Consider the following 56,359-nt stretch of genomic DNA (forward strand, 5'->3'; position numbering starts at 1 on the left):
TGGAGCGGGAAACGAGACTCGAACTCGCGACCCCGACCTTGGCAAGGTCGTGCTCTACCAACTGAGCTATTCCCGCAATGTGGCGTCCCCTAGGGGACTCGAACCCCTGTTACCGCCGTGAAAGGGCGGTGTCCTAGGCCACTAGACGAAGGGGACACACGTACAACATTCACTACTTACCGCGCTTCGCTGTGTGCTTTACGCTGTAAGTGGCGCGCATTCTATGGATGGATCGGGGGGTCGTCAACCCCCATCTGAAAATTTATTTAAATCAATGACTTCACGCCTTCCGGCATTTTCAGGCATATAGATGAAGGATTCCGATAAGCGTCACCGCCATGACGTCAATTAGTTGCGAACTCCGACAGGTACATCTATGCGCAATAGTGCTTAGCCACTACACTCGCGCAATACACTTGAATTAAAGAAGAGGTTAGCGCGGTGACACCACTCATGATCACACTGATGGTAGTAGCTGGCATCGCACTCCTGATCGCGATCGGCTACTTGAACCATGTCGCTGAAAACAACAAGGTCGAGAAGGCACGCACCAAACTGGAACTCACCGACCGCCTGCGTCGTTGCGGCGAAATTTCGGAGACCTTCCCCGGTCAGTTGGTGACGCCAGCACTCAAGCTGCTGATGACGCGCCTGGAACTCAACGTCATACAGCGCATGCAGAACCTGGACAAGCACAATGACCAGCTCAAGTCCCGGGCTGCCGAGTTGTCCGAGCTGGTGGCCAAGGGCGAAGGCATTCCGGTCAATAACCCGCCGAGCCCGATCCTCACCGAAGCCAAGGCCAAGGACGTGCGTTTCCTGCTCGAAGCACTGCATGGCCAGGTCACTCGCGCGGCCCACGACGGCTTCCTGATGACCAACGAAGCCAAGCACTGGATTCGCGAAATCCGCAATATCCTGGTCATGCTGCACATTGAGTTCTTCAATAACCTGGGCCAGGCGGCACTGAACAACGATCAGCCAGGCCAGGCGCGCCTGGCCTTTGAGCGCGGTGTGCAATACCTGCGTAACCAACCGGACCCGGTCACTTATCAGCAGGCGCTGATCGCCATGGAAAAACAATTGGCTCGCGCCAACTCCATGGTCCTGACCAATATCGCGCCGACCGAGGACGACGAAAACGCCCTGACCGAAGGTCTGAAGGCGGACGAAGTCGAATCGGAATGGAAGAAAAAGGTGATCTACGACTGATGGGCCACGCCGCGCACGACTACCCGGTTGTGCGCGGCGGCAGATGACCGACTCAGCAGTCGGTCAGACGCAGAAAGATCTCTACCAGCTTCTCGACTCCCGCCTGATCCTCTTCGCTGAACCGCCCGATGCTCGGGCTATCCAGATCCAGCACGCCCAACAGTCGCCCATCCTTGATCAACGGCACCACCAGCTCACTGTTCGACGCGCTGTCGCAGGCAATGTGCCCGGCAAAGGCGTGGACGTCCTCGACCCGTTGGGTCTGCCGTGTCTCGGCAGCGGTACCGCAGACGCCACGGCCGATGGCGATGCGCACGCAGGCGATCTGCCCCTGGAACGGCCCCAGCACCAGCTCTTCATTACGATTGAAGTAGAAACCAGCCCAATTCAGGTCGTCCATCTGGCTATACAGGAAGGCCGAAAACTGTGCGGCGTTGGCGATGAAATCGCGCTCATCGGCCAGCAGCGACTCCAGTTGCGCGGTCAGCAGGCCATAGCCGTCCAGGCCCTTGCCACTGGTTTGCAGATCAATCATGAGGTTGCTCCAACAGTTTCAGGCCGACCCAGTAGCGGGCGAATTGATAGGCACAGCGGCCGTTGCGATTGCCACGTCCGGTGGCCCAACGCACGGCCAGGATGTCCAGCTCTTCGTCGCGCTGCCAGCTCAGGCCGGCCTTCTCGGCCAGTTGCCCGATCCAGTGCTCGACCACGTCGAGGAAGTGCTCCTGGGTGAAAGGGTAGAACGACAGCCACAGGCCGAAGCGGTCCGACAGGGCAATCTTGTCCTCGACGGCCTCGCTTGGATGCAGCTCGCCGTCGACGTGTTTCCAGTTCTCGTTGTCGCTTTCCTTTTCCGGCACCAGGTGACGACGGTTGGACGTGGCGTACAGCAGGACGTTGTCCGGCGCCTGTTCCAGCGAACCATCGAGAACGCTTTTGAGCACGCGGTAATCGCCCTCGCCCGACTCGAAGGACAGGTCGTCGCAGAACAGCACGAAACGCTGCGGCAGCTTCTGCAAGGCCTCGACCACTCGCGGCAGGTCGCCCAGATGGTCACGTTCGATTTCGATCAGGCGCAGGCCGTCAGCGGCATGTTCGGCCAGCAGCGCGCGAATCAGCGAGGATTTGCCGGTGCCGCGCGAGCCCCACAACAGCGCATGGTTGGCGGGCATACCGTCGAGGAACTGGCGCGTGTTGCGGCCCAATTGTTCGCATTGGCGGTCAACCCCGATCAAATCCGACAAGCGCATGTCCAGGCTGACCTCCAGCGGCATCAGGTAGCCGGTACGGCCCTCGCGAACCCAACGGGCGGCCAGGGTATCGCCCCAGTCGATAGCCTCACGCTGAGCAGGCAACAATGGCTCAAGGCGCGCCAGAACAGATTCGGCTCGCTCCAGAAAAGCATTCAATCGAGAGTCCACTATGTCTCCTTGGATTTAACTTATTAAAGGCCGGGCCCATCAGCTATGCTTGCCCCGCAATGGACTCCGGAAGTGGCAGTGCATCATGGATATCGCATTCACCAACCGACTGTCGTACAAGCAGGCGCGCACCACAGTGCTGGTCGGCTTCGTTCTCGGGACCTTGCTCAGCCTGGTGCAGATTGCCCTCGATTATGCCAGCGAAGACGCCTCCATCGATCGTGAAATTCGCGCCTTGCTGCAAATCAGTCACAACACCGCCTCGCGTATCGCCTACAACATCGACGCCGAACTGGCCCAGGAGTTGACCCTGGGGCTGCTGCAATCCCCGGCTGTGGTCGGTGCGCGCTTGAGCGACAACAACAATGTGGTGCTGTCCAGTGTCGAGCGGCCCTTCGCCCAGAGCCGTTACCGCGTGGTCAGCGACTTCCTGTTCGGTGAGAGCCGCCAGTTCGAAGACATCCTGCACCTGGACCACATGCCCACCGAATTCATCGGCAGCCTGCGCCTGAACGTCGACACCTACACATTCGGCAGTCGTTTCCTCAAGCGCGCCCAGATCACGCTGATCAACGGTTTTGTGCGCAGCCTGGCCCTGGCCGGCATTCTGTTGATCATTTTCTACGTCAACCTGACCCGGCCGCTGGTGGAGGTGATCCGCGCCCTGAGCAAACGCGACCCGCGGGACGCCAGCCAACCGCCCCTGCCCTGCCCGCCCTGTCACGAGAACGACGAGATCGGCGTCCTGGTGCGAGTGGCCAACAAACAGTTCGAGAATGTCACCACCGAGTTTATCCGCCGCCGCGAAGCCGAAGACCGCCTGACCCATCACCTGAATGAACTGGAGGACATCGTTTCCGCCCGCACCACTGAACTCAAAGCCAGTAACCTGCGCCTGAGCCAGTCCAACGAAGAATTGCAGATCGCCCGCAGCACCGCCCTTGACATGGCCCATGCGCGCTCGGCGTTTCTGGCCAATATGAGCCACGAGATCCGCACACCGCTCAACGGTCTGCTGGGTATGCTTGCCCTGTCCATGGACGGGCCACTGAATGCAGAACAACGCCAGCAACTGTCGATCGCCCACGACTCGGGCAAGGTCCTGGTGGAACTGCTCAACGATATTCTCGACCTGTCCAAGTTCAATGCCGGGCAGCTGGAGATGGAGCGCATTCCTTTCGACCTCGGCACGCTGATCGAAGACACTGCCAGCCTGCTGTCGCAGAACGCCGCCCCCAGCGTCGAACTGACTTGCATCATTGCCCCGGACTTCCCGGCGATGGTTCTGGGTGACCCGACCCGGGTCCGGCAGATTGTCAGCAACCTGCTGTCCAATGCCCTCAAGTTCACCCGCAGCGGACGGGTCGATGTGCGCCTTGAACATGACACCCAGGCTGATCGGGTGCGCATCGAAGTCTGCGACACAGGTATCGGTATCGCTCAGGACGCCCAGGCACGGATTTTCCAGCCTTTTACCCAGGCCGAAGCCGCCATTACCCGTCAGTTCGGCGGCACCGGACTGGGTCTGGCGCTGACCCACAACCTGTGCGAAGCGATGAATGGCTACCTGAGCATCCAGTCCCAGGCGGGCCTGGGCAGCCGCTTCTGCGCCGAGCTGCCGCTGCCCATTCACCAACCCGCCTGCGCGATGCCGTTGCTGCGTGGACGGGTGGTGGTGGTCAGTGCCGCGAACAGTGGCCTGTCGGAGCTGCTGGGCACCCTGCTGCCCGCCTGGGGCATAGAGTTCAAGCGTTGGGGCCGCGACGAGCACACTCCCGGCCTGCAATTGGATGGTCTGCCCGACCTGTTGATCACTGACTGCCCCGAATGCCTGCTCGGCATGCGCCCAGGCACCAGCGTGCCGATCCTGCTGGTCACCGCCTATGGCAACTTCATGCCCGGCGATCAGCTCAGCACTTTGGCCCCGCTACAGCAGCAGGCGCGCCCACTGGCGCGCCATACCTTGTATCAGACCCTGAGCCGGGTCCTGCATGAAGTAGAGCCCAGCGCCATCGAGGTGCCGCCGGAAGCCTTCACCCCGCTGCGTCGCTCCAATATCCTGTTGGTGGAAGACAACCCGGTCAACCAACTGGTGGCCAAGGGCATGCTGAGCAAGTTGGGGTGCGACGTGACTGTGGCCAGTCATGGCGTCGAAGCCCTGGAATGCCTGGAAAGGAGCGCCTTCGATCTGGTGCTGATGGACTGCAATATGCCGGTGATGGATGGTTACGAAGCCACTCGCCAGATTCGCCGCAGCGGCCGCTGGCCCGACCTGCCGATCATCGCCCTGACTGCCAACGCCATGCCCGAAGAGCGCGAACGCTGCCGTGCGTCGGGCATGAGCGATTACCTGGCCAAGCCGTTCAGGAAGGGGGAGTTGATCAACCTGCTGGATCAGTGGATACCGGTGACGCAGACATAGGTCTCTTGTGGGACCGGCTTTAGCCGGGAAAGCATCAGTACAGCCAATACATATCAGGCGTCTGAAGTATCGCTTTCCCGGCTAAGGCCGGTCCCACCCAATCAGAGCAACGCCTCAATCTCTTTGGTCAAATCCTCTGGCTTGGTCAGCGGCGCAAAACGCTTGACCAGCTTGCCGTCCTTGCCAATGAGGAACTTGGTGAAGTTCCACTTGATGCGTTCAGAGCCCAGCACGCCAGGAGCACGTTTTTTCAACTGGACGAACAGCGGATGGGCATCACTGCCATTGACATCGATCTTCTTGAACAGCGGGAAGCTGACACCGAAATTCAGTTCGCAGAACTCGGAAATCGCCCCTTCATTGCCCGGCTCCTGCTTGCCGAACTGGTTGCAGGGGAAGCCCAACACCACCAGGCCCTTGTCCTTGTAGTCCTGCCACAATTGCTCCAGGCCCTTGTATTGCGGGGTGAAACCGCACTTGCTGGCGGTATTGACCACCAGCACGGCCTTGCCGGCGTAGTCCGCCAGGGTCTTTTGCTCACCCTTGATGGTGGTGCAGGGAATGCTCAGCAGGTTGTCAGTCATGGCGGCGCCTCGCGCATACATAGATGTAGCCGATGAAGTTAGCGCGCAATTTAATCGCGCGCACTCCAATTCTTGAAACTGATGTAACCCGATAAGCGCCGACGCAGACAGAGATCAGTCTCTGGGTACCAGATCCAGACAGACCGAGTTGATGCAGTAACGCAGGCCGGTCGGCGGCGGACCATCGGGGAAAACGTGGCCCAGGTGGGCGTCGCATTTGGCGCAGACCACTTCGGTACGGATCATGCCGTGACTGATATCCCGCACCTCGACCACCGCACTGCCTTCCAGCGGCGCGTAGAAACTCGGCCAGCCGCAACCGGAGTCGAATTTGGTAGAGGAGTCGAACAGCGCCTCGTTGCAACACACGCAATGATAGACGCCAGCGGTCTTGGTGCTGTTGTACTTGCCGGAGAACGGGCGTTCGGTGCCTTTGAGGCGACAGACGTTGTACTGCTCGGGATCGAGCATGGCGCGCCATTCTTCCAGGGTCTTGTCCAGCTTTTCCACAGGTACACCTCCGAATCCGAAAAAGCCCGATCTGTATCTTCTCCACAGATCGGGTGGCACGTATGATTGCGCCTCGTTCGACGCCAGTCTGTCACCCACATTTGCGGCACACAAACCCATTTTCAAGGCGTCAAGTTCGACGAGCTGCATTTTCAGTCAATCGCGGCCCGTCCATTTTCAGGATCAATCACCATGCAGGTCAGCAAATCGAACAAGCTCGCCAACGTCTGCTATGACATTCGCGGGCCAGTGCTCAAGCACGCCAAACGCCTGGAAGAGGAAGGCCATCGCATCCTCAAGCTGAATATCGGCAATCCGGCGCCCTTTGGTTTCGAAGCGCCGGAAGAAATCCTGCAGGACGTGATCCGCAACCTGCCGACCGCGCAGGGCTACAGCGACTCCAAGGGGCTGTTCAGTGCGCGCAAGGCGGTGATGCAGTACTACCAGCAGAAGCAGGTCGAAGGTGTCGGCGTCGAAGACATCTATCTGGGCAATGGTGTCTCCGAGCTGATCGTGATGTCGATGCAGGCCTTGCTCAACAACGGTGACGAAGTCCTGATCCCGGCCCCCGACTACCCATTGTGGACAGCTGCGGTCGCGCTGGCTGGCGGTAATCCGGTGCACTATCTGTGCGACGAACAGGCCAACTGGTGGCCGGATCTGGCCGACATCAAGGCCAAGATCACGCCGAACACCAAGGCCATGGTCATCATCAACCCGAACAACCCGACCGGTGCGGTGTACTCCAGGGAAGTGCTGCTGGGCATGCTCGAACTGGCCCGCCAGCACAACCTGGTGGTGTTCTCCGACGAGATCTACGACAAGATCCTCTACGACGAAGCCGTTCATATCAGCACCGCCTCCCTGGCCCCGGACCTCCTTTGCCTGACCTTCAATGGCCTGTCCAAGTCCTATCGGGTCGCCGGTTTCCGCTCCGGCTGGCTGGCAATTTCCGGACCCAAGCACAACGCCCAGAGCTATATCGAAGGCCTGGATATCCTGGCCAACATGCGCCTGTGCGCCAACGTACCAAGCCAGCATGCCATTCAGACCGCACTGGGCGGCTACCAGAGCATCAATGACCTGGTCCTGCCACCAGGACGCCTGCTTGAACAGCGCAATCGCACCTGGGAGCTGCTCAACGATATCCCCGGTGTCAGTTGCGTCAAGCCCATGGGCGCGCTGTATGCCTTCCCGAAAATCGATCCGAAGGTCTGTCCGATCTTCAACGATGAAAAATTCGCCCTTGACCTGCTGCTCTCGGAAAAGCTGCTGATCGTACAAGGCACCGCGTTCAACTGGCCATGGCCCGACCACTTCCGCGTCGTGACCCTGCCCCGCGTGGACGACCTGGAACAGGCCATTGGGCGCATCGGCAACTTCCTCAAGTCGTACCGCCAGTAATATAGCGACCTCCCCTGCCGCTTCCTGCGGCAGGGGAAAGCCCTGCACCGAATGAAAAACCTTTCATGTTCCGGTGCCCGACGGCTTCAGGCCTGGAAGCGTTGATGCATAACGACTTCTGAAAAAACCTGCCCATGCGACACAGTTTGAAATAGTCCCTCTATTGAATAGCCGGGGGCATCACCTTATATACCCCCCATCGCGTTACATATCCGTCACCAGGAGAATTTCCCAACCATGATGCGCATCTTGCTGTTTTTGGCCACTAACCTGGCGGTCGTGCTGATTGCCAGCATCACCTTGAGCCTGTTCGGCTTCAACGGGTTCATGGCAAAAAACGGGGTTGATCTGAACCTCAATCAGCTGCTGGTTTTCTGCGCTGTCTTTGGTTTCGCAGGCTCGCTGTTCTCGCTGTTCATCTCCAAGTGGATGGCGAAGATGAGCACCGGCACCCAGATCATCACCCAACCGCGCACCCGTCATGAACAATGGCTGTTGCAGACCGTTGAACAACTGTCCCGTGAAGCCGGGATCAAGATGCCGGAAGTCGGTATTTTTCCGGCCTATGAGGCCAACGCCTTCGCTACCGGCTGGAACAAGAACGACGCGCTGGTCGCGGTCAGCCAGGGCCTGCTGGAACGTTTCTCGCCCGATGAAGTGAAAGCGGTGCTCGCCCACGAGATCGGCCACGTCGCCAACGGCGATATGGTGACCCTGGCGCTGGTACAGGGCGTGGTCAACACCTTCGTCATGTTCTTTGCCCGCATCATCGGCAATTTCGTCGACAAGGTGATCTTCAAGAACGAAAACGGCCAGGGCATGGCGTACTACATTGCGACCATCTTCGCCGAACTGGTTCTGGGCGTACTGGCCAGCACGATCGTCATGTGGTTCTCGCGCAAACGCGAATACCGCGCCGACGAAGCCGGTGCACGACTGGCAGGCACCAACGCCATGATCGGCGCCCTGCAACGCCTGCGCTCGGAACAGGGCGTACCGGTACAGATGCCCGACAGCCTGACCGCTTTCGGCATCAATGGCGGCCTCAAGCATGGCCTGGCTGGCCTGTTCATGAGCCATCCGCCGCTGGAAGAACGAATCGAGGCGCTGCGTCGTCGCGGTTGAGGCTTCAACCAATCGAAAGGGCGACTACGGTCGCCCTTTTTTGTTTGCCGCATCGTATAACCGGGAATGATATGTGGGAGCCGGCTTGCTGGCGATGGCGTCAGGTCAGTCACCGAAGATGCCGGCTGTGACGACGCCATCGCCAGCAAGCCGGCTCCTACAGTTACGCGCGCTCAGCTCGAGTCATTCGATACACCTGCTCATCCAGCCGACTCGCCCCACGCTGCACAAACTTGGCGTTTTCCTGCAATACATCCTTTGAGTCGATCAGTTCCACCTGCCAGTCCTCGGCCAACAGGCGCTGTACCTCGGCGCTATCAACGGAAAATGGCGGACCATCGATTTCTTCCTGTACATAGTCCAGGGTCACCAACAGTCCGCGACAATCTGCCCCGAGCAGCCGAGCAAGCTGCCCGGCATAGCGTCCGCGCATCTCCTCGGGCAGGGCAATTAGCGCTGCCCGATCGTACAGCGCCGTGCAGGCACCGATATCTGCCGGCGTCAGGCCGAAGAAGTCACCACACCAGATTTCACAGCGATCATCGCGATAGACTTTGTACTCGCCACGAGCCTCGATCAGTGGCTGGATACCGCGCTCGGTGAAATACGCCTCGGCCGCCGCTTGGGCCAGTTCGACCCCGACCACGTACAGACCCTGCTCACCGAGCCAGGTCATATCGACGCTCTTGCCACAGAGCGGCACCAGCACACGCGTGCCAGCAGCAATCTCCAGGATCGGCCAGAACCGTTGCAGATACGGATTGACCTCGGCCTGATGAAAACCGATCTGGCCCGTCGCCCAGCGTGAATGCCAAAACCCCGGCTCCATGAAACCTCCCGATAATTCGATAAATAGCCGCTAAAACTTATATTAGATTTAGATCAATGATCTGCCTGAAGATGGCGTCATGTTATCGCTCAGGATACCCCTCATGTTTCCCAGCCTGTTTATTTCCCATGGTTCACCCATGCTTGCCCTGGAACCCGGCGCAAGCGGCCCGGCACTGGCGCGTCTTGCCGCAGAAATGCCGCGCCCGCGGGCCATTGTCATTGTCTCGGCGCACTGGGAAAGCCAGGAGCTGCTGGTCAACGCCAACCCCCACCCCGAGACCTGGCACGACTTCGGCGGCTTCCCGCCGGAACTCTTCGCCGTGCAATACCCTGCCCCCGGCCTGCCCGAACTGTCCACCGAGGTCGTGGAACTGCTGACCAAGGCAGGTCTGCCTGCGCGCCTGAACAGCCAGCGGCCCTTTGACCATGGCGTCTGGGTACCCTTGTCGCTGATGTATCCACAGGCCGACATTCCGATTGTTCAGGTGTCCCTGCCGAGCCGCCAGGGCCCGGCCCTGCAAAGCCTGGTCGGCAAGGCCCTGGCCAGTCTGCGTGAAGAAGGCGTGCTGCTGATCGGTTCCGGCAGCATCACCCATAACCTGCGCGAGCTGGACTGGCAGGCAGGTCCTGAAAGCATCGAACCCTGGGCCGGGGAGTTCCGTGACTGGTTCGTCGAGAAGCTCGGCGCCAACGACGAAACCAGCCTGCACGACTACCGCCGTCGGGCACCCAATGCCGTGCGCAATCACCCGAGCGACGAGCATTTGCTGCCGCTGTACTTTGCGCGCGGTGCCGGGGGTGAGTTCAGCATTGCCCACCAGGGCTTCACCATGGGTGCGCTGGGGATGGATATCTATCGCTTTGGTTGAGCCGGATCGATATACCTCCACATCCAGCGGCACCTGAAACTTTAGGTTACTGCGTCACGTTTGACCTCATATGAGATGAGCAACATCATCTCCGGTCCGACATCACGTGACACAGGGACCTGTCGTGGACGAGAAAAAAACCAAGGACCCTTTCGAGCGTCCCTGGCATGAGAAAAAACTTCCTAACGGTGGTGCCTCATGGGCGGCCTGGAACAAGCCCAAGGAACCAGAACCGGTATACGTACCGAAAGACCCATGGCAGCCGCCCAAAGAACGCACAGACCTGGTTTTTGCCAAGTCCTGCGTGGTTCACAACCGATGCAAGACTGACGCCGGGACCACCATAGAACCTGCATCAAACTTCGGCGCAGTGATGGTGGCTGGCGCCATGCTCCTCCCCTCCGCCTCTACCGCGATAGCCGCTGCGCTCGGTGCCGATCTGGGGTTGGGCCGTATGGCCGGTGGCGGCATCATGCAACAGCGCCTTACCTGGATGGTTCGCGGGGCGGGCGGGCCTGCCAGCGTATTCATATTGGGGATGCTCCCGGCCAAAATGGGCGACGGCACGCTGCACACCGACGATCAACTTCGCAGGATGAGCCGCGCGCCCACGCGGGTGCGGTTCCAGTTCCGCCGCGATACCGAGGGCGAGCTACAGGTCTATGGCATCCACACCAAAGCATCAGGCGATGACTCGGTGCGCACAGTGCAAGCTACCTGGAATGCCGACAAAACCGCCATGGAAGCCAAGCTGAATGGCATCACCATTCTTTGGACTCCACGCGATAGCCGCCTCGGATCAATGCCACCCCTGATCTATCCCGAAGCCAGCGACGCCCGCTTGGGCACCATCCTGGTACACCCGATCCCGGACGACACCGACAGCCAGATCGAAGGCCTGCCCGGCGAGGACATCACCACCGACGACTGCATTGTCGTGTTTCCGGCGGATACGGGCCTGAAGTCGATGTATGTGGTGTTTGCACGGCCTTTTGGGGGAGATCATAGTTATCATCTTCCTCCAATTGGGCTTGCAGCGTTTCCAGATGCTGTCCAGGTTGACGCCAAAACGAAGATTCAAGGCGGGGGCGGACTTCGCAAACGCTGGAAAGATAGCAAAGGGCGTATCTACGAATGGGATAGCCAGCACGGGGCGGTAGAGATGTACGATAAACGGGGCAAGCATCTAGGTGAGTTTGACCCCAATACCGGTGAGCAAACAAAGCCAGCAAAACCTGGGCGTAAAGTAGAAAAATAGGAGGTTTTATGTACGTACACATCAGCGGATTTTTACTGGACAGCAGCGAAGATGATTCACTTAAATTTGAACTGCTGTTGAACCAATCATATGCCGAGCGCATTGCACAGCTTCTCGGCCACCGAAACCTTAATGCAATGGCAGCGGGTGAATGGCGTCTCACGAGTGATCAGGTGACACAGTTGTCATCATTAATTGGGCAGCCACTCCCGACTGATTTAAAACTGCTTATTGGACTTGTAGCCTAGAAAGAAATCTCCACTTACTGCAAATTAAGGGTTCAAGGTGGGGGCGTTTCCCGTAGGCGCTGGAAAGATAGCAAGGGGCGCATTTACGAGCGGGATAGCCAGCATGGCGCCGTAGAAATGTACGATAAACAAGGCAAGCAATTGGGTGAATTTGATCCTGATACAGGTGAACAAACCAAGCTCGTGCGAAAAATAGAGAAATAGGAGAATTTATTTATCTATATATATTTGGATTTCTGCTCGACAGTACAGAAGACGACTCGCTTAAATTTGAACTCCAGATTGACAGTGTATTTAATGAGCAAATTATACAGTTCCTAGGTCACCGAAGCCTCAATGCGATGGCCGAGGGCGACTGGATATTAACGAGCGAGCAGGTGGCAAAACTTTCATCGCTCATCGAGCAACCGCTACCAGCTGACTTAAAACTACTTATTGGTGTTGTGGCCTGAATGCCATCCGGCTGATGCACGGATGGAAGGAGTGGGACTCTATGGAATTATTTTTGAGTGGGATAGCCAACACGCCGCCGTTGAAATGTACAACAAGCGCGGAAAGCATTTAGGGGAGTTTGACCCCGAAACAGGTGAGCGAACCAAAGATGCGGACAATACACGCGAGGTTGAACCTTGAAATACACCATTGAAGTTTTCGATAAAGAAACAGAGCTTTTGGCGTTTGAAATTGATCTGCCTGACGGTTGCGATTCGCAACTGAACAGCATCATGGGTTGGTCAACTCCTCAGCGAGGAGATAAAGGCTATGACCTGAACATCGAGCAGGCTGCCGCACTAGAGGCATTAGCTGGCAGGAATTTTTACGATAAGGTGCATATTTTTCAGCTCACCTGCAGCATTGCCTGATTACGCTCTCTCGTCGCCGGGGATATTTGCTCAAAGAACCGGGACGAACAGCGACCAGCGGGAAGACCATGTTCTTAGAACTCACAGGTTTTCTGAACGCCGATAACGAAGACGATTCAATCAAGTTTTAGCTCGACGTCTCCCCCGAGCTTGAGCAAGCAGTAATGGACGTATTAGGGTAGAAACGCATGGCAACTGAAGCTGCTGGTGATCTGCCTTTAACGCTACTACAAATTCAGATGATTCGTGCGGTGATTAAAGAGCAGCTACCGACGGAGCTAGAAATATTCATAGGGGTGCGCCCATGAATGCCCTGTAGCGATGTAGCTGGCATCGAAATACCAAATCCCGCGCAAAAAAATCCCCGAACCAGTCGGGGATTTTTTTGTTCAGACCATCAGCTCAAGTGCTGATCAGTCTTCGCGATAACGACGCAGTTTCAGCTGCTTACCGGCAACGCGAGTGTCCTTGAGCTTGGTCAGCAGACGCTCGAGGCCATCTTCCGGCAGCTCGACCAGGCTGAAGCTGTCACGGACCTGGATGCGGCCGATCGCTTCGCGGGCCAGGCCGCCTTCGTTGAGGATTGCACCCAGCAGGTTCTTGGCGGCGATACCGTCACGCGCGCCCAGCGCGGTACGGCAACGGGCACGGCCTTCAGCCAGTGGCATCGGCGCGCGACGTTCGCGGTCAGCGCTGCTGCGCTCAGGACGATCACCGGAGCGCTCGCCAGTACGTTCACGTGGAGCGCTGTTCGGCACCAGTGGACGTTCTTTCTCGATGGCTGCCAGGGTCAGGGCCTGACCGTTGGTGGCCTTGCGCAGCAGGGCAGCGGCCAGGGCGCGCGGAGTGCAGCCGATGTCAGCGGTCAGGCGATCCAGCAGATCACCGTGAGTGGCTTCAGCGTCAGCAACCAGCGGCGCGAGGCTGTTGGTCAGCTTCTTGATGCGGGCATCGAGAACGGCCTGGGCGTCGGGCAGACGCACTTCGGCAACTTTCTGGCCGGTTACACGCTCGATCACTTGCAGCATGCGACGCTCACGCGGCGTTACCAGCAGCAGGGCGCGACCTTCGCGACCGGCACGGCCGGTACGGCCGATACGGTGAACGTAGGACTCTGGATCGTAAGGCATGTCCACGTTGAATACGTGGGTGATACGCGGAACGTCGAGGCCGCGAGCGGCAACGTCGGTAGCGACCACGATATCCAGGCGACCGTCCTTGAGGGAGTCGATCACGCGCTCACGCTGGTTCTGGGCGATATCGCCGTTCAGCGCAGCGGCTTTATAGCCACGGGCTTCCAGGGCGCTTGCCAGGTCCAGGGTCGCTTGCTTGGTGCGAACGAACATGATCAGGGCGTCGAAATCTTCGACTTCCAGCAGGCTCAGTACAGCCGAGGTCTTCTGGTCAGCGTGAACCAACAGGTGAGCCTGTTCGATCGCGGTAACGGTCTGGGTCTTGGTCTGGATCTTGACGTGCTTCGGATCACGCAGGTGGCGTTCAGCGATGGCACGGATCGACTGCGGCAGGGTCGCCGAGAACAAAACGGTCTGACGGGTTTCCGGCATGGCCTTGAAGATGACTTCCAGGTCGTCCATGAAGCCCAGCTTGAGCATCTCGTCGGCTTCGTCCAGAACCAGGTGGTTCACGGTGGCCAGGACTTTTTCGTCACGGCGCAGGTGATCGCACAGGCGGCCTGGAGTCGCGACGACGATTTGCGCGCCGTTGCGGATTGCTTTCAGTTGCGGGCCCATCGGCGCGCCGCCGTAGACAGCCACGACGGTAACGCCCGGCATCTGCTTGGCGTAGGTTTCGAAGGCGGTGGCTACTTGCAGCGCCAGTTCGCGGGTCGGCGCCAGGATCAGGGCCTGAGGCTCGCGCTTGCTCGGGTCAATGCGATGCAGGATAGGCAGGGCAAAGGCAGCGGTTTTACCGGTACCGGTCTGCGCCTGGCCGATCATGTCGTGGCCGGCAAGGATAATCGGGATCGATTGCTGCTGAATGGCCGAAGGCTCTTCGTAGCCGGTCGCAACGACGGCGGCAACAATGTTCGGGTGAAGTTCGAGAGCGGCGAAGCCGCCGAGTTCCTGGGTCATGGGTCTGCCTCTAGTGCATCCGCAAAGACCCATGCTACAAAGCTGCGCCTGCCGTGTAAGACCCTTGGGTCACCCTGGCTGCTTTGTCGGCGGGGATTTGCGAAAACGTTTTGATGAATGGATCGCCTAGGATAGTTCGCGTAGCGAACGAGCAGCCGAAGATGACTTCGGGAAATGCATACCTGGACGAGGGCCTGTTAAGGCCGGCGCGCACTATACCGGAATTGCGCAGAAAAGTGAGCCTTTTTTTAAAGTTTCATGAACAACAGAGACAGGTGTAACAGGCTTTGCGCAAATCCATGCCAGTGTCTATTTTGCAAAAGGCCCGGTAGCACTGGTGATGCAGCTTAAACGTTTCATCTTTTCAGTCAGGCGTTGCACTCCCGTCCTACATCTGCGCACAGGGATTCCGACATGACCTCCTCCGTAACAGGCCGCGTCAGCCGCGAACGGCATGATCACATCATGCTTATCGGGCTGGACCGCGTGGCCAAGCGCAATGCCTTCGATATTGAGCTGTTGAACCAACTGAGCCTGGCCTATGGCGAGTTCGAACGCGATGACCAGGCACGTGTCGCAGTGATCTTCGCCCATGGCGAGCACTTTACCGCCGGCCTGGACCTGGCCGAAGCCGGCCCGGCCCTGAGCAATGGCTGGCAAGTCCCCGAGGGCGGCTACGACCCTTGGGGTACCGGCGCCGGGCCCAGGGTCAGCAAGCCGGTGATTGTTGCCGCCCAGGGCTACTGCCTGACCCTGGGCATCGAGCTGATGCTGGCCTCGGATATCAACCTGTGCAGCAGTAACAGCCGCTTTGCCCAGCTGGAAGTACAGAGGGGGATCTTCGCCTTTGGCGGCGCTACCCTGCGCCTGCATCAGATCGCCGGCTGGGGCAACGCCATGCGCTGGATGCTGACAGGTGATGAATTCGACGCCCACGAAGCCTGTCGCATGGGCCTGGTGCAGGAGGTGCTGGCCAGCGAGGACCTGCTGCCCTACGCCCTGCAACTGGCCGCGCGTATCGCCGAACAGGCGCCCCTGGCGATTCGCGCGACCATCGAGTCATCGCGACAGGCCGTACTCGAAGGCGAAATCAGCGCGGCGCGGCAGTTGCCCGGTCTGGTCAGCCAGGTGATGAACAGTGAGGACGCCCGGGAAGGTTTGCTGGCCATGCAGCAACGCAGGCCAGCGGTCTTTACCGGACGTTAAGTGGCGGGGCGAATCTGCTTGATCAACGGCAGCAGCGAATAACCCAGGCGTGGGGCCAACGCTTCGGCGCGCCCGGTCAGGGCGTCAAAGTCCAGATGCTGCTCCAGGTCGGCGGGCACGATCAGGATGACGTTGCCCTCTTTCACCGGCAGCTCCCAGTAGTGCCGGTGATACAGGCCCCGCAGCAGCGCCGCGCCCAGGGGCTTGCCATCATCGGCGGCCCACTGGTTGATCACCAGCCAGCCGCCGGGGTTCAGGCGCTTCTGGCAGCTTTCCAGGAAATTCCAGGCCAGATGACCGACGCCAGGGCCGACGTCGGTATAAAGGTCGACGAAGATCAGGTCGGCCGACTCCGCCGTCGGCAACAGTTCAAGGGCGTCGCCGATGCGGATATACAGGCGCGGGTCGTCGTCCAGGCCCATGTATTCGATAGCCAGGCGCGGCACGTCGGGACGCAGCTCGATGGCTTCGACATCTTCCAGGGGCAGAAACTTGAGACAGGCCTGGGTCAGGGTCCCGGCACCGAGGCCGAGGAACAGCGCGCTGTCCGGCAACTCGTGACACAGTGCGCCGATCAGCATGGCCCGGGTGTAGTCGTACTCCAGCCAACTGGGATCGGCGGTAAAAGTGCAGCTTTGTTCGATGGCATCGCCGAATTCGAGGAACCGGTAATCGTCCACTTCAAGTACGCGAATCATGCCGAAAGCGTCATGCACCTCGGCCAGGATCCGCTCTACACGTTCCTCGGTCATTGCCTCTTCATCCCTCATCAAACAACTCATAAGCAACTGAAATAAATGGATTTCTGTGGGAGCGAATTCATTCGCGAAAGCGCCATTACCGATGACGAAAATGCATCGGATGCCCCCGGCTTCTTCGCGAATAAATTCGCCGCCACCCCGCAGCGTCATAGGCAGCGAGCGCATAATCCGGCAAGCCTGCACTGTTCTGCGCGCCTGCGCCAGTCGCGCCGCGAACTGCTAACATGCCGGTCCGATTCAGCCGATCTTCGAGTTCAGCAAAATGAGCCAATCCTGGAGCCCCGACAGCTGGCGGGCCCTGCCTATCCAGCAGCAACCGCAATACCCCGACGCCGCCCATGTCCTGCAGGTCGAGCAGACCCTGGCCAGCTATCCGCCATTGGTGTTCGCCGGTGAAGCCCGGGAGTTGCGCCGTCAGTTCGCCGAGGTCACCCAGGGCCGCGCCTTCCTGTTGCAGGGCGGCGACTGCGCCGAGAGTTTCGTCGAGTTTTCCGCCGCGAAGATTCGCGACACCTTCAAGGTGCTGCTGCAAATGGCCATTGTCATGACCTTCGCCGCCGGTTGCCCGGTGGTCAAGGTCGGGCGCATGGCCGGGCAGTTCGCCAAGCCGCGTTCAGCCAATGACGAAACCATCGAAGGCGTGACCTTGCCCGCCTACCGTGGCGATATCGTCAACGGCATCGGTTTCGATGCCAAGAGTCGTGTGCCGGATCCGGATCGCCTGCTGCAGGCCTACCACCAGTCCACCGCAACGCTGAACCTGCTGCGCGCCTTCGCCCAGGGTGGTTTTGCCGACCTGCATCAGGTGCATCAATGGAACCTGGATTTCATCGCCAACTCGGCCCTGGCCGACAAGTACAGCCAGTTGGCCAACCGTATCGATGAAACCCTGGCCTTCATGCGCGCCTGCGGCCTGGACACCTCGCCGCAACTGCGCGAAACCAGCTTCTTCACCGCTCACGAAGCCCTGCTGCTGAACTACGAAGAAGCCTTCGTCCGTCGCGACAGCCTGACCAACGATTTCTACGATTGCTCGGCGCACATGCTGTGGATCGGCGACCGCACCCGTCAACTGGACGGCGCCCATGTCGAGTTCCTGCGCGGGGTGAATAACCCGATCGGGGTCAAGGTCGGCCCAAGCATGAACACCGACGATCTGATTCGCCTGATCGATATCCTCAACCCGAGCAACGACCCTGGCCGCCTCAACCTGATCGCGCGCATGGGTGCGAACAAGGTCGGCGACCATTTGCCGCAATTGATCCGGGCCGTGGAACGCGAAGGCCGCAAGGTGCTGTGGAGCTCCGATCCGATGCACGGCAACACCATCAAGGCCAGCAGCGGCTACAAGACCCGTGATTTCGCGCAGATCCTCGGCGAAGTGAAGCAGTTCTTCCAGGTACACCAGGCCGAAGGCACTTATGCTGGCGGTATCCATATCGAGATGACCGGACAGAACGTCACCGAATGCATCGGCGGCGCCCGACCGATCACCGAAGACGGCCTGTCGGATCGCTATCACACCCACTGTGATCCACGGATGAATGCCGATCAGTCTCTGGAGCTGGCATTTTTGATTGCCGAAACATTGAAACAGGTGAAGAGGTAAGGGGGGGCTGGAAGCTGCGAGCAAAAAGCGCCTGGCTTGAAGCTCGTAGCTCGCTACTCACAACTGCCCCAACAAGCGCGCTCCACTGGCCCGCGTGCAATTAACCTGAATCTCGGCCAGGCCCAGCCACTGCGCCAGCTCTCGCAACTGCCTAGCCAGTGCCTGCATACCCTCCTCGTCCAATCCGCTGTCTTCCTCATGCACCGCATGCACGGCCAGGCGTCCGGCTGCCCGTTCGGCGCGCAGGTCCACCCTGGCGGCGATCCGTTCGTTATGCAGGAACGGCAACACGTAATAGCCGTAAACCCGCTTGTGCTGGGGCGTGTAGATTTCCAGGCGATAGCGGAAGTCGAACAACCGCTCGGTGCGCGCCCGCTCCCAGACCAGCGAGTCAAACGGCGAGAGCAAGGCACTGGCGGCCACTTTGCGCGGCACCGTGTACTGCGGCAGGCAGAACGCCGGTTGCCGCCAGCCTTCGACATTGACCACCTGCAAGGCGCCCATCTCCACCAGCTCGGCCAGGGCGATACGACTGGGCAACGGGTCCTGGCGAAAATAGTCACGCAAGTCCTTTTCCGTACCGACGCCCAAAGCCGTGGCGGCATGCAGCAGCAAACCCCGCTGCGCTTCGGCTTCGGGCACTTGCGGATGGTCCATGATCGAGGCGGGTAACACGCGCTCTGGCAGGTCGTACAGGCGTTCGAAACCGCGACGCCCGGCGACGGTCACTTCACCGGCGGCGAACAACCATTCCAATGCATGCTTTTCCGCACTCCAGTCCCACCAGGGCCCGGCGCGCTCCTGTCGCGTGTTCAAGCTACCCGCACCCAATGCGCCCTGCTCACGCACCGATTGCAGAACCCGGGCAATGACTGGCTGTTGCTCACGGCCGAACCTCGCCATCTGCTGATAAATGCCCTCGCCCTGAGCCGCCCGACGCATGCGCCAGCGCAGCAGCGGGTATAGCGCCATGGGCAGGAGCGACGCTTCGTGGCCCCAGTATTCGAACAGCGCTCGCTGGCGACCCTGGCTCCAGGCCGCCTGGTCGAGCAGGTCCTGAGGGTAATTGCCCAAGCGGGAAAACAGCGGCAGGTAATGGGATCGGACCAATGCATTGACCGAATCGATCTGCACCACGCCCAGGCGCTCGATCAGCTGCGTGACATGGCGGGCCTTGACCGGCCCTGATATGGCCTTGCGATTGAAGCCCTGGGCCGCCAGGGCCAGGCGGCGGGCCTGCTTGAGGGAAATGGATTCAGGCATCGGGTACTCCTGTTCAGTGCCTCAAACTACCCGATGCCTGCGACTGTGTCAGCGCCTCATCGGGTCATCCCAGAACGGCCGCTCGCTTTCGTTCTGAATATCAGCCCGGCTCAGCCCGAGGTCTTTGAGCGCCGAATCATTCATGCTTGCCAGTTGCTGACGCTGCTGGTGCAATTCGTACCAGCGCCGCAGTTTGCCCGTCACGGCCTTCATGACTCTTTCGCCCCAGAAATCACGGGGGAGTGTCTTGACCACCAGAACATAACCTTTTTGACCTTTCATCATCTTGCCCTCCAAGTGGGGATGACTAAAGTCTCGCGCTCGGCGTAGGATTCATCCAACGAATGTTTCTTATGCGACCCATCTGGGAGATTGATGAGTGGCGCTTTATCCAAGTATTGATAGCGAACTGCTGCGTACCTTTGTCGCCATCGCCGAAAACGGCGGTTTCACACGAGCCGGGGAAGTGGTCAACCGCACCCAGTCGGCAGTGAGCATGCAGATGAAGCGGCTCGAGGAGGATGTATTGCAACGTCCGCTGTTTCAGCGTGACGGGCGCAACGTCAACCTCACGGCTGAAGGCCAGGTGCTGCTGGGTTATGCGCGGCGCATCCTCAAGCTGCACAGCGAAGTGTTCAACACCCTGCGTGACCCGCATATGGTCGGCTCGGTGAAGATCGGCTCGCCGGACGACTATGTGATGCGCTTTTTGCCCGGCATCCTCTCTCAGTTCGCCCGGGCCTATCCGTTGATCCAGGTGGAAGTGCATTGCGAGCAGTCCTCGCAATTGCTGCTGCGCAAGGACCTGGACCTGACCATCATCACCCGCCGACCCGGCACCGAGATTGGTCAGATCCTGCGCCAGGAGCGTTTTGTCTGGGCCGAGGCCGCAGGCTTTTACCCCCATGAGCAGACGCCCATGCCCCTGGCCATGTTCAACACCGATTGCTTCTGCCGGGAGTGGGCGTGCAATGCGCTGGACACGGTGCAGCGCGAGTATCGCGTGGCCTACACCAGTGCCAGCCTGTCGGCGATCATGGCCGTGGTCAGCGCCGGACTGGCTGTCACTGCGCAACTGGAAAGCCTGATCACGCCGGACCTGCGTATCCTCGGCGAAGTCGAGAACCTGCCGCAGCTGCCCCAGGCCAGTATCGTGCTGTTGCGCAATCCACAGAACCCTTCGCCGATCACCGATTGCCTGGCTGAGTACATCGCCGAGGGCTTTAAACTCTGAGCCTTTAAACTCTAAAGACGAGCATGATCGCGCAGACCACCAGAAACACGCAGAACGCCGCGCGCAGGGTGCGTTCAGGCAGGGTATGAGCCAGCTTCACCCCCCAACTGATACTGGCCAGCCCCCCCAATGCCAGGGGAATGCCCAAGGCCCAGTCGACGTGGCCATGCAACGCGTAAGTGGTCATGGTGATGGTCGTGCTTGGCGCCGCCAAGGCCAGGGCCAACCCTTGAGCCGCCACCTGGGTCGAGCCAAAGATGCCGGTGAGGATCGGCGTAGCGATCACCCCGCCACCAACGCCGAACATACCCGCCGTCACCCCGGAGCCCACACCCAACAGCCACAGCCAGTTGCCATGGCGCAGTTGCGGGCCTGAATCGCCCTTGCGCCAGTACATCTGCAACAGATTGAACAGTGTCAGCACCAGCAGGAAGGCGATAAAGCCGATGCGCATGCTCTGGGCATTCACGCCAACCGCCCACAGTGAAGTCAGCCAGGACACGATAAAGCTCGGCACGATCAGCATCATCGCATTGCGCAGGGAGATGGGATTGCGCTGGTCATAACGCCACAAGGCCAGCAAGACATTGGGCAGCACCATCAACAACGCAGTGCCCTGGGCCAATTGCTGATCCAGGCCGAACAACACGCCCAGGGCCGGAATGGCTACCAGGCCGCCGCCAATCCCGAACAACCCGCCCAGAGTGCCCATGGCAGCGCCCAGCAAAAAATCCAGAACAATATCGATCACGCCACATCCCCACTTCGTCAATGCCGCGCATGCTACGCAGTCTCGGCGAACGAGCAAATGCGCAGAGCGGCACAATCAGTCAACGAATCGTGAAGGGGGGCTTCACCAACCGTGAACGTTACCTGTATCACCGCTGGTAGAATTTATCTGGCGCATTAAAGATCGCGGCACTAAATTAAGCGGCAACGAATGTTGACCAAGAGGTCCACTTAAATGAACACCGATGACAACGGCCCTGCCGCTGCGCTGGAAAAATGCGATGCCCTGATGCTCGATAATCAGCTGTGCTTCGCCCTTTACTCCACTTCGCTGATGATGACCAAGGTCTACAAGCCCCTGCTCCAGGAGCTGAACCTGACCTACCCGCAGTACCTGGCCATGCTGGTGCTGTGGGAGGAACAAGGTCTGACCGTCGGAGATGTCAGCGCACGCCTGTTGACCGATCCGGGCTCCCTGACGCCCCTGCTCAAGCGCCTGGAAGCCGAAGGCCTGATCAGCCGTACCCGCAGCAAGGAAGACGAGCGGGTGGTGCTGCTGAATCTCACTGAGCAAGGCCGCGCCCTGCATGAAAAAGCCAAACGCATTCCCCACTGCATCCTCGGCGCCAGCGGCCTGACCATCGAACGCCTGCAAGCCATTCAGGGTGAGTTGATTGGCCTGCGCAGCAATCTGCAGGACTCGCTCTGAGCCGTCCTCAACCTTCTGGATCGGGATGAAACCCTGTAGGAGCTGCCGAAGGCTGCGAAAGCGGTGTATCAGGCCGATCCACTCGCAGCCTTCGGCAGCTCCTACAGAAATCCCCTCCCGACCCAGCTGTTGGTGTGGCAACCCCATATCATTGGCCGCCCCCGACGAACGGTCATAACCTCTCTGAAGGCCGCGCAAGCCAAGGCTTTCACCTCGCTGAAACCTCCTCATTTTCCTATTAAAAAACTTCGGGCAAAACTTTTTTTAAAAACTATCTTGCGCGCAAACTATTTGCGCGATACATTTGCTTCACACCAGTTAGCACACAAATATTTAGCGCAACACACACTTAATACATACTGCGAGGTAACGCCATGAACACTCTCTATACCGCTGTTGCAACTGCTACCGGTGGCCGTGATGGCCGCGCTGTTTCCAGCGACAAGATTCTCGACGTCAAACTGGCCACCCCGAAAGAACTGGGCGGTGCCGGTGGCGAAGCGACCAACCCTGAGCAACTGTTCGCTGCCGGTTACTCGGCCTGCTTCATCGGCGCCCTGAAGTTCGTGGCCGGCCAAAGCAAGCGCAGCATTCCGGCTGATGCTTCGATCACTGCCCATGTCGGCATCGGCCAGATCCCTGGCGGTTTCGGTCTGGACATCGACCTGAACATCAACCTGCCAGGGCTGGATCAGGCTGACGCGCAGCAACTGGTCGACGCTGCTCACCAGGTCTGCCCGTACTCCAACGCCACCCGCGGCAACGTTGACGTCCGTCTGCACGTGACTGTCTAAACCCACCGGCCCAAGGAAACGAACATGAAAACCCTCAGCAAAGTCTTGACCGGCACCCTGCTCGCCCTGTCCATCGGCAACGCTTTCGCCGCGGGCAATTCGGATGTCGAGCACAACACCCAGGCGTTTCTCGATGCTCTGAACTCGGGCACCGGCAAACCGATCGAGCAGCTCTCGCCCAAAGATGCCCGTGCTGTCCTGACGGGCGCCCAGGCCGGGGTGAAACTGACCCTGCCCAAGGCGGATGTCAGCCAGAAGGTGATCAACGCCGACGGTCAGGCGATCAGCCTGACCATCGTGCGCCCAGCGGGTGTCAAAGGGACGTTGCCGGTTTTCATGTTCTTCCACGGTGGCGGCTGGGTGTTGGGCGACTTCCCGACCCACGAACGCCTGGTGCGTGACCTGGTAGCAGGTTCAGGAGCGGTGGCGGTCTTCGTCAACTACACGCCATCTCCTGAAGCGCACTACCCGACAGCGATCAACCAGGCCTATGCAGCGACCAAGTGGGTGGCTGAGCACGGCAAGGAGATCAACGTCGACGGCAAGCGCCTGGCGGTTGCCGGTAACAGCGTCGGCGGCAACATGGCGGCGGTCGTCTCGCTGATGGCCAAAGACAAGGGCACTCCGGCCATCAAGTACCAGGTGCTGTTGTGGCCGGTGACGGATGCCAATTTCGATACCGGTTCGTATAACCAGTTCGCCGAAGGGCACTTCCTGACCCGCAACATGATGAAGTGGTTCTGGGACAACTACACCACCGATGCCAATCAGCGTAACGAGATCTACGCCTCGCCGCTGCGGGCAACCATCGAGCAACTCAAGGGCCTGCCCCCTGCCCTGGTGCAGACCGCCGGTGCCGATGTGTTGCGTGACGAGGGTGAAGCCTATGCGCGCAAACTGGATCAGGCTGGCGTGGCGGTTACCGCCGTACGCTACAACGGCATGATCCACGACTATGGCCTGCTCAACGTGGTCAGTCAGGTGCCGGAAGTGCGCTCGGCGATGCTGCAGGCTTCGGAAGAATTGAAGGTTCACCTCAAGTAAACCGGACGCCTGAAGCGGAGATGCGACCATGAACTGGTAAATACAGCCGAGTTGAGACTAAAAAAGCCCCGCCTGAATCAATCAGGTGGGGCTTTTTATTTACGTAGAACACCGCGCCTTTGTGGGACCGGCTTTAGCCGGGAAGAAGCCAGGCAAGACGATAGATTTCTATTGTCGGTCCCTCAGTCTTCCCGGCTAAAGCCGGTCCCACAGAAAAACGCAGGTCCTGCGACCAGCCACAAAAAAACCCGCACTAGTGCAGGTTTTTTGTGTTCCAGCGCTACAGAAAAGCTGTGCTTATTTAGCACGGCCTTTGTAGGAACCGCCTTCACGGGTATCGATCTCGATCATGTCGCCGATTTCGATGAAGTCAGCAACGCTCAGCTCTGTGCCGTTTTTCAGCTTGGCTGGCTTCATGACTTTACCGGAAGTGTCGCCACGAGCCGAACCTTCGGTGTAGTCAACCTGACGCACGATAGTGGTCGGCAGCTCTACGGAAACCAGACGGTCTTCGAAGAACACAGCTTCGCAGACGTCGGTCATGCCTTCTTCAACGAATGGCAGAACGGCTTCGATGTCTTCGGCGTTCAGCTCGTACATGGTGTAGTCGCTGGTGTCCATGAAGGTGTAGCTGTCGCCGCTGATGAACGACAGGGTCGCTTCTTTGCGGTCCAGGATCACGTCTTCCAGCTTGTCGTCGGCCGAGTAGACAGTTTCAGTCTTGTAGCCGGTCAACAGGTTCTTCAGCTTGGTCTTCATGATCGCGCTGTTACGACCGGACTTGGTGAATTCAGCTTTCTGAACCAGCCAAGGGTCGTTATCGATCTTGATCACGGTACCGGGTTTGAGTTCTTTACCAGTTTTCATTGCGAATATCCGAAATAGGATGGATTTACTAACAGGCTCTGTACGAAAAGCGGCTTTTCGTACAGAGCCTTGATAACAAGGCCGCGTATCATAGCGAATTTCGATAAAACTGTACCAGCGCCTCGACAAGATCCCGCTGAGAAGCCTGTTCCAGACACCAGTTTTCAGCGTGTTTGCGCAAGATTGCCTCGTATTCGCTGATCGCCAGCCAGTGCGCACCAAGATCCTTGCCCCCATTCCAGGCCCGCCAGAATCCGCTCAAGGCACTCGCCGCCGCTTCGGGCAGGCCCTTGAGATAGAGCTCGAGGAACGCATCCAGTTTGGCCCAGTGGGCATCGTCGTCCTGTTCGTAGATGTGCCAAAGCAGCGGCCGACCGGCCCATTGCGCACGCACAAACGAGTCTTCACCGCGCACCACATTGAAGTCGCAGCTCCATAACAAACGGTCGTAATCTTCCTGTCGGACGAATGGCATGACCTGCACAGTCAGGGCTCCACGCTTTTCGACGGCTCCGGCCTGCAGGCCTTCGGCACCCAGCCAGCGTTGCAGATCACCGAGGATCCGCCCTTCTGGAACAATCAGATGGGTGGCTCGCGATTCATTCATCAGTAAGTCGAGCCAACTGCCCAACCCGGGATTTTCATAGGCAAACAGTGAAACCAGCCGCGCACCTGCGTCGGGCACGATACCCAAGCCATGCAGGAAATTTCGCTGTATCGACGTATCAAGCTGAAAAGCCTGACGCTGCTCGATCAAACCGCGCTCACGCAGCAAGCCACCGGTCGTCGGAAGAAAGCCGGGAAAGAAGAAGACTTTTTTCAAACCGTTGGACTGCGGCGACGGCAAGCCATGGCAGCCGGAAACCCAGGCCTCGGCGCTGAGGTATTCCAGATTCAGCCACAGCGGCCGCACCTGGCGTAGCAACATGGCGTCCATATAGGCGGGCGGCAGACGACAGGCGAAGGCCTCGATCACCACATCGGCACAGTCCGTGGCGGCCCACTCCGGCGACCAGCGGCATACGCTGACACCTTCCTGCCATTGCTGCGCCGCTTCGGCATCGGCCCCCGGACACAGCCGGGCAAATGCCGCCAGGTCGTCGATCCAAAGGCGCACCGCCAGATCGTGCTCGGCCGCCAATTGTCGGGCCAGGCGCCAGGTCACGCCGACGTCGCCAAAGTTGTCGACTACCGAACAGAACACATCCCAAGAAGCTTTCATCCAGGGCTCCTCGTGAAAAATGCCGATTGTCCGTCAGAACAACCCGCTGCCACCAGCCTTATGCCGTGCGACAATCCTGTGCAACTGCCAACACCAGGAATGCCGCCATGCCCTCCACAAGCCGTCGCGAGCTGAATGTTGCCGTCCCGCCACTGAAACTGATCGGCTGCATCGCCGTCGGTATCTGGCTCGGATTCCTTGCCGTACTGCTGACCTGCGTCCTGCTGTACAAGGCCCTGCCCGCTGCGCAGACCCAGGTTGTGACGAACGCTGTCAGCCAGTTGAGCAAGCCACCGGCCCCGCCATCCGAGCCCGCCAACAGCATGTTCGAGAAATACGAGCAGAACCTGCGCGAGAGCGAAGCCCGTCAGGCCCGTGAACAGGCCCAGGCCGAGCAGCAAAAAAGCTTCAACGGTCCCAAGTGCAATTTCTGGTTACAACAGGATCGCACCGCGCCCAGCGACAAAAGCCGGGCCAATGTCATCCAGTTCTGCGGATAGACCATGAGCAAGCAAGCCGTTCATCAGTTGATTATCGAAAAACTCAAGGTCGATCTGGAGATCGCCCAGCGCGCCGCCCAAACCGCCTACGAAACCGCGACCCACGAAGAAAACATCGCCGAAAACAAGTACGACACCCTGGGCCTCGAAGCCTCATACCTGGCGGCAGGCCAGGCACGGCGGGTCGAGGAAATCCGCCAGGCCCTGCTGGCCTGGCAGCAACTGGGCCTCAAGCCGTTCGACGAGCAGCGCGGCATACAGAACGGCGACCTGATCACCCTCGAAGACGACGATGGCCAGCCCCGCAGCCTGTTCCTCGGCCCCGATGGGGCGGGGCTGAAAGTCCACTTCGACGAGCATCTGATTACTGTGATTACCGCCCGTGCGCCCCTGGGGCAAAACTTGCTGGGCAAATTCGCGGGCGATGTCATCGATATCAGCGTCAACGGCGGTCGGCAAACCTTCGAGGTGACGCGGATAGTGTGACCGGCTCTTCATTTGCAGGGTTGCCCGGCTCAAACTTTTGTGGGTAAGGTGCCTCTGTCGCAAGATAAAAGTGACAGGGACTACAAAGCCAGTATTAGGGACTCACAACCAAGGAGATTTTTCATGGCACACGTCATCACCTTTCCTGACGCTCATGAACGAGATCGCCTCAAGTCCAGTGAGCAAGGGTTGCGGTACCTGAACAAGAAAGAGCAGCAACTGATCGATCAGCTGCGTTTGACCAGTCATGCCGGACGGCAGTACGTCTACGACTACGCCAGCATCATGCAGGTGTCCAGACCCTTGCACCCTGACCCCATCGATTGAGCCTGAGCGCTACCCTCGATAAGCGGTTGCGTCATCTCTCCCTGCCCGGCGGGGGGACTTGACTGCGTCCTGCATGAAGCTTTTGTCAGCCGGTATCAAGGACGCTGCCGCGGGCTTTATAGTGGCCGCTTGTCCTTGAGCCGCAGGAAACCGTCATGAGCGCCGCAACGCCCGACCCTAGCCACTCCCACCGCCCCGCCAAGACCGTCGTCGATCATTTGCGCTTCCACAAAGGTCATGCCCACCTGGCGCCAACTTTTGGCAATGACGCGTTCGCCTTGAAGGCCGAAGCGTTCGCCCGCTTCTTCGGTACGCCGATGTTTCTCGGTGCGCAGACGTTGCTCGTAATAATCTGGGTCGGCGCCAACATGACCGGACTGGTCAAGTTCGACCTCTACCCTTTTATCCTTCTGAACCTGGCCTTCAGCCTGCAATCAGCCTACGCCGCACCACTTATCCTGCTCGCGCAGACCCGTCAGGCCGCCCGGGACAAGGCCAATGCCGACGCCGATGCCCAACACCGCGAAGCCCTGGCCGTGGCCAATGAAGAACGCTTGGCCATCGCCGCACAGAACTCGGCGCAGATGCTCCAGTTGCTGGAACAGAACACTCGTCTGACCGAGCTGACCAAGTCCCTCACCGAGCGTATCGAAACCCTGACCCTGGATATGCATAAGCATTTCGTCAAGAGAGACGGTTCATGCTGACGCCTTTCGATTGAAAAGGTATTGCAGCCCCCCTGTAGAGCAGGCTTCAGCCGGGAAGACGATATTACGGGCGCAAGGGATGTATCGATCATTCTTGCGCCTGCCCGGCTAAAGCCGGTCCCGCAGGTTCTCCCATTACGGATCCACACTCTGGCAGATATGCCATGGGACATTCATCACTTTTATATTGCACCCATAATAAAAACAGATAAATTATGCTCGTAATCTGAATCAGATCCACCTGCAACTGACAGGAAAACCCGCCATGCAAAACCTCGATCGGGAAGAAAGACTGGCCCTGTGGCTGGAAGAAGAACGTCTGATGCGGGCCCGCCTCGGCAAGCCGGGCACTATCACCCTGGCAGAAGTCGCACGACTGGATCCCAAGGAATACCTCGACGGCATCGGCCGTGGCGAGTATCCCTCGCCGCCCATCGGTGAATTGATGGACTTTGTTCCGTTGTACTGGACGCCCGGTCTGTTCGTCTTCCAGGGCACTCCGGATGCACGGCATTACAACCCTCTGGGCAGTGTCCACGGCGGTTACGCAGCGACCCTGCTGGATTCGTGCATGGGTTGCGCCATCCACACCCAGCTCAAACAGGGCCAGGGCTACACCACCCTCGACTTGCGCATCAGCTATGTCCGCGCCATGGGCGAAAGCACAGGGCCCGTGCGGGCTGAGGGCAAGGTCGTGCATCTGGGCCGCTCCACCGCCCTGGCCGAAGGCCGACTGTACGACGTCGATGGCAGGCTCTACGCCACCGGCACCACCACCTGCATGATTCTTGACATGAACAAATAATCCCGGACACCACTTGGAGATCTGCCATGCAATCCATCGTTATCGCCGGTTTCGCCCGCTCGCCTTTCCACTTCGCGAAAAAGGGCGGCCTGATCAACCTGCGCCCGGATGACCTGGCGGCCCAGGTGCTGCGTGGGCTGGTGGACAAGCTCGACCTGGACCCGGCCACCCTCGAAGATGTGATCATGGGCTGTGCCTATCCGGAAGCTGAACAGGGCATGAATATCGCCCGTATCGCCAGTTTTCGCGCCGGATTCCCCAATACCCTGGGGGGTGCCACCATTAATCGCTTCTGCGGCTCGTCCATGAGTTCAGTGCATTACGCGGCCGGGCAGATTCTCCTCGGCGCAGGCGAGGCCTTTCTCTGTGCCGGTGTCGAGTCCATGACACGCGTGCCCATGGGCGGCTTCAATATCTCGCCCAATCCGACGCTGATGCAGGACATGCCCGAAGCCTACATGCCCATGGGCTTCACTGCGGAAGAAGTCGCCAAACGCTTCGATATCGGTCGGGTCGAGCAGGAAGCCATGGCCGTGCAATCCCACGCCAAGGCCGCCAGTGCCCGTGATGCAGGATTATTTGTCGACGAAATCGTGCCGATTACCACACCCGACGGCCAGGTCAGTGAAGACGGCTGCATCCGCCCCGGCACCAGCGCCGAAGGATTGAGCGGATTGAAGCCTGCCTTCGGTGGCACCGTCACCGCCGGTACCGCCTCGCCCCTGACCGATGGCAGCGCGGCAGTACTGGTCTGCACTGAAGAATTTGCCCGCAGTCACGGCCTGAATATCCTGGCGCGGATAAAAGCCGTCGCCGTGGCTGGCTGCCCGCCGGAAATCATGGGGATGGGCCCGGTCTACGCCACTCGTAAAGTCCTGCAACGGGCTGGCCTGACGATCGATGATATCGACCTTGTGGAACTCAACGAAGCCTTCGCCAGCCAGTCACTGGCCTGCGTGCGTGAGCTGCAACTGGATATGAGCAGGGTCAACCTCGACGGTGGTGCTATGGCCATGGGGCATCCGCTGGGTGCGACTGGCGCGCGTATTACCGGCAAGGCGGCGTCCTTGCTCAAGCGTACTGGCGGCCGTTATGCCATTGCCACCCAGTGCATTGCGGGAGGCCAGGGCATCGCGACCTTGCTTGAAGCGGTTTAGCACAATCGCGGTAGATATCGTTGTGGGACCGGCTTTAACCGGGAATACGCTTTCCCGGCTAAAGCCGGCCCCACAGATTCGTTCAAATTCCGCACCGTCTTACCTTGATACTCACATCCACCCCAACCACTTCCAGTAAGTCAGGGCAAACCCAAGCATCGACAGATAACCGATCACCGTCACCGGTATGCCGATTCTGGCGAACTGGCGGGCGGTAAAGGTTTCGGTGCCCAGGCAGACCATGTTCTGCGGCGCATTGATCGGCAGGATAAAACCGTAGCTGACGGCAAACCCCAGCAGCATGGTCATGCCCAGGCGATTGAAGTCGCCAGGCAGGGTCTGCAAGACCGCGATCAGGATCGGCAGCATCGCCGAAGTCAGTGCCGTTGCACTGGCGAACCCCAGATGTATGAGAATCAGAAACGCGCCGAGAATGGCGAAAACGCCTACCGGCCCTACTTGATCCAACCCGGTATGGGCCACGACCTGGGCGCCCAGCCACTGCCCGGCATGGGTGGTGAGCAGCGCAGTGCCCAGGCTGATGCCGACGCCGAAGACAATCACCGTACCCCAGGGAATGCGCGACTGCACATCCTTCCAGGCCATCACGCCCCACCGTGGCAGTAGCAGGACCACCAGTCCGGCATAAGTGGTAGAGGTGGTATCGAAGCTGTGCAGCTTGCCTTCCGTGGCCCATAACAGCAGCAGCGCCACCGAGACCGTCAGCAGACGTTTCTGCGCGCCGCTCATGGGGCCCAGGTCGTTTAGCGATTGCTGCACCGCCTCTTTGCCGCCGGCAATGCTGTCGCTTTCCGGGGGCAGCAGCTTGAGCACCAACACCACCAGCACCACGGACATGAATATTGCCCAGGGCGCTCCCGCCACCAGCCAATCGATCCAGCTGACCCGATGCCCAAGCATCTTGTCCATAAAGCCCGCCGTCAGCAGGTTCTGTGCGGCGGCAGTCTGAATGCCGACATTCCAGATGCTGGTGCCCTGAGCCACGATAATCATGATCGCTGCGGCGATATTCGAGCGCTTGTCGACGCCAAAGGCCGCAATCACGCCCATCATGATCGGCACCACGCAGGCGCTGCGCGCCGTGGCACTGGGCACTACCAGGCTAAGCAGGATGGTAACGGCGACCGCACCGATCATGATCCGTCGGGTACTGGTGCCGATCCGCGCCAGGGTCACCAGAGCGATGCGCCGGTCCAGCCCGGTGTGGGTCATGGCTGCCGCAATGAACAGTGCCCCGGCCACCAGAGCCAGGGCCGAATTGGAAAAGCCGGTCAGGGCCATGGTGATGGCCGCTGACGAGCCGTAGATCACCGACGGGTCCTGCAAGGTTGGAGCTGTACCCAACAGGAATGCCATGAGCGATGTAATCATGATCGCACTGGCTTCGTAGGAAACAGCCTCAGTAATCCAGACCACCACGGCAAACGCCAGGATCGCCAGCATGCGCTGGGCTGCCACCGGCAACTCCGACGGCAATGGCAGGAGCAGCACCCCCACCATCGCGACGACGGCGATCAACAGACCAATGGGCACCTTGGCTCGCGGGGGTGGCTCGGCGGCGGAGAGATCGGGAGTAGGGGTCTTCACGCTGGCAACTCCTGCACGTTTTATCGCTTGGAGTTGCAGGTTAAGCGGATACCCCCACCCCTCCCTTGATACGTGTCAAGCGCAGGGCTTTCAGGGGTGTTTGCGCAACGGCAGGCACAGGGTCACACGCAGGCCGTCGGGTTGACTGTCGAAAGTCAGCGAGCCATCACAACGCTGGACAATCGCCTGCACGATAGCCAGGCCAAGGCCGGAACCGACACTCTGACCCTGGCGCCAGAAGCGTCGGGTCAGGTGTTGCAGGTGCTGTTCGGGAATGCCGGGACCATGGTCGCGTACACAGAAACAGGCCTGACCGGGCGTGATACTGACACTCAACTCCACAGCGGTCTGTGCCGGGGTATGACGCAAAGCATTCTCCAGCAGATTGCGCAAGGCGGCGATGGCCAGCACCGAAGGTATGTCCAGCATTTGCGTCGACAACGGCTGGGCAAGGTGCAGGGCGATGCCCGCTTCGTCCTGACAGGTGTCGTGAATCGCCAGGCGTGCGGCGTCTTCAGCGGTGCATTGCACGCCATCGTCAAATGACAGACTACCCTCGACCCTGGCCAGCAACAGCAGCTGTTCAAGGGTGTGATGCAGACGGTCGGCACCCTCTTCGGCATGGGCCAGGGAACGGTCCCGGGCTTCACCTTCGGTCATGCGTGCCACTTGCAGGTGAGTCTTGATCGCGGTCAACGGGCTGCGCAGCTCATGAGCCGCATCGCCGGTCAGGCGTCGCTCGCGCTCCAGGGTCTGGGCGATGCGCTGAAACAGTTGATTCTGGGTGTCGAGCAGCGGCTGCAACTCACTGGGCAGGCCGGTGACATGCAGCGGCTCCACCGAATCGGCGCGCCGACGCTTGAGCGCATCGCGCATACGGTGCAACGGCGCCAGGCCCTTGCCGATGCCCAACCAGAGCAGGCCCAGGCTGCCCAACAACGCCGCCAGCACCGGCAACGAAGCGGCCAGCAACACTGAGTTGCGCAGTTGATCGCGCTCGGCCTGACGGTCCGCCGTAGTAATGCGCAAATCGCCCGCAACCAGGGTGTAAGTACGCCAGTGCTCGCCGTCGATCAGTCGGTCGGAAAAGCCGGTCTCATCTTCGCTGCTCAGACTCTGCTCGGGAGACGAGTGATTGCGCGCCAGCAGCTCGCCACGCAGGGAATTGACCTGGCAGGCCATGCTGCTGACGATGCCCAGCTTTTCCGCACTCAAGGGCGTGTCACCGGCCTGGCCGGGCATGGGCAATTGCGCCAGCATGCCGCCAACCATTCTTGCCGAAGCGGTCAGGCGCTGATCGAGGGACTCCATCATTTGGTCGCGCAGGTCGCAGAGCATCCAGATGCCCGCGGTCAGCCAGATGACCACGAACGCCGAACCCAGGGTCAGGCTCAGGCGCACCCGCAGGCTGGTCATCGCTGACCCTCGCTGGCGCCGTCATCGTCACCCTGGGCTGCACCCAGGCGATAACCGAGGCCGCGCACGGTCTCGACGATGTTGTTGCCCAACTTGCGCCGCAGATGGTGGATATGCACGTTCAAGGCGTTGCTCTCCACCTCGTCGCCGAAGCCATAGACGCTGTCCTTGAGTTGCTCGCCGGAGAGCACTCGACCGCGATTGTGCAGCAAGGCATGCAGCAACGACTGCTCACGTCGGGAGAGGTCCACCACCTGCCCGGCCAGCAGGGTCTCGCGGCTGCTCGGGTCGTAACTGAGAGTACCGTGCTCGATCAGATTGGTGCTGCGCCCGGCCATGCGCCGGATCAGGGTGTGCAGGCGCGCACTGAGCTCACGCAGGTCAAACGGCTTGAGCAAATAATCGTCGGCACCGGCCTGCAAACCATCAACACGGTCAGTCACGCTGTCCCTGGCGGTGAGGATCAGCACTGGCAGCTCTACCCCCTGCTGGCGTAACTGACGCAGCAGCCTGAGGCCATCTTCGTCGGGCAGACCGAGATCCAGAACCATGACATCGAAATGCGCCGCCTGCAGGATCGCCCGTGCCGCCGAAGCCGTGGCCACGCGGTCAACGGTAAGCCCCTGGGCATTGAGCCCGGCAACAATACCGCTGGCAATCAAGTCGTCGTCTTCACAGAGCAATACGTGCATGGCAGAACCCGAAACAAAGAGGCAGAGTGAAACGCAACTGGATTAAGGCGCGATTATGCCCCATGGCCCGGGCTCACACGTGCTCAGCGCACAGATGTTAATAAACGGTTAATCCCTCGGCCTCACCCTCTTCGGGACTCTGCTCAATAAGGCATGCTCCATGCGTCGTTTGCTGTTGTTGCTGTTCATTTTCCTGCCCCTGCTGGCCCAGGCTGCCTTTTCAGGCAGCGATCCTTTCGCCAAGAAACCGGATTTCCTCCCCGTGGACAAGGCCTTCATCCTGACCACCGAGCGCGCGGGCAACGGGGATATGGTGGTCAACTGGCGCATCGCCGACGGTTATTACCTGTATCAGCAACGCCTGAAATTCAACGGCCTGAGCCCGGCCGACAAGCCGGCGCTGCCCCAGGGTGAAGACCACGAAGACGAGTTCTTCGGCAAGCAGCAGGTCTACCGGGAAAGTCTCGAAGTGCGTATTCCCGCCGCAGTGACCGGTCAGGTCAAGCTCGGCTGGCAGGGCTGCGCCGATGCCGGGTTGTGCTATCCGCCGCAGAGCAAGGTACTCGACCTGGGTAGCGGCAAGAGCGCAGCCGCAACCATTGAGCCAGGCATCGGACAGGCTCCGGATCAGGCACTGGCTGGCAGCCTGCAACAACGCTCCTTGAGCCTGAGCCTGCTGGCGTTCTTCGGCCTCGGTCTGTTGCTGGCCTTCACCCCTTGCTCATTGCCGATGCTGCCGATCCTCGCGGGCGTGGTAGTAGGCAGCGGCGCCCGCCCTCGGCGCGGCTTCGCCCTGGCCAGCAGTTATGTGCTGAGCATGGCCCTGGTCTACGCCGGGCTTGGCGTGGTCGCGGCGCTGCTGGGCGGCAACCTGCAGGCGGTGTTGCAACAGCCTTGGTTGCTGGGAAGTTTCGCCGCGCTGTTCGTGCTGCTATCGCTGCCGATGTTCGGCTTCTTCGAACTGCAATTGCCGAGCTTCGTGCGTGATCGTCTGGAGCAGGCCGGACGCCAGCGTCAGGGCGGCAGCCTGTTGGGTGCGGCAGTGCTAGGGGCGTTGTCGGGATTGATGGTCGGCCCCTGCATGACCGCACCGCTGGCCGGCGCCCTGCTCTACATCGCCCAGAGCGGCAACGCTGTACACGGCGGTCTGGTGCTGTTTGCCCTGGGCCTGGGGATCGGCCTGCCGTTGTTGCTGCTGGTTACCCTGGGCAACCGTTTCCTGCCCAAACCCGGCGCCTGGATGGACGTGGTCAAGGGCGTGTTCGGCATGTTGCTGCTTGCCACCGCCCTGATCATCGCCAGGCCGCTGCTGGCCGAAGCGCTGTGGGTCGGGCTGTGGGGCGTACTGTTGCTGGTCGTCGCCTTTGCCGCCATTGTCCAGGCCCGTCAGCTACGCAATGGCGCCAGGATTTTTGGCCCCGCAGGCATGATTATCGGCCTCTGGGGTGTCCTGATGCTGATCGGCGCTGCGGCCGGTGCCGATGATCCCTGGCAGCCGCTGAAGGTCTATCGCGGCGGCAACGCGGTCAGTATCGAGCGCAGCCACGAGGCCTTTATCAATATCAGCGATCCCCAGGCCTTGCAGCGAGAACTCGATGCCGCGCAAAGCCAGGGTCAATGGGTACTTATCGACTACTACGCCGACTGGTGCGTGTCCTGCAAGATCATGGAAAAACAGATTTTCGCCAAGCCCGAAACACTCACTGCACTGAACGGCGTGCGCCTGCTGCGCCTGGATGTGACCGCCGACAACGCCGACAGCCGCGAACTCCTGGGGCGCTATAAGGTGCCCGGGCCTCCAAGCCTGTTATGGATCGGCCCGGACGGCCAGGAGCGTCGTGAACGCCGCATTACCGGTGAAGTCGACCTGACGACATTCATGCAGCACTGGCAGGCGACAAGGGAGCATGGCTGATGCTCAGTATTGCCATCGGGCCATTTGCCCTGGCGGTCAACCATCTACTGTTGCTGCTGGCGCTGGGCGTATCGTCGGTAGTCGCCTGGTGGAACGCTCGACGCACAGGCGGTAGCAATCCGGAATCGGTGCAGTTCAGCCTGTTCCTGCTTGGCCTGCTGGTCGCCCGTCTGGCCTTTGTCATCACCTACTGGTCGCAATATCGCGACAATCCATGGCAGACCGTGGATATCCGCGACGGCGGCTTTCTCGCCTGGGCCGGCGTGTTGACCATTATCGTCGGCGGCTGTCTCTATGGCTGGCGCCGGGCCGGGTCAAGACGGCCACTGGCGCTGGGCGTGGCAAGCGGCCTGCTGTTCTGGCTATTGGCCCAACTGACGTTGACCTTCTATCAGCAAGGTGCAGCCCTGCCGGATCTCACCTTGCGCAATGCAGCAGGCGAACCGGTGCGTTTGGCCGACTATAAGGGCCGTCCGTTGGTGATCAATCTCTGGGCCACCTGGTGCCCGCCCTGTCGTCGGGAAATGCCGGTCTTACAGGCCGCGCAGCAGCAACGCGACGATGTGCTGTTCCTGTTCGTCAATCAGGCCGAGAGTCCCAAGACTGTCGCTGACTTTCTCAATACCCAGGGCCTGACGCTGGATCATATGCTGTTCGACGACGATGGCGAACTGGCCCAACAGGTCGGCGCCATGGCCCTGCCCAGCACGCTTTTCTATTCCGCCGAGGGGCGCCTGCAAGGCAGCCATCTGGGTGAACTGTCCAATGCCAGCCTGACCCGCGCCCTTGAAAGCGTAACGGGGTCGGCCGCCGCTGTTTCCTCCTCCCCAAGGACCACTCCATGACGCTGCCCCGTATTCTGTCGACCCTCGCCTTGGCCACCATTACCTTGCAAAGCCCGTTACTACGAGCAGCCGAGGCGCTCCCGGCACCGATCAAGGCACTTGAAGCCAAGGGCGCGCATATCGTCAGCAGCTTCGATGCGCCAGGCGGCCTGCGAGGCTATGCCGCCGAGTACAACAAACAGGCCATCGCCCTGTACCTGACCGCCGATGGCGAGCATGTGCTCGCCGGCAATCTGTACGATGCCAAAGGCCAGGATCTGAGTCGCGCGCCTCTGGAAAAACTGGTCTACGAACCAATGTCCAAGGAGATCTGGGCCAAACTGGAAAAGACCACCTGGATCGCCGACGGCAGCCAGACCGCGCCGAAGATCGTCTATTTGTTCAGCGACGCCAACTGCCCGTACTGCAATATGTTCTGGGAGCAGGCGCGGCCCTGGGTCAAGGCCGGCAAAGTGCAGTTGCGCCACATCATGGTCGGCATCATTCGCGAAGACAGCGCCGCCAAGGCCGCCGCCCTGCTGGCAGACAAGAACCCGGAAGTGGCTTTGACCAAACACGAAGCGGCGGGCCGCAGCAGCACGCTGAAGCCCCTGGCCAGTATCCCGGCGGATATCCAGGCCAAGCTCGATGCCAACATGGAGCTGATGAACGAGATGGGCCTGTCCGCCACACCGTCGATTTTTTACCTCGATGACAAGGGCCAGATGCAGCAGATCCAGGGCGCCCCCCAGGGCAAGGCGCTGGAGGAAATGCTCGGGCCAAAGCCCTGACTACGGGCCAGCTCGAACCCGGAGGACACAAGCTGACCAATGGCAGGCAATGCAGAAAATGAATACTGCATTGCCCCTGTTTTCCATGTGAGAATGTCGCTCAACATTTTACGAATTCTTGCAGGAAGGCTCATTGCATGCGTTACGCCGAAGATCACAAAGCCCAGACTCATCAACGTATTCTGCAGGAGGCTTCGGCACGTTTTCGCCGTGACGGCATCGGCGCGACAGGCCTGCAGCCCTTGATGAAAGCTCTGGGCCTGACCCATGGCGGCTTTTATGCCCACTTCAAATCCAAGGACGAACTGGTCGAAAAAGCGCTGCGCGCAGCGGTCGATCAATCCAAGGAGCGCACCGCAAAGACATTTGACCAGGAAGACAGCGTCAACGCCTTCCTTGATATGTACCTGTCCCCGGCCCACCGCGACAGCCCGGAAAAAGGCTGCCCGCTGCCGACCATGTGCGCCGAACTCGGTCAGCGCGGCGAGCCCAGTGCACTCACCGATGAAATGCTCAAGGTGCGTATTGAGGCTCTGGAAAAAGCCATGGCCGACAAGCCGGACGCCGATGCCCGCAGCCTGGTGATGATGTCGACAGTGATCGGCGCCCTGACCATGGCTCGCAGCGTTCAGGACAAAGCGTTCTCCGAGCAGATCCTGCAAACTACCCGGGAATGGCTGAAGCAGAACCTCAACAAAGTCTGATCCAGTCAATCCCGGGCCATCACTTCAAGGATGCCAGCGGCGCAACAGGACGCTGGCATTGACCCCGCCAAAGCCGAAGCCGTTGGACAAGGCGTACTCAATGTTCATCGGCCGTGCCGCGCCATGCACGATATCTACGCCCTGCGCCGCTTCATCCGGATTTTCCAGGTTCAAGGTAGCCGGAGCAATCTGGTCGCGAATTGCCAGCGCCGTAAAAATCGCTTCGATTCCCCCAGCTGCTCCGAGCAAATGACCGGTGGCCGACTTGGTCGAAGTCACGGCAATGGCGTTCTGCTCACCAAACACCGATTTGATCGCCGCCAACTCGCCCTTGTCGCCGACTTGCGTGGACGTGGCATGGGCATTGAGATGCTGGATTTCGGCTGGCTGGATACCAGCCTGACGGATCGCGGTCTGCATCGCGCGTCGTGCACCGCTGCCGTCTTCCGGGCCTGCGGTCAGGTGGTAGGCGTCAGCGCTGGTGCCATAGCCCACCAACTCAACGATAGGTTGTGCGCCTCGGGCCAAGGCATGTTCCAGGGATTCGATAACCAGAATCCCCGCACCCTCGCCCATGACGAAGCCGTCACGGTCACGATCAAACGGACGCGACGCCCGCTCCGGGGTTTCGTTGAAGTCACTGGACAGCGCCCGGGCCGCAGCAAAGCCACCAAGGCTGACGCGATCGATGGCTGCTTCCGCACCACCGCAAATGGCGATATCCGCCTCACCGCACTGGATCAGCCGCGCCGCGTCGCCAATAGCCTGCACGCCTGCAGCACAGGCTGTTACCGGCGCACCCAGAGGGCCTTTGAAGCCATGTTGAATGGAGACATGGCCCGCCGCCAGGTTGACCAGAAACGACGGGATGGTAAATGGCGACAGACGCCGCGGCCCACGGGTATCTACCGTGCGTACCGCTTCGGCGATGGCGCCAAATCCACCGATACCGGAGGCGATAATGGTCGCGGTGCGCTCCCGGGCCTCCTCGCTTTCGGGCGCCCAGCCAGCCTGCGCAATCGCTTCTTTTGCCGCCGCCAGGGCAAACAGAATGAAGCGGTCCATCTTCTTCTGTTCTTTGGGCGCGACCGCCGCATCGGCGTCGAAACCGGCCTGGGCATCATCAGCAAGCAAAGGCACCGGCCCACCGACCTTGCCAGGCAGGTCAGCAACGGTTTCTTCCGGTAATTGGACAATCCCTGAACGGCCCGCCAGCAGGCGTTGCCACACAGACTCTACGCCACTGCCCAATGGCGTCACCAACCCCATCCCAGTGACTACGATTCGACGTCCACTCACTTGCAACTCTCCTGGGCCATGACGGCCTACGGGTATAAACACATAATATTACGACAATAATTTAATCAAATACTATGTCGAGGAGCCCATCCTGTGTCAAGGCCGATGACATTTAATCGAGTGGGCCGGTGGTGTGAACCATAGGCGAAAAAACGCCCTGAATGAGCAAAGCCGATCAAATGACCGGCCTTGCTCGGGAAGGAATGAAGCTATCTCAGTTGATCGACAACTTGTCGCGATTCTTTTCCAGGATCGCCTTGCCGATACCTTTGACTTCGAGCAACTCATCAACCGAGGTAAAGGCACCGTTTTCATCACGGTAGGCGACGATGGCAGCCGCCTTGGCGGCGCCGATCCCCACGAGCTCTTTTTGCAGCGTTTCTGCGTCTGCACTGTTGATGTTGAACCTGTCGCTGAACGGCGCCTGGGCCGTCGAACTGACAGCTGCGCTGGTGGCCGGGGCTTGCGCTGTCGGTGCCGCATTCACGGCAACCGTGGCACTGCCGAGAAATGCAAATAACAGGGCGGAAATAAAAGCCTTACGCATAAGTGAAGCTCCATCTATCTAGTCAAGGTTGGAATACAACTTTCCAAAGTTGCCCCTGAAATCTAGACCAAGGTTAACCCCTGTCAATGAAGCTATAAGTTTCGGCTTATTTCACTTAAATCATCTTACAATCAGACACCTTATCTCACAGTTAATACTCAGAGCTCCTGACTACGTTCCTGATATATCCAGTCAACTATTTCGCCGTCCGGCGAATAGCCGTTAACCGTTTCACGCAGTAATTGTCTAACCGTGGTGTAGTCGTCTTCTTCAACAGCCACCAGCAAGCGCGACAATTGGTTTTTCAACAACTCCCAGGACAGGAAGTCTTCATGGGCGCTCATGATCATCGGATGCTGCGTGGCGACGACATTGTCACCGATCAACAGCTCTTCGTAGAGTTTTTCACCCGGACGCAACCCCGTGAACTCGATGGAGATATCGCCCTGTGGGTTTTTCTCGGAGCGAATGCTCAAGCCAGAGAGATGCACCATTTTCTCTGCCAGTTCGACGATTTTTACCGGTTCGCCCATGTCCAGCACGAATACATCGCCGCCCTGCCCCATGGAGCCTGCCTGAATCACCAATTGCGCCGCTTCGGGGATGGTCATGAAGTAACGGGTAATCCGCGGATGCGTAACAGTCAGCGGGCCACCGGATTTGATCTGCTTGTGGAACAAGGGAATGACCGAGCCCGAAGAACCCAATACATTGCCAAAGCGAACCATGATGAAGCGGGTCTTGTTGACCTGATAAACCCTGCCTTTGTCACCGAACATGACCGGCGCAGTTTCCCGGCTCAGGGCTTGCAGGACCAACTCAGCCAAACGCTTGGTGCTGCCCATGACATTGGTTGGACGCACAGCCTTATCGGTGGAAATCAATACGAAGTTGGCAACACCGGCCTGTAATGCCGCCTGGGCCGTATTAAGCGTACCGACGACATTATTGATAACACCCTCGGCAATATTGTGCTCGACCATGGGCACATGTTTATAAGCGGCTGCGTGATACACCGTATCGACGCGCCAGGTCTTCATGATATCGAGCATCTTGGGGTGATTGCGTACCGAACCGAGGATCGGCAACAACTTGACCGACAGTGACTCACGGGCAATACGCTGTTCCAGCTCAGAAAGAATGGTGTAAAGATTGAACTCGCTGTGGTCGAACAGCAAAAGCGTCGTCGGCTTGAGTATCAGAATCTGTCGGCATAACTCCGAACCGATCGAGCCGCCGGCACCGGTCACCAGGACGGTCTTGCCTTTGATGCAGTGCTCCAGCAGATCATCTTGAGCAGGCACCGGGTCACGGCCCAACAGGTCGGCGATGTCCACTTCCTGTAGATCATCGACCTTGACCCGACCCGCTGCCAGGTCCATGAACCCCGGCACGCTGCGCACGTGCAGGGGAAAGCCTTCGAGATAACCGAGGACTTCACGACGGCGACCCCGAGTTGAAGACGGGATGGCCAAGAGGATTTCCTGCGCCCCCGTAACATCGATCATGCGTTGGATATGCTTGGGCTTGTACACCTGCAGACCGGAAATGACCCGATTGGAAATCGACTCGTCATCATCGATGAACGCCACCGGGCGCATCAGCCGCCCCATTCGAAGCGCGGCAACCAACTGATTGCCTGCCGCACCGGCACCATAGATCGCTACCTTGAGCAACCCGTCGTCACGATTGGCAAACGGCATATGCTGGGCAGCCGAAAACCAGTCGCCGAGAAAGTACTGACGCATGGCCAGACGCAGCCCGCCGATCATGACCATGCTCAACCACCAGTAGTTGAACATGATGGAACGTGGCACCACCGCCTGGTGGTTGCTGTAGGAGTAGACCACGACACCCAATATCAAGGCTGAAAGACTGACGGCCTTGATGATGGCAATCAGCGCATCATTGCCAAAATAACGCATGACCGCACGGTACATGCCAAAACGAATGAAAAGAGGAATGGCGACAATTGGTGCGCTGATGAATAACCAGGTGTGTTTCTCCAGGGGATTGATAAGATCATCGACCCCCAGGCGAACGACAAACGACATCCAAAGCGCGATCCAGACCAATACAACGTCAGCAGAAACCTGAATTATTCGCTTTTGTCGGCGCGGCAACGCCAATAAAAAAGCTCGTAATTTATTCATGACCCCTTCGAACACCTCTTGTCCTCTCTCTTGCCCCTCGCCGGGAAAACAGAACACCGACTGCGGCGAAGTAGAATATTGTTGCAATTTATATCAAAAATGAAATGTACGTACGCTCAAATGCGCTCCAGCTCACCTGCCCGAAATTTCAGGGCCAGCAAGACTAACGGGACGTAGGCGATACATACCCCCAAAAGGCCATCACCCTCCATGCAGGCAACCCATAGTGCGATGGGAAATAGCCATCCCAAGTTGATCAGCGCAACAGCGACAGTAACCGGCAGATGCCTGCCGAAATGGCGGGAAGCAAACTGATACGCGTGACTGCGATGCGCTTCATAAACCTTGTCTCCGCGTAACAGACGGCGGAACAGGGTCAAGGTTGCGTCAACGATGAAGACACCCAGCAGGATCAGCCACACCCAAAGGAAACGTGGCGCGGCCCAGGCAGCCTGCAGGGACAGAATACCCAGGGCAATCCCAAGGAAACCGCTGCCGGCATCGCCCATGAAGATCCGCGCCGGCGGGAAATTCCAGAACAGAAAACCGGCAACGGCGGCTGCCAGCAATACAGGCGCCCAGGCCAGCTCGGCAAACCCCGTCAGCGCATAAATGATCCCGGCCCCACAGCACGCCGTAAGCGCCTCGACACTGGCAATCCCGTCAATTCCATCCATAAAGTTATAGAGGTTGAGTACCCAGACCAGGTAAAACGCCGCGAGCACATGACCGACAAGACCAAGATCAATAACCGCGCCGAAAAGACTCAGCGGCGCCAACCCACCCAGCCAGAACAATGCCCAGGCAGCAGCGGCAAAATGCCCGAGCAGACGCCACCGAGCAGCGATATGCCCGTGGTCATCCATAAATCCGATGACTGCAATCAGGCCACCGGCACCGATAACCGCCGCCACAGCGTACATCGGCATCAGTTGTTGCCAGCCAAGAACCGCGACGGCGAGGAGAAAAGCGATAACGATGGAAACACCGCCACCTCTAGGCGTCGGCACCGAGTGGGAGCTACGCGCGTTGGGAATATCCATGAGGCTTTTTGACAGCGCATAACGGCGAAGCCCGCCCGTCAGAAACAGCGACAGCACACCTGCCGCAACTACCCACCACCACTCACTCATCGTTTTTATGTTCCAGGAAATAATGCGCCGTTGCTTTCATTGCGTCTTCCACGCTCACCGGTGGCGCCCAGCCCAGCATCGTACAGGTTTTGCCTATATCGACTTGCAGGGAACCACACAGACGCTGGGAAAAAGAGACCTTTCCTACAGCGGCGGCAGCAACTTTCAGCGTCCACATGGGTATGGGGAGCAAGCGGGCGGGTTTGCCAAGGGCGCGGGCCATGTGTTGCAGGAGCCCGGTGGTAGAGAGGTCATTGCCATCACTGACCAGAAAGGTCTGGTTGGCAGCGGCCGGGTGGTGGATGCAAGTCGCAATGAGATCTACCAGATTATCCAGCGCAACGAGACTGCGTTTGTTATGGATAGCACCCAGCGGCAGCGGAACACCCTTGTCCAGCCAGCGCATCATGCTGAGAAAGTTGGCCTTTACTCCAGGACCGTAAACCAGCACAGGGCGAATGATCACCACTTCCATGCCAGTGCGAGCGGCGATTTCACGCAGGCCTTCTTCGGCCCTGGCTTTGGACACACCATAAGGATCGCAAGGATTTACCGCCTGATCGGCGGTAAAAGGCGCGCCGGTCGCTGTTGCCTCGCCGTTTACCTTGATCGAACTGACAAAGATAAAGCGCTTCACCCCGGCCGCAGCGGCCTGCTCGGCAAGATTGAGGGTCCCGGCAACATTGACGCGCAAGTATTCCGCTTCCGGGTTGGCGCTGGTGTCGTGCATGACGTGCACACGGGCGGCAGCGTGGATGACGGCGTGGGCACCGGTGACTAAAGGAGCCCATGAGGTGTCGGGCCCAATTGACGGAATTACAGTAATCTCGGTAGAGGTATCAGAGGATAGATAGCGGCCACGAACGGCCACCCTCAACCCATAGTCGGAGCGTTGACTCAGATAATTCGCAATCGCACCACCGACAAACCCAGAAGCCCCCGTCACGGCGACTAACCTATTAACACAGCTCATTATTTCCTCCCGGAATGCTCGAATGAGATACTTACTTATGGAATGTAAAAACTCAATCGAAATATGCCACCAGACGAGCATTGACCTCCTTCGCGTCAAACTTCTTCTGAGCGATTGCATAACTTTCCAGCCCCATACGTTCTATTTGCTCAGGGTGCTCGATAAAATAACGCATTTTCTCGACCAGAGCCGGAGCAGAGTAAGGCGGAATCAAAAAGCCGTTTTCCCCATCCACTACTGTTTCCCGACAACCGGGAACATCCGTTGTAATCACCGGACGGCCGATCGCCATTGCCTCTTGAGTACTTCTCGGGACGCCTTCTCGATAAAAAGATGGAAGTACAAAAACACTTGAGCGACGCAACCACGCGCTGACATCGTCAACATGTCCGGGGTGTATCACCACCCCTTTATCAACAAGCTCTGACAGCGTTTGCTCGGACAACCCCCCGGGATTCGATCTGTCGAGTCCGCCCAATATAAAAAATTTGACCTCCGGGTATTCAAGTTTTATCAGCCGGGCTGCGCCAACAAATTCATGCACTCCCTTCTCGGCGAGCAAGCGGCCAACAAAAATAAAACTTACGGGTGAGGCGGTCGGTCTTGTATAGGGATAATCCTGAAGGTTCACGCCGATGCCACCTAGCACGCAACTTTTTTTTACACTCAGACGGTAACGGTCGAGCAAATCTTTCGGATCGTCAGGGTTAAGAAAAATCAGTCGCTCAAGGAATCGAAAAGAAAATCGGTATAAAGCCACCTGGACTTTCCTGATCAGGACTTTTTTCAAGCCTTTCTTGCCGGGGTAATCAGTGAATGCATAGCCAAGGCCTTCAAGCATTGCTATCCGTCGCTCAACCCCGGCAAGCCGTGCTGCGAGCGTGCCAAATATCACGGGTTTGACGAAATAGCTAAATACCACCGCAGGGGCAATCTTCCTGATTTGTCTGGCCAACGTTAAACAATTCCAAGCGTCCACCAATGGATTCAGCCCGGCTCGGCTTAATCTGTAGTCCACCGGAATGGCGTTTAAATCCATTATTCTCCGACGGGTGACGTTACAATAGTCGATTGCGAACGCGTAAACCTCGAAACCTTTTTCTACAAGGGTAACTATCAAATCTGATCGGAATCCCAACATGCCGTTAGCGGTGGTCCCTATCAATACAATCTTCATATCAGTGGTTTCCGTAACCGCCGGGGTTTAGCGTCTGCCAATGCCAAGCGTCCCGAATCATGTCCTCCAACCCAAGATCGGCACTCCAGCCCAACTCTCTATGAGCCTTGCTGGCATCAGCCCAAGAGATGGCGATATCTCCCGGTCTGCGTGCAACAATATCGACGGGTATGCTGCAACCTGTGACCTTTTCAAAAGCACCGATAATTTCTTTAACCGAATAACCTACGCCTGTACCGAGATTCCATACGTGATGACCTTTGTTTGAAGAAATATATTCAAGCGCAGCCAAATGACCTTTTGCGAGGTCCACCACATGAATGTAGTCACGAATACCCGTACCATCGGGAGTCTCATAATCATCGCCGTAAATCGACAATACCTTCAACCTCCCCGTGGCGACCTGACTAATATAGGGCATTAAATTATTCGGTACTCCACGGGGATCTTCGCCTATGGCACCACTTGGGTGGGCGCCTATGGGGTTGAAATACCTGAGTGTAGCAATGGACCAATTTTTATAAGAGTTACCCATATCACTCAATATTTGCTCAATCATGAATTTCGACCAGCCGTAAGGACTGGTGGCCGGCGCTTTCGGGCTCGACTCCAACAGCGGAACTTCGACGGGATCTCCATAAACAGTTGCAGAAGAACTAAACACCAAGTGATGAACACCCGCTTCAGCCATTGCTTCGCATAGACATAGCGTACCCGCTACATTAGCCAGATAATACTCCAGGGGTTTACGCGAACTTTCCCCTACCGCTTTAAGCGCGGCAAAATGGATGACCGCATCAATCGAATGGTCAGAAAAAACCTTTTTCAACAATGTCTTGTCAAGTATCGAGCCTTGAACAAAGTCCAGACTACGATGAGCGATGCTGGTTACCTGCTTCAGGGAAGCCGCCGAACTATTGCTCAGATCATCTATTACCACGACCTGTATATTTTTGCATAACAACTCTACAATCGTATGAGAGCCGATATAGCCCGCGCCACCGGTTATGAGAACCTTCATATACCACCCCGTAAAGCGTGAGCCTTTTTATTCAGGTAAACCGTAGCCACACAAATGATGAGCGCCAAATAATTGCATAGCCTTAGTCTGATGGCGGTGCCCATATTGTCGTTCCCGAGCAGCCATACTGTCCCGTAAACCACAGAAAATATTATTAAAAAGCCTACCAACCGGTCCGCAAAACGCCTATTGAGGATCAGATACATAATCCCAGCCATGAAAGGAACGCTTTCGACCAGAAAAAAAATCCAGCTGAGACTATTAGAAAAATAGAACCCCAACATCTGAATGGAAAAGCTCTTCAAAAACAAAGGCGTGAATGATGGTACGGAACCGAAAACCAATCCCAAATTACTACCGCCCTTCAAAGTCGACTCGAACATTGATCGATACAGTAAAATGCTGTCCAGCCCGCCTAATGCATAAATTCCATTGAGCGCTATTAAATAGCCAATAACACACCAACCCGCTGGCAACCTCGCATGGTATATAGCAAAAGAGCACAACCATGCCATCGCGAAAGCGGCCCCCAAATAAGGTCTAAATAGAAACATCACGTAAGACATACAGGCTATTAGTATCATCAACATCAGCCGAGCACGGGCATCTGATGATAAAAAAAAGCGTTTAACCATAAATACCGACATCAAAAACAGAAAACATAAAAATACATCTCGATAAATATCAAGCGCGTAATAGCACAATGTTGGATAACCGCTGACCAAGAGGGCTATGAAACAATATGTTTTTGGGTCACTCATACGATCGCCGACACTCAGCTCAGCAACCATCACGGGTATTACGACGAACCCGAGCATCATCAGTAGGACTTTCACACCGTCTCTGGAATACAACCCATAGTCATTCATCAACCTTAACAGTCGATTCCAGTAATTCGCCAACTTCTCAACGTTACCTAACGCGTAATTGTGATAATAGTCTGCATCATTCCCTTCACCAAACGACCACACCCCTTTTTCCATGGTGTAAATAGCCAGGATCAATTTTATAAAAACCACACCAAGAAATGCTAAAAACAGACTTTTTCGAGAAACACAAAGACGCATTGAACCACCCTCTACATCCGCAAAAATGGCTTATAACCTGACAAAAGAAAATGGACTTATAGCAACTGACCTCTTTCGCCAGAATAAAGCAGCCAATACGGAGGTAGACAGGTTGTAAACCATAAATCCCAACGCCACCGCATACAAACCAAAGGTCGAATAACTCACGGCGATAACACTAAATTGGAGAAGCATTCCAGCAAGCACCACTTTTAGATAAATACTTTTTCTTTGACAGAATTGCAGGGCTGGAAAACCAATACCGAAACATGCCGATAGAATACCGCCCGCCATCAAAAGCAGCATTGACTGCATTGCAACAACTCGATCTACGCCTATGAACTCAAGATAAAAATACCCCACAGGTATAATAATCATGCTCGCACCCAACTGAGCCATCAGCATTATCCTGCCCGACTTGCGCATGTCACCTTCTCCGTCCGCAGCAACCTTTGAAGTCTCTGGAATGACTAGATTAAATGTGGAGTGCACCGCCACCAATACAACCGTATAGAGTGTCTGTGCTGCAAAGTAGGAGGCCAATTCTTCAGCGCCACCCCAGTAATTTATAAATAATCGATCTGCCTGAAAAACCAGAGTTATTATTATTTGCGGCATTACAATTGGAATACCTGCCTGCTTGATTTTCAGCCAGTCCCTCAAATCAAGAGAGAAGTTTATACTCCATAGCTTTTTCTTTTTGACGTAGATAAACAGGAATGGCATGCCAAGCCAAAATGCCGAATAAGCAACAATTACAAGAGCATCAAACTCCATGTCTGCCTGTGACAAAATGATTGCCGACATTACGAGGAACGGTATAACGGCTCGACTGAATTCAAAACAGAGAGAGGCGGCAATATTTTTCTTCCTCACCACTAACAGCGCAGCCAACAACGCGGTAAAACCTACAGGCACAGCTCCTGCCAACCCGTAACTCCAGTGTCCATAGCTCGACAACGCACAAAAAAACATTAACGAGACTACGATACCATCCAGCGCCTTATGGCCTAACCAAGTGGTGATCGGCACATCACCGTCATTATTATATTTATCCACGACAGTGACCGCATCCCCCCAGAGGAAGAAGATGGTCATGAGATTAAAAAAAAACATAAATAGCGAGTAACTTGCCAGTTCGGCACTCGAATAATATCGCCCCACCAACAATATGGCCAACAGCGTCCCGAGCCCCGAAGCACCTCTTATTGAGTAAACAATCAACACTTTCAACAGCATCGATTTTCTGAGCCTTATGTTTTCACTCATACTACCAACGCCTGCTTTTATTAATGCACTCATACATCAAACTTAACATCCCAATGCGCAACCATCACCAGTTGAGCGAAGCGGCGAGGATTTTGCACGGTTTTTATTTTTTTGCAATGAGTGACAAATTCACTTTTGGAGAGCTATCGATCGACCAGCATTGATATCGACCAACAAAAACGGGCACCCGGATAAGGGCTGATCAGAAACTTACATTAGATATAAGCAATTCACTCAAGGTATGTAGAACTTTCCTACGGAAAAATCGTACACATACTACGTAGTAAATGCATTACTTTCGGGAGCGAAGGTTTTTTACGAAAAAGTATGGTCAGACAGAAACAGGACGATCGGAAGAGAATCTTTATAGATTTGACCCGTCTGTGCGAGGTCAGCACATTCAAGCATAACGCTTGGTAACTTTTAGAATACTGAATCGCTGGAGAAGCGATTCAGATAGAGCGTTGAGCCACTGGCTTGCGCTTCTTGCGCAGCCCGACCGCCCAACCCAAAAGCGGCCCAATCAACATGCCGACCAACAGCGCGGCGATAATCGGCACAGCAAGGACCAATTCTGGAGACGACCAGCCAAAGAACACCAGCGAAACGATCTGCCGGTTCTCAAGAACAAACACTATGGTCGATACGATAAGCAGCAATGCGATGATCGCTGTAAGGATTCGCGTGAACATCCGCATTTTCAGCTCCTTTCGGGAGGCCTAGAGCCCCTCTTCTTCGTCTTCGTTGACCCGATCACGCAGCTCCTTGCCTGGCTTGAAGTGCGGAACGAACTTGCCGTCGAGGCTTACCGACTGCCCGGTCTTCGGGTTGCGCCCGACCCGTGGTGCCCGGTAATGCAGCGAGAAGCTGCCAAAGCCGCGAATTTCGATGCGATCGCCTGTCGCCAGGCATTGCGACATCTGCTCAAGCATGGTCTTGATGGCCAACTCGACATCCTTGGATGAGAGCAGCCCCTGATGGGTGACAATTCGTTCGATCAACTCCGACTTCGTCATATTTTTCCCTTCTTTTTCAAGCAGCTAGGACAGCGCTCCGAAGGTTTTAGCATGACCTGAGGGATTTGAACAGCCCAAGTATTGACTTATATAACAACATCCATGTCATCCATGAAGATATTGCATGGGCGTGACAGCGGCTTAGCAGACGCCATCCCTTCCATCACACGCTCTTTTTCCTGAAATCGCCCTGGGAGGCCCTGAGGGCGCTTCTGCCCGCACACTCGGCCCAGCCTCGTGCCTTTTCGAGACTGCCCGAATCGCGGCCACAAAAAAGGGCGACCGAAGTCGCCCTTTTTCATGGTCCAGCAGAACTTAGTTCTGTTTTTCCATTTGTGCGCGCAACAGGTCACCAAGAGTGGTAGGACCAGTGTTTTCAGCGGTGTCAGGCTTGCTACGCAGGCTCTGAATCGCTTCTTTCTCGTCTTCAACGTCTTTCGACTTGATGGACAAGCTGATTACGCGGCTCTTGCGGTCAACGCTGATGATCTTGGCTTCGATCTCTTCGCCTTCTTTCAGAACGTTACGCGCGTCTTCAACGCGGTCACGGCTGATCTCGGAGGCTTTGAGGGTCGCTTCGATGTCGTCGGCCAGGGTGATGATAGCGCCTTTGGCGTCAACTTCTTTCACGATACCGCGGACGATTGCGCCTTTGTCATTGACAGTGACGTACTCGGAGAACGGATCGCTTTCCAGCTGCTTGATACCCAGGGAGATACGCTCGCGCTCTGGATCAACAGACAGGATAACGGTGTCGAGTTCGTCGCCCTTCTTGAAGCGACGTACGGCTTCTTCGCCCACTTCGTTCCAGGAGATGTCGGACAGGTGAACCAGGCCGTCGATGCCACCGTCCAGACCAATGAAGATACCGAAATCGGTGATCGACTTGATGGTGCCGGAGATTTTATCGCCCTTGTTGAACTGGCCAGAGAAATCTTCCCATGGGTTAGATTTGCACTGCTTGATGCCGAGGGAGATACGACGACGCTCTTCGTCGATGTCCAGAACCATGACTTCCACTTCGTCGCCGACTTGTACGACTTTCGAAGGGTGGATGTTCTTGTTGGTCCAGTCCATTTCGGAAACGTGTACCAGGCCTTCCACGCCTTCTTCCAGCTCTGCGAAGCAGCCGTAGTCGGTCAGGTTGGTTACACGCGCGGTAACGCGGGTGCTTTCCGGGTAGCGAGCCTTGATAGCAACCCATGGGTCTTCGCCCAGTTGCTTCAGGCCCAGGGAAACACGATTGCGCTCGCGATCGTACTTCAGGACTTTTACATCGATCTCATCGCCAACGTTGACGATTTCCGATGGATGCTTGATACGCTTCCAAGCCATGTCGGTAATGTGCAGCAGGCCATCGACGCCACCCAGATCGACGAATGCGCCGTAATCGGTGAGGTTCTTGACGATACCTTTGACTTGTTGGCCTTCCTGCAAGGATTCCAGCAGAGCTTCGCGCTCGGCGCTGTTCTCGGCTTCCAGGACGCTGCGACGGGAAACGACAACGTTGTTGCGTTTCTGGTCGAGTTTGATGACCTTGAATTCGAGCTCTTTGCCTTCCAGGTGAGTGGTGTCACGCACAGGGCGGACGTCAACCAGAGAACCAGGCAGGAACGCACGGATGCCGTTAACGTCGACAGTGAAGCCGCCTTTAACCTTACCGTTGATAACGCCCTTGACCACTTCTTCAGCAGCGAAAGCCGCTTCCAGAACAATCCAGCACTCAGCGCGCTTGGCTTTTTCGCGGGACAGCTTGGTTTCGCCAAAGCCGTCTTCGACCGCGTCCAGAGCAACGTGAACTTCGTCACCGACCTTGATGGTCAGCTCGCCAGCGTCGTTGTAGAACTGCTCGAGCGGGATGACACCCTCGGACTTCAGGCCAGCGTGTACAGTTACCCAGTCACCGTCGATGTCGACAACGATACCGGTAATGATTGCGCCCGGCTGAAGGTTAAGGGTTTTCAGGCTTTCTTCAAAAAGTTCTGCAAAGCTTTCGCTCATTTTAATTCCTGTTGATCAAGGGCGAAGAATACGCCCATCTGCCACGCTCCAGACAACGTGGGTTTCGTTCATATGAAAGGAAGCCTGCGGGACTCGGTCTGGTCTCCCACATGGCTCCTTGGTCACCCGGCGATATCGCGCAGGGCGATTTCACTTCGGATGCGTTCAAGCACCTGCTCGATAGACAACTCGGTAGAGTCCAGCTGGATGGCGTCTTGCGCCGGCTTGAGCGGGGCTACCGCTCGCTGGGTGTCACGCTCGTCGCGCGCACATATCTCTTCTAGCAGACTCGACAGACTAACATCATCGCCCTTGGCCTTCAACTGCAAGTAACGACGACGTGCACGTTCCTCGGCACTGGCGGTGAGGAAAATCTTCAAGGGGGCGTCAGGGAAGACCACCGTACCCATGTCCCGGCCGTCGGCCACCAGCCCCGGCTCTTCCTGGAAGGCACGCTGGCGCTGCAGCAGCGCATCGCGCACCGCCGGCAGCGAAGCCACCTGGGAAGCACCGCTGCCGATCTGTTCGTTACGGATCGAATGGGTGACGTCTTCGCCTTCAAGAACGATGCGCTGACCACCGCCCGCCACCGTCTCGAACTGCACGTCGAGATGGGCGGCCAGCAGCTTGAGGGCTTCTTCGTTGGTCAGGTCGACACCATGGTTGCGGGCGGCGAATGCCAGCAGGCGATACAGCGCGCCCGAATCGAGCAGACACCAACCCAGGTGCTTGGCCAACAGGCCGGCAACGGTTCCCTTTCCGGATCCGCTAGGCCCATCGATAGTGATGACTGGAGCCTTGGCTTTCACGAATGCACCTCCTGCACGACACCAAGACCAACCTGTGCGCACAGCTCAATAAAATTAGGAAAGGACGTGGCCACATTAGCGCAATCACGTACGCGAATGGCGGCACTCGCCCGCAAAGATGCAACACTGAACGCCATGGCGATACGATGATCGCCACGGGCATCGACCTCACCACCGCCGATGGCACCGCCATCGATGATGATGCCGTCCGGTGTCGGTTCGACTTGCACACCCAGTGCCAGCAGGCCATCGGCCATGGCCTGGATTCGATCGGATTCCTTGACGCGCAACTCTTCGGCACCGCGCAGCACGGTACGCCCTTCGGCACAGGCCGCCGCGACGAACAGCACCGGGAACTCATCGATTGCCAGCGGCACCAAGGCCTCGGGAATCTCGATGCCTTTCAGTCGGGCCGAGCGCACGCGCAGGTCAGCCACCGGCTCACCGCCGACTTCACGCTGATTTTCCAGAGTGATGTTACCCCCCATCAGCCGCAGGATCTCGATGACGCCAACCCGGGTCGGGTTGACGCCGACATGTTCCAGCAAAAGCTCAGAACCCTCGGCAATCGATGCCGCGACCATAAAGAATGCTGCCGACGAAATGTCAGCCGGCACCTCGATATGGGTCGCCGTGAGACGATGACCGGACTCCAGGGTCGCCCGATTGGCTTTGACGCAAACCGGATAACCAAAGCCGCGCAACAGACGCTCGGTATGATCGCGGGTGGTCGCAGGTTCACTGACGCTGGTTTGACCGTCGGCATACAGACCGGCCAGCAGCAGGCAGGATTTGACCTGAGCGCTGGCCATGGGCATTTCGTATTTCAGGGCCTTGAGCGTGTGACCACCGCGAATGACCAGCGGCGGCCGACCATCGGCAGCGGTCTCGATCACTGCCCCCATTTCGCGCAACGGCCCTGCCACGCGCGCCATCGGGCGTCGCGATAACGAGGCATCGCCGGTCAGTGTGGTGTCGAAACTCTGTGCCGCCAGCAAACCGGCCAGCAGACGCATCGAAGTGCCGGAGTTACCCAGATAGATCGGACCGGGCGGTGATTTCAAACCATGCAGGCCGACGCCATGAATGGTCACGCGACCATGATGCGGACCTTCGATGACCACGCCCATGTCGCGGAACGCCTGGATGGTCGCCAGGGCATCTTCGCCCTCGAGAAAGCCTTCGACCTCGGTAGCGCCGTCGGCCAGTGAGCCGAGCATGATCGCGCGATGGGAAATCGATTTGTCCCCCGGCACGCGAATACGCCCGTTGACGCTGCCACCGGGGCCCGCCAGAAAGCTGATATTGCGGGTATGTGCCGCAGGCTCGACATAAGCCCGCCGTGCCAGGATCTTGCCAAAATGCTCTCGCGCCACCCGCGCACGGGTAAATACCCCGAGCAATTGATGACCGTCACCGGCATCAATGGCATCACGCAACACATCAAGGTCACCGCGAAAAGTATCCAGGGTGCGAAGTACCGCCTCGCGGTTGGCCAGGAAGATGTCGTGCCACATTACCGGGTCACTGCCGGCGATTCGGGTGAAATCACGAAAGCCTCCGGCAGCGTAACGGAAGATATCCAGGTTCTCGTTGCGTTTGGCCAGGGAGTCCACCAGGCCGAATGCCAACAGATGCGGCAGGTGACTGGTCGCGGCAAGCACTTCGTCATGCCGCTGCACTTGCATATGCTCCACATCCGCACCCAACTCGCGCCATAACCGATCGACCACCGCCAGGGCATCAGGATCAGTCTCGGGCAGCGGAGTGAGGATGACCTTGTGCCGTTTGAACAACTGCGAATTCGACGCCTCCACCCCGCTCTGCTCGGACCCGGCAATCGGGTGTCCGGGCACGAAACGCGGTGGCATGGCGCCAAAAGCCGCACCGGCCGCACGCACCACATTGCCCTTGGCACTGCCGACGTCGGTCAGCACGGCATTGCCCAGGTCCATGGTTGCCAGCAGCCCCAGCAACTTTTCCATGGCCAGGATCGGCACCGCCAGTTGAATGACATCGGCACCGCGACAGGCAACGACAATGTCTTCTTCGCAGCGATCAACCACCCCAAGCTCAACCGCCAGACGGCGCGATTGCGGGTCCAGGTCTACACCTACCACTTCGCCGCACAGGCCGCTTTCACGCAGGCCCTTGGCAAAGGAACCGCCAATGAGGCCGAGGCCGATCACCACCAGGCGCCCGATCATAGGCTGGCCTGATTGCACTGAGATGACATCAACCACGCGCCAGAACCTTGGCCAGGGCCTCGAGGAAGCGGGTGTTCTCGGCGGGCAGACCAATGCTGACGCGCAGATGATTCGGCATGCCATAACCACCGATCGGACGCACGATCACGCCTTCGCGCAGCAGCCCTTGATAGACCGGCGCCGCTTCACGCGCAAGATCGATGGCGATGAAGTTGGCTTTCGAGGGAATCCACTTCAGGCCCAGCAGACGCAGACCACCTTCCAGTTGTTCCATGCCGACTTCATTGAGCTGGCGACTTTTCTCGACATACTCGACATCATCCAGCGCGGCGCAGGCAGCGGCCAGGGCCAGGCTGTTGACATTGAAGGGCTGACGCACGCGATTGAGCACATCGGCCACCTGCGGAGTCGACAACGCATAACCCACACGCAGCGACGCCAGGCCATACGCTTTGGAGAAGGTGCGCGAAACCAGCAGATTGGGGAAGTCGGCCAGATAATTCAGGCCATCGGGCAGCTCGGCGCCTGCGGCGTATTCGATATAGGCCTCGTCCAGCACCACCAGCACGTCTTTCGGCACGGCGGCGAGGAACGCAGCCAGGGCATCCGGCCCGAACCAGGTGCCGGTCGGGTTGTTCGGGTTGGCGACAAACACCACGCGGGTATTGCTGTCGATGGCCGCCAGCATGGCCGTCAGGTCATGCCCCCAGTCCTTGGCTGGCGCAACACGGGCGTCAGCGCCGACCGCCTGGGTAACGATGGGATAGATGGCGAAGGCGAATTCGCTAAACACCGCGTTCAGGCCCGGCGCCAGGTAAGCGCGAGCTACCAGTTCGAGTATGTCGTTGGAACCGTTGCCCAGGGTGACCTGGCTGGCCTGCACATTGCAGCGAGCAGCAAGGCGTTGCTTCAGATCGAAGCCGTTGCCGTCCGGATAACGGGTCAGTTCAGCAAGTTCGCTACGAATTGCTTCGAGCGCCCTGGGGCTGGCGCCCAGCGGATTCTCGTTGCTCGCCAGCTTGATGATCTGCGCCGGGTCCAGGCCCAGCTCACGCGCCAGCTCATCAACCGGCTTGCCCGGAACGTAAGGCGATAGTTTTTGCACGCCCGGCTGAGCCAGGGCGAGGAAGTCGACGCTCATGTATCGCCCCTGTCAGAGAACCGCTTTCGGGTAGGAACCCAGTACCTTGAGTGCAACCGCTTCCTGGCTGATCTGCTCCAGTACGGCCTTGACCAGCGGATCGCGGTGATGGCCGACGAAATCGATGAAGAACACGTAGGTCCATTTACCACTGCGCGAGGGCCGGGTCTCGATGCGAGTCAGGTCGATGCCGTTCTCGTGGAAAGGCACCAGCAGCTCATGGAGCGCGCCGGGCTTGTTGCTCATCGAGACAATGATCGAAGTCTTGTCGTCACCGGTCGGCGGCACTTCCTGACTGCCGATGATCAGGAAGCGCGTCGAGTTGTCCGGACGGTC

The 56,359-nt window shown here is 58.1% G+C and carries 57 protein-coding genes, 2 tRNA genes and 2 pseudogenes (1 of these 61 cut by a window edge); 28 read left to right on the forward strand and 33 right to left on the reverse strand.

All coding sequences use genetic code 11. From position 1 onward, the window contains the following. Both ACCD02_RS15800 and ACCD02_RS15805 read right to left on the reverse strand, forming a co-directional pair. Window positions 1–76, reverse strand: a tRNA-Gly gene (locus tag ACCD02_RS15800). 4 nt (window positions 77–80) lie between these two features. Next, window positions 81–156, reverse strand: a tRNA-Glu gene (locus ACCD02_RS15805). 297 nt (window positions 157–453) lie between these two features. Here ACCD02_RS15805 and ACCD02_RS15810 point away from each other — a divergent pair. Further along, window positions 454–1,212, forward strand: a complete 759-nt coding sequence (locus ACCD02_RS15810; RefSeq protein ID WP_413303440.1) for a hypothetical protein — start codon at window positions 454–456, stop codon at window positions 1,210–1,212. Window positions 1,213–1,264: 52 nt separating this feature from the next. Here ACCD02_RS15810 and ACCD02_RS15815 read toward each other — a convergent pair whose 3' ends face one another. Beyond that, on the reverse strand, window positions 1,265–1,747 hold the full coding sequence (locus tag ACCD02_RS15815) for a GAF domain-containing protein (protein WP_413303443.1): 483 nt from the start codon (window positions 1,745–1,747) through the stop codon (window positions 1,265–1,267). Further along, window positions 1,740–2,633 carry an ATP-binding protein gene (locus ACCD02_RS15820; protein WP_413303446.1) on the reverse strand — a complete coding sequence of 298 codons (894 nt, stop codon included), beginning with the start codon at window positions 2,631–2,633 and terminating at the stop codon, window positions 1,740–1,742. The genes ACCD02_RS15815 and ACCD02_RS15820 overlap by 8 nt, the downstream gene beginning before the upstream one ends. Window positions 2,634–2,718: 85 nt before the next feature. On the opposite strand from ACCD02_RS15820, the gene ACCD02_RS15825 reads away from it, so the two are divergent. Beyond that, on the forward strand, window positions 2,719–5,055 hold the full coding sequence (locus tag ACCD02_RS15825; protein ID WP_413303448.1) for an ATP-binding protein: 2,337 nt from the start codon (window positions 2,719–2,721) through the stop codon (window positions 5,053–5,055). Between the two features lie 101 nt (window positions 5,056–5,156). Here the strand turns inward: ACCD02_RS15825 and ACCD02_RS15830 are convergent, their stop codons facing one another. Together ACCD02_RS15830 and msrB are read right to left on the reverse strand one after the other, a co-directional pair. Next, window positions 5,157–5,639, reverse strand: coding sequence for a glutathione peroxidase (locus tag ACCD02_RS15830; RefSeq protein ID WP_413303451.1), 483 nt, complete (start codon window positions 5,637–5,639; stop codon window positions 5,157–5,159). Between the two features lie 114 nt (window positions 5,640–5,753). Beyond that, entirely contained in the window at window positions 5,754–6,149 is a 396-nt protein-coding gene (gene msrB, locus ACCD02_RS15835; protein ID WP_413303454.1) for a peptide-methionine (R)-S-oxide reductase MsrB, read from the reverse strand. A 192-nt stretch (window positions 6,150–6,341) separates the two neighbouring features. On the opposite strand from msrB, the gene ACCD02_RS15840 reads away from it, so the two are divergent. Both ACCD02_RS15840 and htpX read left to right on the forward strand, forming a co-directional pair. Next, window positions 6,342–7,553 (forward strand): pyridoxal phosphate-dependent aminotransferase, encoded by a 1,212-nt coding sequence (locus ACCD02_RS15840; protein WP_413303456.1) that lies wholly within the window; start codon window positions 6,342–6,344, stop codon window positions 7,551–7,553. A gap of 237 nt (window positions 7,554–7,790) precedes the next feature. Next, window positions 7,791–8,678, forward strand: coding sequence for a protease HtpX (gene htpX / locus ACCD02_RS15845; RefSeq protein ID WP_413303459.1), 888 nt, complete (start codon window positions 7,791–7,793; stop codon window positions 8,676–8,678). Between the two features lie 163 nt (window positions 8,679–8,841). On the opposite strand, the gene ACCD02_RS15850 is transcribed toward htpX, so the two are convergent. Continuing rightward, window positions 8,842–9,507 carry a thiopurine S-methyltransferase gene (locus ACCD02_RS15850; RefSeq protein ID WP_413303461.1) on the reverse strand — a complete coding sequence of 222 codons (666 nt, stop codon included), beginning with the start codon at window positions 9,505–9,507 and terminating at the stop codon, window positions 8,842–8,844. 103 nt (window positions 9,508–9,610) lie between these two features. Between ACCD02_RS15850 and ACCD02_RS15855 the strand changes: the two genes are divergently transcribed. The 8 genes and pseudogenes from ACCD02_RS15855 (at window position 9,611) to ACCD02_RS15890 (ending at window position 13,055) form a co-directional block, all read left to right on the forward strand. Further along, window positions 9,611–10,378 (forward strand): DODA-type extradiol aromatic ring-opening family dioxygenase, encoded by a 768-nt coding sequence (locus ACCD02_RS15855; RefSeq protein WP_413303464.1) that lies wholly within the window; start codon window positions 9,611–9,613, stop codon window positions 10,376–10,378. Between the two features lie 124 nt (window positions 10,379–10,502). Further along, window positions 10,503–11,636, forward strand: a complete 1,134-nt coding sequence (locus tag ACCD02_RS15860) for a colicin E3/pyocin S6 family cytotoxin (protein ID WP_413303467.1) — start codon at window positions 10,503–10,505, stop codon at window positions 11,634–11,636. Window positions 11,637–11,644: 8 nt separating this feature from the next. Then, window positions 11,645–11,884 carry a pyocin S6 family toxin immunity protein gene (locus ACCD02_RS15865; protein WP_413303470.1) on the forward strand — a complete coding sequence of 80 codons (240 nt, stop codon included), beginning with the start codon at window positions 11,645–11,647 and terminating at the stop codon, window positions 11,882–11,884. 21 nt (window positions 11,885–11,905) lie between these two features. Further along, window positions 11,906–12,088, forward strand: a pseudogene (locus ACCD02_RS15870) (colicin E3/pyocin S6 family cytotoxin); the annotation flags it as partial. Window positions 12,089–12,108: 20 nt separating this feature from the next. Continuing rightward, entirely contained in the window at window positions 12,109–12,336 is a 228-nt protein-coding gene (locus tag ACCD02_RS15875) for a pyocin S6 family toxin immunity protein (RefSeq protein ID WP_413303796.1), read from the forward strand. 43 nt (window positions 12,337–12,379) lie between these two features. Continuing rightward, window positions 12,380–12,517 (forward strand): annotated as a pseudogene (locus tag ACCD02_RS15880) (colicin E3/pyocin S6 family cytotoxin); the annotation flags it as partial. Beyond that, window positions 12,514–12,747, forward strand: coding sequence for a hypothetical protein (locus ACCD02_RS15885; RefSeq protein ID WP_413303472.1), 234 nt, complete (start codon window positions 12,514–12,516; stop codon window positions 12,745–12,747). The pseudogene ACCD02_RS15880 and the gene ACCD02_RS15885, both read left to right, overlap by 4 nt. 188 nt (window positions 12,748–12,935) lie before the next feature. Beyond that, window positions 12,936–13,055: a pyocin S6 family toxin immunity protein gene (locus ACCD02_RS15890; RefSeq protein WP_413303474.1), complete on the forward strand. Its 120-nt coding sequence runs from the start codon at window positions 12,936–12,938 to the stop codon at window positions 13,053–13,055. Between the two features lie 105 nt (window positions 13,056–13,160). On the opposite strand, the gene ACCD02_RS15895 is transcribed toward ACCD02_RS15890, so the two are convergent. Beyond that, a complete protein-coding gene (locus ACCD02_RS15895) occupies window positions 13,161–14,873 on the reverse strand; it encodes a DEAD/DEAH box helicase (protein WP_259099443.1) in 1,713 nt (570 codons plus the stop codon). Between the two features lie 381 nt (window positions 14,874–15,254). On the opposite strand from ACCD02_RS15895, the gene ACCD02_RS15900 reads away from it, so the two are divergent. Further along, entirely contained in the window at window positions 15,255–16,046 is a 792-nt protein-coding gene (locus ACCD02_RS15900; protein ID WP_413303477.1) for a crotonase/enoyl-CoA hydratase family protein, read from the forward strand. Here the strand turns inward: ACCD02_RS15900 and ACCD02_RS15905 are convergent. Next, window positions 16,043–16,798 carry a spermidine synthase gene (locus tag ACCD02_RS15905; RefSeq protein WP_413303480.1) on the reverse strand — a complete coding sequence of 252 codons (756 nt, stop codon included), beginning with the start codon at window positions 16,796–16,798 and terminating at the stop codon, window positions 16,043–16,045. The genes ACCD02_RS15900 and ACCD02_RS15905 overlap by 4 nt on opposite strands. Before the next feature lie 271 nt (window positions 16,799–17,069). Here ACCD02_RS15905 and ACCD02_RS15910 point away from each other — a divergent pair, with 271 nt between their 5' ends. Continuing rightward, window positions 17,070–18,416: a class II 3-deoxy-7-phosphoheptulonate synthase gene (locus ACCD02_RS15910; RefSeq protein WP_413303483.1), complete on the forward strand. Its 1,347-nt coding sequence runs from the start codon at window positions 17,070–17,072 to the stop codon at window positions 18,414–18,416. A gap of 57 nt (window positions 18,417–18,473) precedes the next feature. On the opposite strand, the gene ACCD02_RS15915 is transcribed toward ACCD02_RS15910, so the two are convergent. After that, window positions 18,474–19,679: a winged helix-turn-helix domain-containing protein gene (locus tag ACCD02_RS15915; protein WP_413303485.1), complete on the reverse strand. Its 1,206-nt coding sequence runs from the start codon at window positions 19,677–19,679 to the stop codon at window positions 18,474–18,476. 48 nt (window positions 19,680–19,727) lie between these two features. Further along, a complete protein-coding gene (locus ACCD02_RS15920; RefSeq protein WP_413303799.1) occupies window positions 19,728–19,892 on the reverse strand; it encodes a DUF1127 domain-containing protein in 165 nt (54 codons plus the stop codon). 166 nt (window positions 19,893–20,058) lie between these two features. On the opposite strand from ACCD02_RS15920, the gene ACCD02_RS15925 reads away from it, so the two are divergent. Continuing rightward, a complete protein-coding gene (locus ACCD02_RS15925) occupies window positions 20,059–20,913 on the forward strand; it encodes a LysR substrate-binding domain-containing protein (RefSeq protein WP_413303488.1) in 855 nt (284 codons plus the stop codon). Between the two features lie 4 nt (window positions 20,914–20,917). Here ACCD02_RS15925 and ACCD02_RS15930 read toward each other — a convergent pair whose 3' ends face one another. Next, on the reverse strand, window positions 20,918–21,664 hold the full coding sequence (locus ACCD02_RS15930; protein ID WP_413303491.1) for a sulfite exporter TauE/SafE family protein: 747 nt from the start codon (window positions 21,662–21,664) through the stop codon (window positions 20,918–20,920). Between the two features lie 213 nt (window positions 21,665–21,877). Between ACCD02_RS15930 and ACCD02_RS15935 the strand changes: the two genes are divergently transcribed. From ACCD02_RS15935 to ACCD02_RS15945, 3 genes are all read left to right on the forward strand, one after another. Then, complete coding sequence (locus ACCD02_RS15935) at window positions 21,878–22,351, forward strand: MarR family winged helix-turn-helix transcriptional regulator (protein ID WP_413303493.1); 474 nt, start codon at window positions 21,878–21,880, stop codon at window positions 22,349–22,351. A 374-nt stretch (window positions 22,352–22,725) separates the two neighbouring features. Further along, entirely contained in the window at window positions 22,726–23,145 is a 420-nt protein-coding gene (locus ACCD02_RS15940) for an organic hydroperoxide resistance protein (protein ID WP_259099428.1), read from the forward strand. A 24-nt stretch (window positions 23,146–23,169) separates the two neighbouring features. After that, a complete protein-coding gene (locus ACCD02_RS15945; protein WP_413303496.1) occupies window positions 23,170–24,189 on the forward strand; it encodes an alpha/beta hydrolase in 1,020 nt (339 codons plus the stop codon). A gap of 297 nt (window positions 24,190–24,486) precedes the next feature. On the opposite strand, the gene efp is transcribed toward ACCD02_RS15945, so the two are convergent. Next, a complete protein-coding gene (gene efp / locus ACCD02_RS15950) occupies window positions 24,487–25,056 on the reverse strand; it encodes an elongation factor P (RefSeq protein WP_413303498.1) in 570 nt (189 codons plus the stop codon). A gap of 88 nt (window positions 25,057–25,144) precedes the next feature. Further along, window positions 25,145–26,278 (reverse strand): elongation factor P maturation arginine rhamnosyltransferase EarP, encoded by a 1,134-nt coding sequence (gene earP / locus ACCD02_RS15955; protein WP_413303501.1) that lies wholly within the window; start codon window positions 26,276–26,278, stop codon window positions 25,145–25,147. A 107-nt stretch (window positions 26,279–26,385) separates the two neighbouring features. Here earP and ACCD02_RS15960 point away from each other — a divergent pair, with 107 nt between their 5' ends. From ACCD02_RS15960 to ACCD02_RS15985, 6 genes are all read left to right on the forward strand, one after another. Beyond that, window positions 26,386–26,778, forward strand: a complete 393-nt coding sequence (locus ACCD02_RS15960; protein ID WP_413303504.1) for a hypothetical protein — start codon at window positions 26,386–26,388, stop codon at window positions 26,776–26,778. A 3-nt stretch (window positions 26,779–26,781) separates the two neighbouring features. After that, entirely contained in the window at window positions 26,782–27,264 is a 483-nt protein-coding gene (locus tag ACCD02_RS15965) for a transcription elongation factor GreAB (RefSeq protein ID WP_413303507.1), read from the forward strand. Between the two features lie 123 nt (window positions 27,265–27,387). Then, window positions 27,388–27,591, forward strand: a complete 204-nt coding sequence (locus tag ACCD02_RS15970) for a hypothetical protein (RefSeq protein ID WP_413303510.1) — start codon at window positions 27,388–27,390, stop codon at window positions 27,589–27,591. A 155-nt stretch (window positions 27,592–27,746) separates the two neighbouring features. Next, complete coding sequence (locus ACCD02_RS15975) at window positions 27,747–28,298, forward strand: DUF1003 domain-containing protein (protein ID WP_413303513.1); 552 nt, start codon at window positions 27,747–27,749, stop codon at window positions 28,296–28,298. A 265-nt stretch (window positions 28,299–28,563) separates the two neighbouring features. Next, the gene (locus ACCD02_RS15980) at window positions 28,564–29,103 is read left to right on the forward strand and encodes a PaaI family thioesterase (RefSeq protein ID WP_413303516.1); all 540 of its coding nucleotides are present in this window, start codon (window positions 28,564–28,566) and stop codon (window positions 29,101–29,103) included. 26 nt (window positions 29,104–29,129) lie between these two features. Beyond that, window positions 29,130–30,260 carry a thiolase family protein gene (locus tag ACCD02_RS15985; protein WP_413303518.1) on the forward strand — a complete coding sequence of 377 codons (1,131 nt, stop codon included), beginning with the start codon at window positions 29,130–29,132 and terminating at the stop codon, window positions 30,258–30,260. A gap of 111 nt (window positions 30,261–30,371) precedes the next feature. Here ACCD02_RS15985 and ACCD02_RS15990 read toward each other — a convergent pair whose 3' ends face one another. The 3 genes from ACCD02_RS15990 to ACCD02_RS16000 form a co-directional block, all read right to left on the reverse strand. Further along, window positions 30,372–31,868, reverse strand: coding sequence for a DASS family sodium-coupled anion symporter (locus ACCD02_RS15990; RefSeq protein ID WP_413303521.1), 1,497 nt, complete (start codon window positions 31,866–31,868; stop codon window positions 30,372–30,374). Window positions 31,869–31,958: 90 nt separating this feature from the next. Beyond that, complete coding sequence (locus ACCD02_RS15995; RefSeq protein WP_413303524.1) at window positions 31,959–33,284, reverse strand: ATP-binding protein; 1,326 nt, start codon at window positions 33,282–33,284, stop codon at window positions 31,959–31,961. Further along, window positions 33,281–33,976, reverse strand: coding sequence for a response regulator (locus tag ACCD02_RS16000; RefSeq protein WP_413303527.1), 696 nt, complete (start codon window positions 33,974–33,976; stop codon window positions 33,281–33,283). The genes ACCD02_RS15995 and ACCD02_RS16000 overlap by 4 nt, the downstream gene beginning before the upstream one ends. A 160-nt stretch (window positions 33,977–34,136) precedes the next feature. Between ACCD02_RS16000 and dsbD the strand changes: the two genes are divergently transcribed. The 4 genes from dsbD to ACCD02_RS16020 all read left to right on the forward strand — a co-directional run bounded on the left by dsbD (window position 34,137) and on the right by ACCD02_RS16020 (window position 38,210). Beyond that, on the forward strand, window positions 34,137–35,891 hold the full coding sequence (gene dsbD / locus ACCD02_RS16005; protein ID WP_413303530.1) for a protein-disulfide reductase DsbD: 1,755 nt from the start codon (window positions 34,137–34,139) through the stop codon (window positions 35,889–35,891). After that, window positions 35,891–36,736: a prolipoprotein diacylglyceryl transferase family protein gene (locus ACCD02_RS16010; RefSeq protein WP_413303533.1), complete on the forward strand. Its 846-nt coding sequence runs from the start codon at window positions 35,891–35,893 to the stop codon at window positions 36,734–36,736. Before dsbD ends, ACCD02_RS16010 begins: the two co-directional genes overlap by 1 nt. Continuing rightward, a complete protein-coding gene (gene dsbG / locus ACCD02_RS16015) occupies window positions 36,733–37,506 on the forward strand; it encodes a thiol:disulfide interchange protein DsbG (protein WP_413303536.1) in 774 nt (257 codons plus the stop codon). Before ACCD02_RS16010 ends, dsbG begins: the two co-directional genes overlap by 4 nt. Before the next feature lie 137 nt (window positions 37,507–37,643). Next, the gene (locus ACCD02_RS16020; protein WP_413303539.1) at window positions 37,644–38,210 is read left to right on the forward strand and encodes a TetR/AcrR family transcriptional regulator; all 567 of its coding nucleotides are present in this window, start codon (window positions 37,644–37,646) and stop codon (window positions 38,208–38,210) included. Window positions 38,211–38,234: 24 nt separating this feature from the next. Here ACCD02_RS16020 and fabF read toward each other — a convergent pair whose 3' ends face one another. From fabF to pheA, 16 genes are all read right to left on the reverse strand, one after another. After that, a complete protein-coding gene (fabF, locus tag ACCD02_RS16025; protein WP_413303542.1) occupies window positions 38,235–39,509 on the reverse strand; it encodes a beta-ketoacyl-ACP synthase II in 1,275 nt (424 codons plus the stop codon). A gap of 214 nt (window positions 39,510–39,723) precedes the next feature. Next, window positions 39,724–40,056, reverse strand: coding sequence for a ComEA family DNA-binding protein (locus ACCD02_RS16030; protein WP_413303545.1), 333 nt, complete (start codon window positions 40,054–40,056; stop codon window positions 39,724–39,726). Between the two features lie 158 nt (window positions 40,057–40,214). Continuing rightward, window positions 40,215–42,209, reverse strand: coding sequence for a polysaccharide biosynthesis protein (locus ACCD02_RS16035; protein WP_413303547.1), 1,995 nt, complete (start codon window positions 42,207–42,209; stop codon window positions 40,215–40,217). Window positions 42,210–42,325: 116 nt separating this feature from the next. Continuing rightward, entirely contained in the window at window positions 42,326–43,342 is a 1,017-nt protein-coding gene (locus ACCD02_RS16040; protein WP_413303550.1) for an MraY family glycosyltransferase, read from the reverse strand. After that, the gene (locus tag ACCD02_RS16045) at window positions 43,335–44,315 is read right to left on the reverse strand and encodes a UDP-glucose 4-epimerase family protein (RefSeq protein WP_413303802.1); all 981 of its coding nucleotides are present in this window, start codon (window positions 44,313–44,315) and stop codon (window positions 43,335–43,337) included. The genes ACCD02_RS16040 and ACCD02_RS16045 overlap by 8 nt, the downstream gene beginning before the upstream one ends. A gap of 52 nt (window positions 44,316–44,367) precedes the next feature. Beyond that, window positions 44,368–45,492, reverse strand: coding sequence for a glycosyltransferase family 4 protein (locus ACCD02_RS16050; protein ID WP_413303552.1), 1,125 nt, complete (start codon window positions 45,490–45,492; stop codon window positions 44,368–44,370). A 1-nt stretch (window position 45,493) separates the two neighbouring features. Then, window positions 45,494–46,513: a UDP-glucose 4-epimerase GalE gene (gene galE, locus ACCD02_RS16055; RefSeq protein ID WP_413303554.1), complete on the reverse strand. Its 1,020-nt coding sequence runs from the start codon at window positions 46,511–46,513 to the stop codon at window positions 45,494–45,496. After that, window positions 46,510–47,580: a hypothetical protein gene (locus ACCD02_RS16060; RefSeq protein ID WP_413303557.1), complete on the reverse strand. Its 1,071-nt coding sequence runs from the start codon at window positions 47,578–47,580 to the stop codon at window positions 46,510–46,512. The genes galE and ACCD02_RS16060 overlap by 4 nt, the downstream gene beginning before the upstream one ends. Before the next feature lie 30 nt (window positions 47,581–47,610). Then, complete coding sequence (locus ACCD02_RS16065; RefSeq protein ID WP_413303559.1) at window positions 47,611–48,849, reverse strand: lipopolysaccharide biosynthesis protein; 1,239 nt, start codon at window positions 48,847–48,849, stop codon at window positions 47,611–47,613. Between the two features lie 452 nt (window positions 48,850–49,301). Further along, window positions 49,302–49,547 carry a lipopolysaccharide assembly protein LapA domain-containing protein gene (locus tag ACCD02_RS16070; protein WP_413303562.1) on the reverse strand — a complete coding sequence of 82 codons (246 nt, stop codon included), beginning with the start codon at window positions 49,545–49,547 and terminating at the stop codon, window positions 49,302–49,304. A 21-nt stretch (window positions 49,548–49,568) separates the two neighbouring features. Further along, on the reverse strand, window positions 49,569–49,865 hold the full coding sequence (gene ihfB, locus ACCD02_RS16075) for an integration host factor subunit beta (RefSeq protein WP_003369729.1): 297 nt from the start codon (window positions 49,863–49,865) through the stop codon (window positions 49,569–49,571). 315 nt (window positions 49,866–50,180) lie between these two features. Beyond that, entirely contained in the window at window positions 50,181–51,866 is a 1,686-nt protein-coding gene (gene rpsA, locus ACCD02_RS16080) for a 30S ribosomal protein S1 (protein ID WP_259099365.1), read from the reverse strand. A 122-nt stretch (window positions 51,867–51,988) separates the two neighbouring features. Then, window positions 51,989–52,675 (reverse strand): (d)CMP kinase, encoded by a 687-nt coding sequence (gene cmk / locus ACCD02_RS16085; protein WP_259099363.1) that lies wholly within the window; start codon window positions 52,673–52,675, stop codon window positions 51,989–51,991. Next, window positions 52,672–54,882: a bifunctional prephenate dehydrogenase/3-phosphoshikimate 1-carboxyvinyltransferase gene (locus ACCD02_RS16090; RefSeq protein ID WP_413303566.1), complete on the reverse strand. Its 2,211-nt coding sequence runs from the start codon at window positions 54,880–54,882 to the stop codon at window positions 52,672–52,674. Before ACCD02_RS16090 ends, cmk begins: the two co-directional genes overlap by 4 nt. A 28-nt stretch (window positions 54,883–54,910) precedes the next feature. Beyond that, a complete protein-coding gene (gene hisC, locus ACCD02_RS16095) occupies window positions 54,911–56,023 on the reverse strand; it encodes a histidinol-phosphate transaminase (protein WP_413303569.1) in 1,113 nt (370 codons plus the stop codon). 12 nt (window positions 56,024–56,035) lie between these two features. Then, window positions 56,036–56,359, reverse strand: the final stretch of a protein-coding gene (gene pheA, locus ACCD02_RS16100) for a prephenate dehydratase (protein WP_259099358.1). Its footprint extends 771 nt past the window's final position; the window shows 324 of its 1,095 coding nt (coding positions 772–1,095); the start codon falls outside the window, past its right edge; the stop codon is at window positions 56,036–56,038.

It is taken from the genome of Pseudomonas sp. Pseusp88, assembly GCF_047303955.1.
Taxonomy (GTDB): Bacteria; Pseudomonadota; Gammaproteobacteria; order Pseudomonadales; family Pseudomonadaceae; genus Aquipseudomonas.

Excerpts from the sequence above, each read along its gene's own strand:
- ACCD02_RS16010 (WP_413303533.1), top strand. The coding sequence starts at position 35,891 with ATGCTCAGTATTGCCATCGGGCCATTTGCCCTGGCGGTCAACCATCTA.
- ACCD02_RS15965 (WP_413303507.1), top strand. The coding sequence starts at position 26,782 with ATGAGCAAGCAAGCCGTTCATCAGTTGATTATCGAAAAACTCAAGGTC.
- ACCD02_RS16040 (WP_413303550.1), bottom strand. The coding sequence starts at position 43,342 with ATGAGTGAGTGGTGGTGGGTAGTTGCGGCAGGTGTGCTGTCGCTGTTT.
- ACCD02_RS15825 (WP_413303448.1), top strand. The coding sequence starts at position 2,719 with ATGGATATCGCATTCACCAACCGACTGTCGTACAAGCAGGCGCGCACC.
- ACCD02_RS15865 (WP_413303470.1), top strand. The coding sequence starts at position 11,645 with ATGTACGTACACATCAGCGGATTTTTACTGGACAGCAGCGAAGATGAT.
- ACCD02_RS16090 (WP_413303566.1), bottom strand. The coding sequence starts at position 54,882 with ATGATCGGGCGCCTGGTGGTGATCGGCCTCGGCCTCATTGGCGGTTCC.
- ACCD02_RS15810 (WP_413303440.1), top strand. The coding sequence starts at position 454 with ATGATCACACTGATGGTAGTAGCTGGCATCGCACTCCTGATCGCGATC.
- ACCD02_RS15910 (WP_413303483.1), top strand. The coding sequence starts at position 17,070 with ATGAGCCAATCCTGGAGCCCCGACAGCTGGCGGGCCCTGCCTATCCAG.
- efp (WP_413303498.1), bottom strand. The coding sequence starts at position 25,056 with ATGAAAACTGGTAAAGAACTCAAACCCGGTACCGTGATCAAGATCGAT.
- ACCD02_RS15960 (WP_413303504.1), top strand. The coding sequence starts at position 26,386 with ATGCCCTCCACAAGCCGTCGCGAGCTGAATGTTGCCGTCCCGCCACTG.
- ACCD02_RS16000 (WP_413303527.1), bottom strand. The coding sequence starts at position 33,976 with ATGCACGTATTGCTCTGTGAAGACGACGACTTGATTGCCAGCGGTATT.
- ACCD02_RS16035 (WP_413303547.1), bottom strand. The coding sequence starts at position 42,209 with ATGAATAAATTACGAGCTTTTTTATTGGCGTTGCCGCGCCGACAAAAG.
- ACCD02_RS15840 (WP_413303456.1), top strand. The coding sequence starts at position 6,342 with ATGCAGGTCAGCAAATCGAACAAGCTCGCCAACGTCTGCTATGACATT.
- ACCD02_RS15945 (WP_413303496.1), top strand. The coding sequence starts at position 23,170 with ATGAAAACCCTCAGCAAAGTCTTGACCGGCACCCTGCTCGCCCTGTCC.
- ACCD02_RS15895 (WP_259099443.1), bottom strand. The coding sequence starts at position 14,873 with ATGGGTCTTTGCGGATGCACTAGAGGCAGACCCATGACCCAGGAACTC.
- rpsA (WP_259099365.1), bottom strand. The coding sequence starts at position 51,866 with ATGAGCGAAAGCTTTGCAGAACTTTTTGAAGAAAGCCTGAAAACCCTT.
- ACCD02_RS15900 (WP_413303477.1), top strand. The coding sequence starts at position 15,255 with ATGACCTCCTCCGTAACAGGCCGCGTCAGCCGCGAACGGCATGATCAC.
- ACCD02_RS15975 (WP_413303513.1), top strand. The coding sequence starts at position 27,747 with ATGAGCGCCGCAACGCCCGACCCTAGCCACTCCCACCGCCCCGCCAAG.
- ACCD02_RS15890 (WP_413303474.1), top strand. The coding sequence starts at position 12,936 with ATGGCAACTGAAGCTGCTGGTGATCTGCCTTTAACGCTACTACAAATT.
- ACCD02_RS15970 (WP_413303510.1), top strand. The coding sequence starts at position 27,388 with ATGGCACACGTCATCACCTTTCCTGACGCTCATGAACGAGATCGCCTC.
- ACCD02_RS16065 (WP_413303559.1), bottom strand. The coding sequence starts at position 48,849 with ATGAGTGAAAACATAAGGCTCAGAAAATCGATGCTGTTGAAAGTGTTG.
- earP (WP_413303501.1), bottom strand. The coding sequence starts at position 26,278 with ATGAAAGCTTCTTGGGATGTGTTCTGTTCGGTAGTCGACAACTTTGGC.
- dsbD (WP_413303530.1), top strand. The coding sequence starts at position 34,137 with ATGCGTCGTTTGCTGTTGTTGCTGTTCATTTTCCTGCCCCTGCTGGCC.
- ACCD02_RS16045 (WP_413303802.1), bottom strand. The coding sequence starts at position 44,315 with ATGAGCTGTGTTAATAGGTTAGTCGCCGTGACGGGGGCTTCTGGGTTT.
- ACCD02_RS15905 (WP_413303480.1), bottom strand. The coding sequence starts at position 16,798 with ATGACCGAGGAACGTGTAGAGCGGATCCTGGCCGAGGTGCATGACGCT.
- ACCD02_RS16030 (WP_413303545.1), bottom strand. The coding sequence starts at position 40,056 with ATGCGTAAGGCTTTTATTTCCGCCCTGTTATTTGCATTTCTCGGCAGT.
- ACCD02_RS15915 (WP_413303485.1), bottom strand. The coding sequence starts at position 19,679 with ATGCCTGAATCCATTTCCCTCAAGCAGGCCCGCCGCCTGGCCCTGGCG.
- htpX (WP_413303459.1), top strand. The coding sequence starts at position 7,791 with ATGATGCGCATCTTGCTGTTTTTGGCCACTAACCTGGCGGTCGTGCTG.
- ACCD02_RS16060 (WP_413303557.1), bottom strand. The coding sequence starts at position 47,580 with ATGCGTCTTTGTGTTTCTCGAAAAAGTCTGTTTTTAGCATTTCTTGGT.
- ACCD02_RS15830 (WP_413303451.1), bottom strand. The coding sequence starts at position 5,639 with ATGACTGACAACCTGCTGAGCATTCCCTGCACCACCATCAAGGGTGAG.
- hisC (WP_413303569.1), bottom strand. The coding sequence starts at position 56,023 with ATGAGCGTCGACTTCCTCGCCCTGGCTCAGCCGGGCGTGCAAAAACTA.
- ihfB (WP_003369729.1), bottom strand. The coding sequence starts at position 49,865 with ATGACGAAGTCGGAGTTGATCGAACGAATTGTCACCCATCAGGGGCTG.
- ACCD02_RS15995 (WP_413303524.1), bottom strand. The coding sequence starts at position 33,284 with ATGACCAGCCTGCGGGTGCGCCTGAGCCTGACCCTGGGTTCGGCGTTC.
- ACCD02_RS15920 (WP_413303799.1), bottom strand. The coding sequence starts at position 19,892 with ATGAAGGCCGTGACGGGCAAACTGCGGCGCTGGTACGAATTGCACCAG.
- dsbG (WP_413303536.1), top strand. The coding sequence starts at position 36,733 with ATGACGCTGCCCCGTATTCTGTCGACCCTCGCCTTGGCCACCATTACC.
- ACCD02_RS15980 (WP_413303516.1), top strand. The coding sequence starts at position 28,564 with ATGCAAAACCTCGATCGGGAAGAAAGACTGGCCCTGTGGCTGGAAGAA.
- ACCD02_RS16020 (WP_413303539.1), top strand. The coding sequence starts at position 37,644 with ATGCGTTACGCCGAAGATCACAAAGCCCAGACTCATCAACGTATTCTG.
- ACCD02_RS16070 (WP_413303562.1), bottom strand. The coding sequence starts at position 49,547 with ATGCGGATGTTCACGCGAATCCTTACAGCGATCATCGCATTGCTGCTT.
- ACCD02_RS15940 (WP_259099428.1), top strand. The coding sequence starts at position 22,726 with ATGAACACTCTCTATACCGCTGTTGCAACTGCTACCGGTGGCCGTGAT.
- ACCD02_RS15850 (WP_413303461.1), bottom strand. The coding sequence starts at position 9,507 with ATGGAGCCGGGGTTTTGGCATTCACGCTGGGCGACGGGCCAGATCGGT.
- galE (WP_413303554.1), bottom strand. The coding sequence starts at position 46,513 with ATGAAGGTTCTCATAACCGGTGGCGCGGGCTATATCGGCTCTCATACG.
- ACCD02_RS15855 (WP_413303464.1), top strand. The coding sequence starts at position 9,611 with ATGTTTCCCAGCCTGTTTATTTCCCATGGTTCACCCATGCTTGCCCTG.
- ACCD02_RS15985 (WP_413303518.1), top strand. The coding sequence starts at position 29,130 with ATGCAATCCATCGTTATCGCCGGTTTCGCCCGCTCGCCTTTCCACTTC.
- ACCD02_RS16050 (WP_413303552.1), bottom strand. The coding sequence starts at position 45,492 with ATGAAGATTGTATTGATAGGGACCACCGCTAACGGCATGTTGGGATTC.
- ACCD02_RS15815 (WP_413303443.1), bottom strand. The coding sequence starts at position 1,747 with ATGATTGATCTGCAAACCAGTGGCAAGGGCCTGGACGGCTATGGCCTG.
- ACCD02_RS15935 (WP_413303493.1), top strand. The coding sequence starts at position 21,878 with ATGAACACCGATGACAACGGCCCTGCCGCTGCGCTGGAAAAATGCGAT.